Here is a 57,671-nt window from a genome sequence, read left to right on the forward strand (position 1 = left end):
AATTAATAAACAACAGCATAATAAAGATTCGGGCTTTAACGTTCGAATCTTTTCTTTTTCCCTAAACCATGAACAGATCATGGTATTATTTTTAAACCGTAAATATGATAGCCGACTTACTAAGAAAAGAAACTGCAAATAAACACCAGGAACTGGAATCATTAATGTTTGTGAATGAAATTATGAACCATTCGCTTAGCATTGAAGATTATAAAACACTCCTTACCATAAACTACATCATCCATCAGAAGTTAGAAAATTTACTGGCCAATATGCTGGATGCAGACCTTGCCGGGCAATTAGAAATGAAAAGCAGGTTTAAATTAGCTGCATTGGAGCAAGACCTCAATTACTGGCAAATTGATAACCTGAGCCTTCCAGGGCTAGACTTTGAATTATTTATTCCCCAAAAAAATAATGCAGCAGTATTGGGCGCACTATACGTTTTGGAAGGTGCAACGCTGGGAGGGAATGTAATTAAGAAACACATTATGGCTAATCCTGCTTTTAAGGGACATGAAGCAGGGTTGAATTATTATGGTGTTTATGGCAATGAGCTCAGTACCAAATGGAAAGCATTCGTTTCATTGCTAAACGAAAGCGTATCAGAAGCAGACTATAAGTCTTGTATAGAGAGCGCAAACAGTACCTTTCAAAACCTGATAAACCTGTCAAAACAATTCAAATCTAGCCCTAATAATAAATAAAGGGACTTTTTGCCTTGTTAAAATGTGCAAAACTTATTTTAAATAAATATTTGCTTTCTGTTGTTAATTCAAGGTAAATATGTATAATTGAAAAAATAAATTTTTTAAACCTTAAAAAACATCAATTAGCGATGGAAAAATTTTCAAAAGTTAAAGCTGCTGTAGCTGCTATCGAAGCAGATGTAGAAAAATTTTATAATGCTGGCAATGCAGCTGCTGGTACTCGTGTGCGTAAAGCAATGCAAGATCTTAAAGTTTTAGCACAAGAGATCCGTGCAGAAGTAACTGACAAGAAAAACGCTGGAAAATAATATTTAGCGATTACGTAAAAAGGGTTTCGGTGTACCGGAACCCTTTTTGCGTTTAAGCGGGATTTGTATCAAGATGTTTATATCAGGTATTCAGACTAGACTTATACAGGACTCAAGACTGCAGACTATCTACTCGTGACTAAAAAGATAAAGCTCCCCATCGCGGAGAGCATTTATCCAACTAACAAAACATATTATTTAAAATTTGAGAATGAGTGTGCCTTAAGTCTAGCCTTTCTTAATCAATTTATATTCAATTACAGGCTTTCCGCGGGTTCCACCATCATTGGAGATGAAACTGTTAAATTTTAATTTGTATACATTACCAGAGCCGTCTTTCACTACATAGAAAACATCTGTTTTAACTCCACCACCCGTTCCATTTTGGCCAGGGGAAGTTCTCCAGGTAGATCCGATTACATCTCTTGAAACAGAGAAAGTAAGTCCGGCAAGATCCGACTCCGAAAACGCAGCATAGGTTTTAACTGAAGTAGACACTGATACAGCACTTACACCACCCAGGCTGTTGATGAATACCAGATCAGAGAACGCATATGGGAAGGTTGCAGTGTAATACATGCTATATCCCCATACAATATCCCAATTGGCCTTTGCAGGCTCTACACTTACTAAACTGCCTTTAACCAGAGAAGTAAACTGAAAATTCGCATCTGCATTTTTGGTTATATCTAAGGTTTTAAAGCTCGTTTCGGTAACTTTAGCATACTGTAAAGTGTAACCTGCTCCTTTCCTTAATATCCTAACTTTATAAAGTTCATCATTAGTAAGAACGGTATTTGCACCACCTTTTCTGTTGATGATATAAACCTTATTTTCTGCATCGGTTGCCGAAATTGAAGCAATTGCTGTTTTATTAATAATATTTGTTTCCCTTGGATCGTCGATAAGACTAAAATTTCCGGCACCTTGGCCTACCTTAAGGCTGTTTGGGTCAAAATCAGCGGCAGTAACAGCGTTTAAATCACTTTTATTAATTACAATTGCCGAAGCACCATTGGAGGCATTCAAAATAACTTTAAAATCTGTTCCCGAGTAGAAGCCTAAATCCCAACTATCCCGATCAACGGCAGTTTGTTTATCAGCACTGAAATCTACATAAACACTATTTCCGGCAGCACTGCCAGCTTCTGCAGCAATTAGGCCATTTAGGGTAAGGGTACTACCGTCCGATGGAGGAACAACAATGACAGGCTCATCACCACTTTTTTTACAAGCAGCAAAAGAAACCGCGATTAATGCAATGGATAACAAAGAGTTGAACTTATTCATATTTCTGTTTTTATGTATTTAAATTGATTATTTCTTATTCCAGCTATAAATTAAACCCAAAACATAGGAGCGACCGTAGCTATAGGGTACAGCTACACCACCTGTGCTGTGTGCACCTCCGGTTGCAGTTGAACTATTGGTTAATTGGGTAACATTGAATAAATTTTTTACACCTGCGCTAAGTGTTACATAGCGAATCAGGTTTTTGCTGAGCATTAAATCAGCCCAATGAAATGAGCCTACTTTAACCAATGTTGCCGTATTGTTTTCTGCATTGATTTGGTAGCTCGGAAGACTTCCGGTATACTTATAAAATAAACTCACACTGGTATTGATTTTTGGGAGCGTACAAATAACGTTAGTTGTAATTTCAGTTGCCCAGGCAAATTGAGGAGAGGCCAATGACGCATCTTCCGACAGTTCATTATACCTGCCAATATAAGATAGACCAATAGTAGCTTGTAAATTATTGTAGATCAAGGTGTTTTCTAAGGTTCCACCAATAGTTTTATACTGAGACACATTAATTAATGTAGTTACTGAGGTGTTGGCCGGATCTACACCATATTCAATTCGGTTTTTAAATAAGTTGTAAAAACCGGCTAATGTAGATCTCAATTGAAAATCTTTAGCAGATACTCCTGACCAGGCTAAAGATCCGTTAAAACTGTTGGATTGCTCTGCCCGCAGGCTTGGGTTTCCCAAAATAGTGTGACTGGCATCGATAAAATTATAATACAGTTCTCTTAATGCAGGTGATCTGAAACCTCGTGCATATCCTAGACGTAGGTCAAGTTGTTTTGATAAACTAAACTGGGTATTTAATGAAGGAATTACAGGCGGAGCATCATATACAGAATTCTTAATAAACCGTAATCCTGGTCTGATGTTTATTCCTTTAACAGGCGTGATTTCTGATGAAACAAAGAAAGCATAATCATTAATCACAGGAGAACCGGTAATTCTGGCTCCGCTGGCAGCATCGCGGTTATATTCTAAACCAGGCTGGAAGGAGAGCGATTTATTTGCAACGTAGCGCGCGGTGGCCCTAAAAATGGTAGCATTAAACCTGGCTACATCCTGTTCACCGGCAGCAGTTGTCAATTCTTCATTATTGGTTGTAAAATCGTGAATGACCGATCGTGTTGCACGTTCCAGATTGGTGTAGCCTAAAACCCCTGTAAATTGTAAAGAAGGGGATAACCTATATTCAGATTGTAACTGTTGCGTAAATCGATATGTAGTATAAGTTTGAAACTTGGCCTTATAATTATTGGGATTCATTCCTCCTCTCACGTCAATGCTTTCCTTCAGGCCATCCAGGCGGTACCACATATTAAAGTTATTATTCCGATAACCAACTTTAGCGTTACCTAACCATTGTTCTTTCGGCTTCCACCTGTTGCTAACTGATTCAACCTCTGCAATAGTTGCTGTTTTTTCCGCTAGATTCCAACCCCCAAAATCATTGTGGCTAAAGCCTGCAAGCGTCATCCAGCCTTTATTTTGCCAGCTGATATTAACGTTTTGATTGTGAATACCTTCCCCCGTAAACCCTTGGTATTCAGAACCAGCAGTTTCTTCCTGGATGCGTGCAGATACGTTTACTAATGATTTGCCTGCATTCTTTGTAATAATATTGATTACACCAGCAAGAGCATCAGAACCATACATAACAGACATGGGTCCCTCTACAATCTCTATACGTTCTATAGTATTAATATCGATCTGGTTAAGACTTTCCCTGGTATCAGCCCGGTCTACCATAGGTACACCATCCAGTAAAATTTTAACATTTCGCCCTGTCATGCCCATCAGTTGTACATCTGTTGTACCCAATGTTAAGTCGTTGCTAAATCGAAAACCCAATTCAGTATTCAATACTTGCTGAACACTTGTGGCTGCTCTTAAACGTATTTTCTCTGCTGTAATGGTTTTCACTTGATAAATAGAATTTCTTAAAGTTTTGGGTTTATACTGACCGGTAACTACAATCTCATTCAAATCATTTGCCCTGGTGGTATCAGGCTTAACTTCCTGAGCCATTGCCGACATACCAAAAGTTACCAGGACAACTGAAAAATATATTCTCATTTATTTAGACTAATTATAAATAATTGTGCAAATTTGTGCATAATCGACCTAAGGAGATAACGCAAGCGGGATAATTTATGCCGTGAAACGGATTAATAATTATGGAAATTAAGCTTTCAGAGTTTTCATCAGGGAAAACTATTCATCATCAGGTTTATCCCGATAATTTTAACAGCAGTTCTGATTTAGAAGAAGAGCATAGCCGATATTGTGATTCAAACTATACCATAAGCTTAACAGAAAACTGGTTTGAAGGAATCCATATTTGCCAGCTGTCTATTCAATCGGCTGACGACTGTAATTTTTACCTGGAATGTGATAAAACACATATAGGTCTCTTTTTTTGTCTTTCAGGAAGTATACAACACTATAATAATGAACTAAAAGATCATGTGTTTTCCGTTTCGCAGCATCAATTTCATATCAGCGGTAACACCCGGAAATGCATCACCTTCAACACCGCTTCAGTGCAAGGTATTTTTATCCGTTTAACCCCCGGTTATTATTTAAAGATCGTTAATGATGCGTTCGATGCAACACTCGGAAACCTGAAGGAGAGGGGAATGTCGGCTGAAATTAAAAATATTCTTGATGAGCTATCAACAATTAAATACACAGGAAGACCAAAAAGATTACTCATTGAAGCTAAGATATTAGAAATGCTCGTTCATCTGGTTGCGCAACAACCCAGGTACAATAACGTTACCATGAAAGATGAGGATATCAGTAAAATTATGCTGGCTAAAACAATTGTAGAAAATAATATCCAAAAGCCTTATTCTATTCTGGAACTTTCGCGAAAAGCAGGATTAAATGATTATAAGCTGAAAAAAGGATTTAAGGAAATTGTTGGGCATACTGTTTTTGGATACCTGAATCACATCAGAATGGAAAAAGCACATCAATTACTAACTGCTGATAAAAAAGCTGTAAATGAAGTTTCCTTTCTTGTGGGATACAAAAACGCACAACATTTTATAGCAGCTTTTAAGAAAAAATACAATATCCTGCCAGGTAAACTGAAGAAGATTTAAACTTAGCGCAAACGTTTGATTTACCTATTCCTCAACATTATTGATAATCAAATCAGACTCTACAATTGTATTATAATAGGCCTGGGTTTCAGCATTCGGGCTGTTGATTAAGTCTAAAAGAATATTCGCCGCCTTTTGCCCCTGCAGGTAAGGATATTGCTCAACAGAAGCAACTGGCGTATGATCTAAATAACTGATAATAGGTAAGTTAGCATAACTAACTACATCAAATTCATCGATAACATTAAGTTTTTTAAAGTATTTGATGAGAAACAAAGCAACATAATCATTAAAAGCTACAATTGCTGTAGGTCTCCGTTTATGATTCAGGAATTGATTAGCTGCTTCAATGGTTCCCTGCTCTGTTAAATCGCAGTTTATGATTAAAGATGGATCTACTTTTAAGCGGTTAAAAGTAATGGCTTGCATATAGCCATCCTTTCTTTCATCACTGGCATATAAAGTATTCGGGCCGTTAATCATTCCAATACTTCTGTGGCCTTTTTTCAAAAGGTAATTTACTGCTTTCACTGTAGCACTTTCTAAACTGCATGCTACATAATGAACATTTTTAAAAGGAGGTATCCGATCAAAAAATACAACAGGGATATTGAAAGAATTCAGTTTCTCGAAATGATCAAACTTCGAAGTGTCCTTACTTATAGATACTAAAAGACCATCTACCCGCTGATTTTTCATTTTCTCTACTAATTTTACTTCTTGCTCATAATTATCGTGCGACTGTGCAAAAATTACAGTGTAGTTCTTTTTGAGTGCCTCATCTTCAATGGCAGATATCGCAGTAGAGAAGAAATGTTCTGATAGCTCTGGTAAAATTACGCCAATGGTGTAAGTTTTGCCTTTCTGAAAAAGAATAGCCGCGTTGTTAGGCTCGTAGTTAAGCGATTTAGCCAGCTGTTTTATCTTCTCTCGGGTAACTGCTCCAATACTGGGATGATCATGCAGACCTCTTGAAACACTCGATGGAGAAATGTTTAAAATTCTGGCAATTTCCTTTATGGTTGTCGGTTTTGATTGCATTCTAACAGCTAAGCTAATTAAATTTCTTCTAACTATAATAATACGAAATTAATCAAACGTTTGCGTGTTTTTTTTCTTTATTTATTTTACCACTTATTTGAATATTTCCTAGATTAGAAAGAGCAAAACCAAATAAAAAAATTAACTGACACAAACCATAAGCTATCAGCTTGTAACTGAGTACTATATTAGCCGTTCCTGTTGAATTCTTCATTTGTTTATAGTAACTTAACATGGGTTGTTTTACTTTGTCCACCAAATGCAAGAATTATATTAATTATTTTTATGTTGAAATGATTTTTTAAATTGCTGTAAAGATCAAATACATTTTTTTGTCTAAAAACTATATGCATAAGGAATTAGAAAGTAATTTTTTTCTACTTGTAAAGTCGGATAAAGACAAGGCATTTCAACTTGTTTTTGATGCTTACTGGCAAGCGCTTTACAATCAGGCTTATAGGAAAGTGCAATGTAAAGATATAGCCCAGGATCTTGTTCAGGATGCATTTATCTCCCTTTGGGACAAGATTGAATTGCTGGATGTAGAGAAAAGTGTATTAGCTTATTTATATGCAATTCTGCGAAATAAAACACTTAAACTGTATGAGAAGAATGAAGTACGGATGAAATATGCTTTAAGTGTAACCGCTCAGGAAATTCCAGCAGACCAATATTCTCAAAATCTTTTGCTGGAGAAGGAACTCACAGCGATCATCAATGACGAGGTTGCTAAAATGCCATCCCGTATGCGTGAGATCTATCTGCTTAAAAAAGATGATGAACGTTCAATTAAACAAATCGCCAGCGATCTGTCATTATCTGAGCAAACCATCAAAAATCAACTTCAGATGGCTTACCAGCGTTTAAGAACACGTGTAAAAGATTACGATTCTTCTTTAGCACTTTTAGCCATATTTATTGCTAAAAATCTTTAGTTCTTAAAAAAATAAAAATCTTATAGTACTTTTTTAAAGGGTATCGGATATATGCTTAAAAGACATTTATTTTGGATACCGAAAAACTCAAATATTTACTCAAAAAATACAACAGTCGATCTGCTACACCCGAAGAAAAACGGTTAGTAGAAGATTGGTATGAAAGGGTGGGTACGGAAATTCCTGCAATGGCTGAGGATGAATTGCTTCCTCTTAAGGAGAATATCTTCAGCCAGGTTAAAGCCAACATCACTTCGAATAAACCAAAATCCAGGAATAGCATCGCTTTGAGCTTTATGCGCGCTCACCTTTCAAAAGCAGCAGTTTTAACTGCATTGATAATGGGGGCAGCTTATTTCTATTTTAAACAACCAAAATTAAAATCAACGGCAAATCAGATTGTTCAGGTTAAAAAAGAAATAAAACCTGGCGGAGACAATGCCATTTTACAACTTGCAGACGGATCTACGATAACTTTAAATGAAGCCGCCAACGGGCACCTGGCAAATCAGCAAGGAATTAAAGTGACAAAAACCAAAAGTGGTGAGTTGGTTTATAGTGTTACCAATCAGACCAGCCAGAATCGGGTAATGCTAAATACCGTAAGCACACCAAAAGGTGGACAATACCATTTAATATTAGTAGATAAAACGGAGGTTTGGCTAAATTCAGGTTCATCAATCACCTTTCCAACTGCCTTTTCAGGAAAGGATAGAAAAGTTAAAATAACCGGAGAAGTTTACTTTGAGGTAGCTAAAGACAAAACAAAGCCTTTTATAGTTAACACCAATCGTTCTGAAATCAGCGTATTGGGTACTCATTTTAACATTAACGCTTACCCTGATGAAGAAGCTGAAGCGACAACTTTATTAGAAGGCTCAGTAAAAGTGAAACGAAATCAGGAGATGGTTTTGTTAAAGCCTGGCCAGCAAGCCAGTATAGATCATCGTGCTCAAAGAATTAATCTTAGGGAAATAGATAATCCTGAAGCCATCATTGCATGGAAGAATGGGTATTTCCAGTTTGAAAGAGCAGATTTAGCCTCTGTTATGCGTCAAATCTCCAGATGGTATGATGCCGATGTTCGTTATAACGGAGCGTTCCCGGTTAAAGAATATACAGGTAAAATACCTAGAAAAGTAAGCGTTAATAAGCTTATCGAAATGCTTTCATATTCAGGAATTCATTGTACAATTAATAACAATCAAATTATTGTAAATCCAAAATAAACCGTAAAACTATTATACAGATATGAAGCATTAATACCACCAAACTAAACCATTAATATCTTCAAAATAAAAAACGAGAAGTGTTCGTACCACTTCCCGTCAAAGTTTTGGGATTAAATCCTGAAGAGAAGTCTCATCAGGAAAACAAAAAGTTATCTAAGCTATAATGTTTAAAACCCAGATTCAAAGTTATGAATTTTTGTACATTCTTTAATGCCGTTTTTAAAATACGGCATATCCCTAAACAACTCATAATGGTTATGAAGCTAACAACAATACTTTTAATCGCTACCCTTTGCCAGGTTAGTGCAAGTGTTTATAGCCAAAACATAACATTAAAGCAAAAAAATGCTTCGATGGAATTGATTTTCAGGTCAATAGAGCAGCAAAGCGATTACGTATTTCTATACGATAATCTCGAGGTTTCCAAAGCCCAAAAAGTATCTATTAATGTAAAGGACGCCTCAATAGACCAGGTTTTATCACTGTGCTTTAAAGATCAGCCATTAACCTATAAAATTTTTGATAAAACTATAGTACTCAAAAAGAAAGCACTATCTATCTCAAGCATAACATTAGAAAATATTACAGGTAAGGTGCTCGACGAGAACGGTTCACCCATTATTGGTGCCAGCATTTTAGTAAAAGGAACCAAAATTGGAGCCACTACAGATGGAAACGGAAATTTCAGTATCAATGCCAATACAGGGGCAATTTTAGTGGTTTCTTACATTGGCTACAGCGCTAAAGAAGTAACCGTTACCGGAAATCAGACTTATACCATTTCACTTCAGCCTTCGCCTACGAATTTAAACGATGTAGTGGTGACTGCTTTAGGCGTAAAACGCTCTGAAAAGGCATTGGGTTACGCCGTACAACGGGTAAGTGGAAAAGATGTGAACACAGTGAAAGGAGTAGATTTAGGAACATCATTAACCGGTAGAGTAGCGGGCTTAGTTGTAAAAAATTCTACAGAATTCAATGCTCGACCGACCTTAGAACTTCGGGGTGAATCTGCCATACTGGTAGTGGATGGCGTAGATTATGATAATTTATCTTTAAGAGATATCCCAACAGATGATATTGAAAGCATTGATATCTTAAAAGGACCAACAGCATCAGCGCTTTATGGTGCCCGTGCTAAGGGTGGCGTTTATTTGATTACCACTAAGAAGGGGGCTGCAGGTAAGGGATTTTCTGTAGACTTAAATAGCAATACAATGTTTACATTAGGATATCTTGCTATTCCTGAAGTACAAAGTTCATATGCACGTGGACAGAATGGTGTAATAGATAATGATTACGTGTGGGGACCAAGATTAGATGCGGGTAATACTGCCAGAGATTGGAATCCCGTTACTAAACAATTTGAAAATAACCGCCCATTAGTTTCTGTAGGGAAAGATAACCTCAAAAACTTCATGAATACTGGTATTGTCGCAAACAATAACATTACTGTAGCACAAACCGGTGAAAATGGAAGCTTTAAAATTGGAGTAAATCATATTTACAATAAGGGCCAGTTTCCAAATCTGGAACTTAATATGATTAACCTAACAACAGGAGGGGAAATTAAGATAAATGACAAATTCAAGATTGAAAGCCACATTGGAATCAGCCGCAGATCTGCTCCACAAACATGGGGAACAGGTTATAATTCGCAAGGTTATCTTTATCAGATGGTAATGTGGACCGGGACTGAATACGACATCAGAGATTACAAGGATTATTGGGTTATTCCCAATAAAACTCAAAACTGGATGTACACCAATTGGTATGATAATCCGTATTTAATTGCCTATGAGAAATTGGATGCCATCCAGCAAAATATGATGAACGCCAGTGTTACTGCGAATTATAAGTTTTCCCCAAATTTAAATTTAATGTTGCGTATCGGGTATGACAACTATAATTTCAGAGAAACTATGCGTAATCCAACAGCCAATATTTATTCAACGAGGGGGCTAGAATCTGCTAGAGGAGGTATTGGTGGTTGGGATGCCAAAGGGTTATATCGTATATATGATACAAAGGGTTATAGCACCAGTAACGATTTAATACTTTCTTACAATAAAAAGATTGATAAGTTCTCATTTGATGCGCTGGTAGGAGGTAACTTTTTTCACAAGGAAGATGAATCATTGTTGGCCGCAACAAAAGGGGGCCTTATCTCTCCAACATTTTACTCTTTAAACGGATCGGTAGAACCACCAACAATTACTCCATCTTTTAGGCCGAAAGAAACCAGTAGTTTGTATGCACGAGCATCCCTTGGTTGGAATGATGCAGTATTTCTGGATTTTACAGGCAGAAATGATTGGTTATCTACACAACCAGTATCAACACGATCATATTTTTATCCTTCTATAGGTTCAAGTGTCGTCATATCAGAATTGATGAAATTACCAGCAATTATAGATATGTTTAAAATAAGGGGTTCATTTGCTGTATTTAAAACACCTGCTGATATTTTTGAGACTAATAGACTTTACAGTACGTCAACAAATGCCTGGAATGGTCTAAACTCAGCAGATTATCCATCCAAACTTATTGGAAATGCCGATATATTACCGAGTTCGGCACGCACATGGGAAATTGGGACTGCAGGTTATTTGTTTAAAAGACGTATACATTTTGATGTTGCATACTTCAACAAATATTATTTTAACCAACAGGTTACGGCTACAATACCATCATCTTCGGGGTTTTCGAATACACTGGTTAATACTAAAGAAACTTATACACGAAGAGGATTGGAAATTACAGTCGATGGTTCAATTATAAAAAATAAAAATTTTGAATGGTCATCAACGATTAACTGGTCAAATCAACATCGCTACTACGATAATTTAGACCCAGTTTATTCGCCAGATAATTTATGGGCAAAACCGGGAGAAAGGCTGGATTATTATACCAGTAACTATTGGCTAACCGATCCACAAGGGAATGTTATCCATCAGAGCGGATTACCTGTTAAAAGTAATTATCCGAAGAAATTAGGATATGGCGAGCCAGATTTTAGCTTCGGCTTTTTCAATAATTTCAGTTACAAGCAATGGAATTTAGGTGTTAGTGTTGATGGCCGAATTGGAGGGCTAATGTACAACCAGCTCTATGATAAAATGTTTGATACAGGAACTGCTCCTGAAACTGATAATCAGTATCGTTATGATCAGGTAGTGAATAAATTAAATAACTATGTTGGAAAAGGAGTAAAAGTAATATCAGGAACAGTTACTTATGACAAATACGGGCAAATAACAAGTGATACCCGCCAATATGCTATTAATGATGTACAAACAGGTTATCAAAATTATGCTCAAAATTTTAGGGGAGGGGATCTCGGGATCCAGGATGAATCTTTTGTAAAACTCAGAGAGATTTCATTAGGCTATCGCATTCCTTCGAAGCTTATTAATAAATTAGGGCTTAAATCAGCGTCACTAACCGCTACAGGACAAAATTTGCTCCTATGGACAAAATTCAAGATGTCAGATCCAGATATTGATAGCGAAAACTTGAATTCTCCTTCGCAACGTATGATAGGTTTCAATATTAAAGTGGGCTTATAGTTAAATAACAAGATTTTTATGAAAACTAAGATTTTAAAATATATGTTGATTTTGCCCCTCATGGCAATATTAACCAACGGTTGCAAGAAATATGATGACATTAATACCAATCCAAATGCAACTACACAGGTAAATGCGGCGATGCTGGCCACTTCGATGATTTTGAATATTACCAGAAGCGACATTGCGTCTACAAAAGGTTTTATGCAACCCTTTTTATTGGGGAAATATTTAACCTGGGGTGAAGGGCAGGAAGGACTTCAATACAATAATTTGGGAAGAACTGATTTTAACAGAATAACCCTGTTGCGTAATGTAACTCCTATGATTAATTATGCCACTAATGACGGTTTAAAGAAATCTTATGAGGCATTGGGTCATTTTATACGCGCATGGCAATTCTATCACACAACCATTCAGGTGGGTGATATTCCTTATACAGATGCCGTAAAAGGAGAAACAGAAGGGATTTTACAACCTAAATACGATACGCAAAAGACAGTTTTCCTGGGTATATTGAATGAATTGGATCAGGCGAATACGCTTTTTGCAGCTGGAAGTACCTTTGAAGGGGATGTGATTTTTGCAGGAAATACTGATAAGTGGAGACGTTTAGTTAACAGTTTTGAATTGCATGTACTCATTAATTTATTCAAAAAAACTGCTGATGCTGATTTAAAAGTGATTGACCGTTTTAAAGATATAGTAGCCAACCGACCCTTAATGCGTGATTACAACGACAACTTTGCACTGGCCTACAATGCTACAGCCGGGCAGAATTATCCATGGAGTGATGTTCCTGCCGGATCTGGTAATTCATTCGTAAAATCGAACTATACCATGTTAAGTACTACATTAATTAACCCATTGAAAGCTTTACAAGATAGAAGATTGTTTTATTATGCAAAACCATCTCCGGTTAAAGTTACTGGTGGTTTATCTGAATCGGATTACAATGCATATGTAGGAGCAGAGCCATCAACAGCTTTCTCAACGTTACAAACCATGCGTGTAGGTAAAGATTACTCGGATATCAACAACAGGTATGTTCAATTGGTTAATGCAGAACCGGTAAGTGTGTTTAGCTATTGGGATTTACAATTTATTTTGGCTGAGGCAACTGTTAGGGGTTGGATATCTGGCACAACTGCGCAAACTTATTATGCAGCCGGCATTACCAACTCCATGAACTTCATTGTAAAAAACACACCCGATTTAGCTGACTATCATCACAATATGAAAATGGAGGCCGCATACATCAATGTCTATCCCACTACTGGTGCAGTAGCTTTAACCGGATCTACTGAAAACCAGATTCAGCAAATCATCACACAAAAATATTTAGCTAATTTTTTACAGGGAAGTAAGTATCAATCCTGGTTCGAAAACAGAAGAACAGGTTATCCTGTGTTTGTACTTAATACTGCTACAAATTTAAATACACCTTCTGGTAATTTTCCTTTAAGATGGCTTTATCCATCAAATGAATTAAATTATAACAGCGCCAATCTTGCTGCCGCAGTAGCTAGTCAATATGCCGGATCAGATGATAACAATCAAATGATGTGGTTGTTAAAATAAATTGGTTGAGTTGAATAGGAGTGTCTTCGGGTAATCGAAGGCACTTTTTTATTTACACACGGCTAACACAATTCAGGTGGTATATCCATACTTTAGTTTCTTTAAACTAAAAATATGATTACTACACTGTATATCGTGATTCTTTTCATCGTTCTGTTCATTGTCATCACAAGTCTTCCGGTATTTGGCAGTTTGCCAAAAGGATTTAGACTGGTAACGATTAAACAACAACCAAACTATAAAGATGGTTCACTGCAGAATCTTTCGTTTACGCCAATGCAACCTGAAGGTGTGTCATTCTTTAATGTTTTAAAAGAATTTCTTTTCGGAAAACATCCGGATAAATCGCCAATTAATGCGCTCCCATACATCAAACCCGATCTAAATTCAAAAGCTAACGAAACGGAAATCATTTGGTTTGGCCATTCTTCTTATCTTATTAAAGTTAACGGCTACAGGATCTTAGTTGATCCGGTTTTTAGCAAAACACCCTCCCCATTTTCTTTTATTGGAGGTAAAGCTTTTAAGGGTACAGATTTTGTTCATGCCGAAGAATTTGAAAATATAGATGTTTTAGTCATTACGCACGACCACTATGATCACCTTGACTATCCAAGTATTTTAAAAATTTCACCTAAAACCAGTCAAATCGTAACTTCCTTAGGCGTCGGTGCGCATTTAGAAAAATGGGGCATAAGTGCGAAGAAAATTACTGAATTATCCTGGAATCAATCAGCAGAGTTAGCTCCCGGACTTTCTTTAACTGCGGTACCTGCCAGGCATTTTACAGGTAGGAAGTTTAAACGTAATCAAACTTTATGGTCTGCCTTTATCCTGCAAGCATCAGATAAGAAAATATTTTTAGGAGGAGATTCTGGTTACGACACCCATTTTACCCAAATTGGTCAGGAATATGGCCCATTTGATCTGGCTATCCTGGAATGCGGACAATATAATCATTACTGGCCTTTTATACATATGTTTCCCGAACAAACTGTACAAGCCGCTATTGATCTAAAAGCCAGGGTTCTACTACCCGTTCACTGGGGGAAATTCAGTTTGGCCATGCACCCATGGAACGAACCGGTAGAAAGGGTAGTGGTAGCTGCGAAGAACCTTAATCAGGTTATTGCTACGCCTAAATTAGGTGAAACAATTGTTTTAGATAAGCACTTACCAATCGAAAAATGGTGGAATAATTATTAAACAATAATGGCCATCCCGTGTTTATCTTTAAACCTATTGCCATTATGAAAACTGATCTTGTAGAAATTTTTCAAACCATTAGAGCAAGCATTCAACCTTATGCTTCACGTGGATATACGGTTCATGAAAATTCAGAAACTGGATATGACCTTTATAGTGAAAAAAACATCGAGGTGGAGGGAAAAAAAATTACTGAACGTTTTTTTATCGGAGTATATATCAACGGAAGCCAGGTGGAAGTAAAACTTAATACAGTAGAATTTGAAACCTCAAGGCATGAACTCAATGATTTTGGCCCCAATAATCAAGGTTTTCAATTTGACGCACTAACAGATGCTGATCTTAAAGAAGTTGAAGTCTTCACCGAGATTATTCATACACATTTTAAAGAAAAAGAATGGATTTAAGTTTGGATAGCTAAATTTGCGTTTTAAACGACATTTTAGCACCATATCATTGAATACCTTAACCAGAGAAACAATTAAAGAGAATTGGTATAATCCGTTATGCATAATGCTGGAGCAAATAGGCATATCATCTCATTTTTCTTTGTCAGGCAAAATTAAGATACTTAAGGTTGGAAATGAGTTGGCCTTAAGCTTAATAGATATCATAAACCCATTTTCCCCGGATGATTTATTAGCGATCCAACAAGCTTATCAAATACAAAATGTTAAACTGGTACACCTCTGGGAAGATGTTTGGTTGAGCAGGCCAGAACAAGTTTTAGCCAGGATTCAATCGCTGCTTGGTAGTAACAAACGCATTCACGGTAGAAAAACAGCAGTTAAAAGAATAAGTAAACCAATAGCTGATGTGTTCCTAAACACAAATCACCTTCAAGGAACAGTAACTGCCCGATATAAAATGGGACTATTTTTAGGAGATGAATTAGTAGCTGTTGCTAGCTTTTCTGGCCTCAGAAAGATGAGCTACTCCGAAAGTTATAGATCAGCAGAGCTAATCAGATTTGCAGTAAAAGCAGGATATTCCGTTACGGGAGGCTTGAGCAAGTTAATCTCAGCATTTGAAGCGGAATTTAAGCCTCAAGACATTATGACTTATTCAGACAATGATTGGTCTGCTGGTAATGCTTATTTTCGGCTAGGGTTTAAGCAAACAGACATACTTAAACCGCAATATTTCAATCTCGATGAGAATTTTCAGCGTTCTTTGGAAAAAGAAGCAAATCATAGTATTAATCCCAAAGTATTCAATACCGGAAGTTTAAAATTTATCTTAAAATTCTGATATGCAAAATTATAATCTGATTGTTATTTTAGGTGCAACAGCATCCGGCAAAACAAAACTTGCCGTAGAAGTTGCTGCTGCGCTTGATACGGAGATTATCAGTGCAGATAGCAGGCAAATATTCAGAGGAATGGATATCGGTACCGGTAAAGACCTTAATGAATATGCGCTTGCTGGAAGAAAAATCCCCTATCATTTAATTGATATTCTAGATGCTGGAGATCGATATCATGTAGATGCTTTTAAAAATGATTTCTTTGAGGTTTTTGAAACCCTTAGCAGTAAGCAAAAAGTTCCAATACTATGTGGGGGTACTGGATTATATATTCATAGTATCCTCCAGAATCAGACCTATACTGCTGTTCCTGTTAATTCCGAACTAAGGAGCCAGCTTGACGTTTTGGAAAAGGACGCATTAATGATCAAACTACTGGATTATCCAAATACTGCCTATGTAGATCTACATTCTAAAAAACGCCTTATTAGGGCTATTGAAATTGCAGAATATTTAAAATACAATGAAATTCCAGCTGTAGAAAGACCTGCTATTAAACCTATAATATTTGGTCTTAAGAATGAAGTGGCACAAACCAGGGAAAATATTCTCCATAGGCTGTCGGAAAGGCTGGATGCCGGAATGATTGAGGAAGTGGAACAATTAATTAAATCGGGTATTGACCCCGAAATGTTAGTGTTTTATGGTTTGGAATATAAATTTATTGTTAACTATTTAGCAGGATTATTAAGCAAAGCCGAACTGAAGGAAAAATTGGGAATTGCTATATGCCAATATGCCAAGCGGCAAAATACCTTTTTTAGAAAAATGGAAAAGGACGGTGTTGATATCGTTTGGCTAAATGCGAGAGCGGAAACCAACCATTTAAAACAGCTGATTTTAGAAAAGGTTTTATAAAGGATTTTTTATTGAATTTTGACTTGTTTTTAGCTAAAAAAGTGGTTTTTACATATGAAAAAGCCGTTTTTGGCACAACCTTTGTAATTGTTGGAGTGTATTAGTTTAACTCAAAATCAATCCTTAAAATGAAAACAATTACTAAAATTCTGGCTACTTCAGCAGCTGCAGTAGCTTTATTCTTTACGACGAATGCTAATGCTCAATCACAAAAATTAGGAATAGGCCTAACCGCAGGTATACCAACAAGTGATGCTTACAAATTTGCAGCAGGTGCTGATTTACGTTACCAGTTCGATGTAGATAAACAATTATCAATCCCCGTAACAGCAGGTTACACCCGCTTGTTTGCAAAAGATTACACCATTGGCAATGTAACCTATGAAGGTGTGGATTATGGCTATATTCCTGTAAAAGTAGGTGCTAAATACTTTTTTGACGATTCAGGATCAGGTGTTTATGGCTTAGCAGAATTAGGTGCCGGATTTGGTACCAATGATGGCGCCGGAACTTCTTTTGTTTATTCACCAGCGCTTGGTTATGCATGGAGTAGCGGCCTTGATTTAGGTGTGAAATATGAAGGCTTAGCACAAAATGGAACAAGCACAGGCTTCTTCGGTCTGCGTATAGCTTACGGATTCGGTCTGTAAACCGAAAAAAAAAATAAAAAAGAGAAGTCTTCAAGCAATTGAAGACTTTTTTTTATTCTTATAAATTCTGAAAAATTTGAAAATTTAAAATCTGTTCAGGTATTTAATTACGTAAATCAATTAAATCCAAAAATTGATAATTAAATCACCTAACATGAAAACAATTACTAAACTCTTCGCTGGTGCAGCAACTGTAATAGCGATTTTTACAGCAACCCAATCAGATGCTCAAACCATGAGTAGCACAACCACGAACGGCATGGCCTTTAAGATTGGCTTTGGCGTTAACGGGGGAGTATTTACCAAAGGGTCTGAAATGGACTATGGTTATGGAGCGGATGCCAGGTTACAGTACGATTTGAGCAAAGATGTAGCTTTGACTGCATCTGGCGGATATACCCGATTAAGGTGGAAGAACAGCCCGCTTAATTTTCAATTTATACCATTGATGGGAGGTGTAAAAGCTTTTGTAGTAGACAGAATGTACCTGAATGCGCAGGCAGGGACTGGTTTAGCCATTGAAGATGGAGCCAACATGAACTTTATTTATTCAGGAGGCTTGGGTTACGAATGGAATAACGGATTAGAACTGGGTGTGAAATACGAAGGTTATGTAAATAATAGCGCATCTGACCTTTATTTCATGAAAACAGGCCAATTTAACTTAAGATTAGGCTATAATTTTAAGCTTTAGTCGTAAGCATGTATTTTTTTTCAAAAAGCCTTGTAAAATGCAGGGCTTTTTTTGTGGTTTTAATATTAAAATTGCTATTTTGAGCCGAAAACCAAATACAATGAAACGGATATTCGGAACAGCCATTTTGGCAACATTATTGGCTTGTGGTCAAGCAGACAAAAAATCATCAGAAACCAGTGATACTACAGTTAAAGATTCGGTAGTAAATACTACCTCAGCTACGCTGAAGGATGAAAAAATCAATGCAATTTTTTCAAAATACGAAGACCTGAAAAATGCCCTGGTAAAATCTGACTCCTTAGCAACGCAAAAAGCAGCTGCAGTGTTGCAGCCTGAACTTGCCAGTTATAAAGGCTGCGAGCCTACTGCTGAAGTAGCTAAAAAAATTGCCGCATCAACTAATCTCTCCACTCAAAGAGAAGCTTTTACAGTATTGAGTTCAGATTTAATTGCCTTGTTAAATACAGCAGATGTAGCCACTGGAACCGTTTATATACAACATTGTCCAATGGCCAATAAAGGAGATGGAGGTGATTGGTTATCATCAGCTAAAGAAATCAGAAATCCATATTATGGGGATGAAATGCTGGAATGTGGTCGCGTTACAGCAGAAATAAAAGCCAAATAAGCATTAATTAAAGTATGATTGTTACGTCGATTTGACTAATATTTCATTTTTAATTAACAGATTTGTTATGCACGAATATTAATTTTATATAATTTAGGAAGCTATAAACACAATACAATAATATGTCAGATATTGCAGAGATCAAAGTAGATGGTAAGACGATAGAATTGCCAGTAATAACAGGAACAGAAGATGAAAAAGCCATTGATATTTCGAAGTTAAGAGATACCTCCGGTTTTGTAACTTTAGATACTGGTTTTAAAAATACTGGTTCAACCAAAAGTAAAATCACCTTTCTGGATGGCGAGAAGGGCGTTTTAAAATATAGGGGTTATTCTATTGAACAACTTGCCGAAAAATCAAGCTTTTTAGAAGTTGCTTATCTGGTAATTTATGGTGATTTACCTAATCAAACTCAATTGGAGGGTTTTCAGGCTGAAATCAGCAAACACACGCTGATTCATGAAGACATGAAGAAGTTCTTTGATGGTTATCCTTCAAGATCGCATCCAATGGGGCAGTTGGGATCATTGGTTTTCTCACTTTCTACATTCTACCCAGAGTGTTTGAAGCCAAATCAAACCGCAGAAGAGCAAAATTTAACCATCATTAAGTTGTTGGCTAAATTACCTACAATTGTTGCCTTTATTTATAAAAAATCATTAGGCCATCCGCTAATCTACCCTAAAAACAAATACGATTACGTAACCAACTATTTATGGATGACTTTCGGTCAGCGTACGGAAGACTATGACGTCAATCCAGTGGTCGTAAATGCGATGAATAAATTACTTATTCTCCATGCGGATCATGAGCAAAACTGTTCAGCATCAACAGTACGTATTGTAGGTTCTTCTGACTGTAACCTATATGCTTCTATTTCAGCTGGTATCGCTGCTTTGTGGGGCCCGCTTCACGGTGGTGCCAATCAGGCTGTAATTGAAATGTTAGAGCTTATTAAAGAAGATGGCGGAGATACAGAGAAATGGATCAATAAAGCTAAAGATAAGAATGATCCTTTCCGCATGATGGGCTTTGGACACCGCGTTTACAAAAACTTTGACCCAAGAGCGAAGATTATTAAAAAAGCGTGTGACGATATTTTAGAAAATTTAGGGATTGACGATCCGGTTTTAGAAATCGCCAAGAAATTGGAAGAAGCTGCTTTAACAGACCAATACTTCATTGACAGAAAACTTTACCCTAACGTAGATTTCTATTCTGGAATCATTTACAGAGCACTAGGCTTTCCTTCAGAAATGTTTACCGTTTTATTCGCTCTAGGACGTTTACCGGGATGGATTGCCCAATGGAAAGAAATGAAAGAAAACAAAGAACCTATTGGTCGTCCTCGTCAGATTTACGTTGGCGAAGTAGATAGAGAATTCGTAGAGCTAAAGGACAGAAAATAATAACCCTCAATAATTTAAAGGAGATCTATCATTAAAGATCGATTGTCATCCTGAGCTTTTCGAAGGGATCTTAATATGCATTATTAGGGTGTTTCGACAGGCTCAACCTGACAGAAAGAAATCCATCATAAACATCAATTGTCATCCTGAGCTTGTCGAAGGACCTTAATATGTATTCTTAGGGCGTTTCGACAGGCTCAACCTGACAGAAAGAAATCCATCATAAACATCGATTGTCATCCTGAGCTTGTCGAAGGGATCTTAATACGCATTCTTATGGCATTTCGACAGGCTCAACCTGACAGAAAGAAATCTATCATAAACATCAATTGTCATCCTGAGCTTGTCGAAGGACCTTAATACGCATTCTTATGGCGTTTCGACAAGCTCAACCTGACAGATTTAAACTTTTCAGTTCTTCCTTAGGTCGCTACATAGTAAATCAAGTTAATCATCACCGTTTCGGTAATGCTAAATGCAAGCCAGTATAGCACCAAAATCCAGATCATTTTACCGATAATGCTTTTCCGGCTGCGTTGATAAAATACTTTCAATGAACTATACATGTACCAGCAAATCCAGATGAGTACACCCAATTCGATCAGGGTCCCCATAACACCATGCTCTCCAAAAACATATTTAAGCAGGGGAGCGGTAAAAATCTGAACAATAAAGTAGGCTGTCATTCCGTGAATGGTAAAAATCAAATGATCGAGGTAATAGATATGATTTTTCCGGAAATTGAGCATAATAAAGAAAGCCAGCAGGGGCATCAGTAAAAAATACTGTTTCGGACGATTATGCTCCAGTGTTTCTTGTATGACCTCTGATTTTTCGCCGATGGAGATAGACCTTTTTTTAATCATGCGCTCAAACCAATTGTCTTTTTGAAACAAGGGAAGATTTTTTTGTCTCGCGAGGTAAGCATCATAGGTACTATCATTTCTTTCGTCATGAATAACACTTAATTTGGAGATAATTTTATTCAAGGAATCAGATCGGTTAGCTTTATTAAGTTTTTTTAGATCTGTTAAAACTATTTCCTGCTGCTTAAAACCCATCTTTTTGAATTCAGCGCGATCAAGACCTTCCTGAATACTTCTTTTAGTCCTGCTCACAATTGCCGATGAATCACGAAAGCCAATACGATTCAAAACATGGCCGGCACTATCCAGTACCTGTTTTTCTTCATTGGATTTTACATGAGTTGTTTCCTTTTCTACGTGCTTCGGCGAATAAACCACCAGGAAATATACAATGGAAACAAAGATATACATGCTAACAGGATTGATATACCTGGCACGTTTCCCGGCCAGATAATCCAGTGTTACCTGCCCGGGTTTAGTGAGAAGGGGTGTTAGCGTTTGGAAAAATTTGTTGTCAAAATGGAAATAGTGAGCAATACTGTGGCTAACAAAACCCCAAAAACTTTCCTTAAGTTCAAGATTAGGTTGACCGCAATCACTGCAATAATGTTTTTCTACATGCGAACCACAATTTAGACAATTGTGGTCTTTTCTGTATTTACCTGCTGACATAGGAATCGGGAGATTAATTAAGATATTTTAAAGTTAATGGCTAATGGCTTCAATGGCTTTTTGTTCTGCCCGGGTATGTTTATGTTTAAACATTAAGGCAAAAAGTACGGTAATAATCAAAGCGTAAATGGTGAAAGAAAGCCAGATACTGTGCCAATCTTTTACATCAATTGCACGACTTAAATCGCCATTAGCTAAGACAGTTATACCTTTATTACTTAAGAAACTCAACAGGTGCTTATCATCAGGTTGAGCGCCTACAAGATTAGCTGTAGCTTGAATATTGGTATATGCTTTAGTGAAAAATCTATCGATCATCCAGCCTGAAACCAGGCTGCCAAAAACAGCACCAAAACCATTGGTCATCATCATAAATAAACCTTGTGCAGAAGAACGTGTTTTAGGGGTAGTTGAAGTTTCTACAAATAGTGAACCGGAGATATTAAAAAAATCAAAGGCCATTCCGTATACGATGCAACTTAAAACAATCATCCATAAACCATCCGCCGGGTTGCCAAACGCAAACAGACCAAACCTCAACACCCAGGCAGTCATCGCAATAACCATTACTTTTTTAATTCCGAATCGTTTCAAGAAGAAAGGAATGGCTAAAATAAAAAGGGTTTCAGATATCTGTGAAATAGATAAAATCAAAGTTGAACGTTTAACCACATACAAATCCGCATATTTTGGAAACATTTTAAATTCATCCAGAAATACATCGCCATAAGCATTGGTTAATTGTAAAGCGCCACCTAAAAACATCGAGAAGATAAAGAAGAGGGCCATTTTATAATCCGAAAATAGTTTAAAGGCTTCCAAACCAAACTTTTGAATAAAAGTTGTCCTATCACTGATTAAATTTGAAGGTTTGCAGGCAGGTAATGTAAAAGAATATACACCTAAAGCCAAAGCACTTATACCTGCTATATAAAATTGATTTGCACTAGCCTTATTACCGGTTAAGTTGGTAATCCACATGGCTACAATAAAGCCAATAGTACCCCATACCCGAATCGGAGGGAAGTCTTTAACTACATCAAACTCACTATTTTTTAAGGTGGTATAACTAATCGAATTACTTAATGCGATGGTTGGCATATAGAAACACATGGCCACGAGTATCACCCAAAAGAAAGTATGTGGATCGTTCACTTGCGGCAAGTAAAACATCACTATTGCGTAAAGTAAATGGAGTATACCATAAAGCTTCTCTGCATTTATCCATTTATCTGCCAAAATTCCGGTTAGGGTAGGCATAAACAATGATGCGATTCCCATAGTGGAGAATATAATTCCAAAATCTGCACCATCCCATTGTTTGGTTCCAAACCAGTAGTTTGCAATTGTGATTAACCATGCAGCCCACACAAAAAATTGCATGAAGCTCATCAGCGTTAAGCGAAACTTAACATTCATAATAATAGTTTAGTTTGATTTTTATAGTAAAAGGCTGAATATAGTACTATTTGAAAAAATACCGTAAAAATAAACCCAAATTATTTTAAACAATTTGGGTTCTAATAATTTTAAGGTATAAACTGTTGATTTTTGATGAAAAATAAGCTGATTACTTTCAATTTTATCAAATTATTTAGCATTTCTTTTATTCAATTCATCTCTTAACCGCGCAGCCTTTTCATAAGCTTCTTCAGCTATTGCTTCCTGAAGTTTTTGCTGCAGTTCTTCCAGCGAAAGATCTGAAAATCCCTGCTGAGTGCTTGCTGCACCAACGCTTTCGGTATCTGGTTCCTTAGCAATAGAATCCATGTTCTCTAAGAAAAGGAAATCGTTGCCCTCTATAACGATACCTGCAGATGCAAGAATAAATTCATAGGTATAAATCATAGAATTGAATCGAACCGCAATAGCAATAGCATCTGATGTCCTCGCATCAATTTCATGTGTGTTTTTCCCATCACTGCAGATTAGTTTTGCATAAAAAACGCCGTCTACCAGGTTATATATAATAATTTCCTGCACTGTGATATGAAAGGTTTCAGCCATTGATTTAAATAAATCATGCGTAAGCGGCCTGCTTGGAGTCATCTTTTCAATCTCAATTGCAATAGCCTGGGCTTCAAATGCACCAATGATGATAGGCAAACGTCTTCTACCGTTTACTTCACCTAAAACCAAAGCATATGCTCCCGATTGCGTCTGGCTGTAAGATAAACCTACAATATCTAGCTTTACTTTTTTCATATTTGCTGATGTCATGTTGAGTCTGCCTGAAAAAAAATCTAACAGACTCAGAATGACAAATTTATCCTTTGTGCGCTTTTAAAGCTTCGATTAATTTTGGTACTACTTCAAAAGCATCGCCAACAATACCATAGTCGGCTACCTTAAAGAAAGGTGCTTCCGGATCTTTATTGATTACAACGATCACTTTTGATGAACTTACACCTGCTAAATGCTGAATAGCACCTGATATACCTATTGCAATGTACAAATTAGGACTAATAGCGATACCTGTTTGACCTACGTGTTCTGAATGCGGTCTCCAATCGGCATCACTTACGGGTTTCGAACAAGCTGTGGCAGCACCTAATAAACCAGCTAACTCTTCAATCATTCCCCAGTTTTCAGGGCCTTTTAATCCTCTTCCCGCTGACACAACTAATTCTGCATCAGGAAGAGAAACTTTGTCTGTAGCCCTAACAATATCTTTAATAACAGTACCCAGGTCTGATTGTTTAATGTCTGCTGCGAAATTCTCAATGCTTGCCTCAGTTACATTTTCTTTTACCCCAAATGCATTTGGATTTAAGGCGATAACTTTAATCGCTGAAGTTAATTCAGTAATAGCAAATGCTTTTCCTGAAAAGGCTGTTTTCTTTACTGAAAACTTTCCATCCGTACTTGGTAACTCTACGGCTCCATCTGCCAGGCCAGCTTTTAGTTTAACGGCGATACGGGGAGCAAGGCCTTTACCCGAAAATGAATTCGATAAAACCACTACATCAGCACCTTCTTTTTCGGCTGCAGCGGCAATTACGCTGGCATAAGCCTGATTAACGAAGCTTCTCAACTGATCTGTGCTTACATTTAATACCTTAGAAGCACCATAGTTTCCTAATGCTTTGAGTTCGCTTTCTGCAACATCACCAATAGAAATTGCGGTTAAGTTAGTAGATTGTTGATCTGCAATCGCCTTTGCGTAAGAAACAGCTTCGAAAACTGATTTTTTGAATTTGCCCCCGGCTTGTTCTACATATACTAATACTGACATATATTTATTTTTTTGTAGTCGGGATTATCCACTATTTGAATAATTATCACCGACATATAAATCCTTTATTAATTGTTCTGTGATTTGATATTTAGCAAAAGTATTATATCACTTTAGCCTCGCTGTGCAATAAGCCAATTAACTGCTCAGCCTGATCTGCAGGAATAAGTTTAACCGTGCCACGTGGTGCTGGTGTTTCGTATTTGGTTACTTTGGTTACTTCGTCTATAGCTACCGCTTCAACTACATTTAAAGGTTTGGTTCTGGCGCTCATAATTCCACGCATATTCGGGATTTTTGGCTCAGCAACTCCCTCGGCACAACTTGCCACAAATTTGCCTGATACGTTTACTACCTCTTTACCACCCTCAATCTCACGCTCTACGGTAGCAGTATCGCCTGTAACATCCAGTTTTTTAATAATTGAAATTGAAGGGATATCTAAAAACTCTCCAATCATTGCAGCTACCTGATTACCATTGTAATCGATAGACTCGCGGCCAGTTAGAATAACATTGAAATCCTTGTCCTTCGCATATTCTGCGATTTGTTTAGCTACAAAATAAGCATCACGGGGAGCCGCATTAACACGAACTGCATCATCGGCACCAATGGCAAGTGCTTTTCTTATGGTTGGATCAGTAGCAGCTTCGCCAACGTTGATTACGGTTACTGTTCCTTTGCCACCTTCTGTTAACTCAATAGCTCTTGCTAAAGCAATTTCATCATAAGGATTAACAATATACTGTACACCTGCTGTATTGAATTCGGTATTATCGTTGGTAAAAGTTATTTTTGTCGTCGTGTCGGGCACGTTACTGATACAAACTAATATTTTCATATGTATTAGGTTTAAAATATATAAGGTCTTTCTGCAAATTTAATTAAAAAAGCAAGGAAATAAAATGTCATCAACCCGTATAAGCAAGTTATTAGCGTTTTTAGAATCAGAACCCAATGATCCTTTCATCCTATATGCCTTAGCCACAGAGTATAACAATACAAATGATAAAGAAAAGGCTTATTCTTTTTACCTGCAACTAACGGATAAACATCCTGATTATGTAGGAACTTACTATCATTTAGGGAAACTTTATGAAAAGGATGGCGAAAAAGATAAAGCGATTGGCATTTATCAGAAAGGAATGGAAGTAGCCAGAAGTAAGAGGGATATGCACGCTTTTTCAGAACTTCAGGGAGCATTTAACAGTGCATCTGGTTTAGATTACGAAGACGATTAAGCAAATGACGCAAACCAAACCGCTCTCTGCCAAAAAACAATTGCTTTTTATACGAAATGTGATTTTTTTTACTTTTACATCATTCGGAGGAGCACAGGCGCATTTAGCTTTATTGCTTAAATACTTTGTTCAGTCAACAAAATTTATCTCAGAAGAAGAACTTCTTGAACTAAACGCTCTTGCCCAGGTTTTGCCTGGACCGGCATCTACACAAACGCTGGTTGGAATAGCCTGGAAGGTTGGCAAACTTAAACTGGCCATTTTAACTTTTTTGATATGGATCTTTCCAACTGCAGCCATCATGACCTTTGCCGCCATTAGCTATGCCATGCTTGATCAGAAGCAAAAGTTTAATGATATTTTGGAATATATGCAGCCCATCGCATTAGGGATTGTGGCTTATGGCGCTTATAAGCTGGGCACAAAAGTACTCAAAACACAAGTCTCTGTTTTTCTGGCAATTGGGGCAGTTATAGCCACCTTTGTTTTAAAAAATGCCTACGTATTTCCACTGGCTATTTTAGTAGGAGGGATGATCTCCTCAGCCATTGAAACGCCTAATGAAGAAACAGAACTGCGGGTTAAATTATTTTCTAATATCAATCCCAGGAAGTTAATTTATTTCTTGGGTGCTTTGCTTTTATTTGCCTTGGTTGGAGCCATAATAAACAGAACTTCGCCATTTAGTTTACCCATCCGCTTATTGGAGAATTTTTACCGTAACGGGATTTTAGTTTTTGGCGGGGGGCAGGTTTTAGTGCCGCTGATGTATACTGAGTTTGTAGAAATGAAGCATTACCTGCATGCCTCAGGTTTCTTATCAGGCTTTGCGCTTCAACAGGCGCTTCCAGGCCCAACTTTCTCCTTTACCAGCTATCTTGGTGCATTGAGCATGAAAAACTTTGGCTACGGCTTCTGGGGGCAAATTCTGGGCGGTTTAATTGGTGTGATCGGAATTAACTTACCTGGTCTCATCCTTGTACTCTTTATTGTACCCTTTTGGGACGATCTCAAAAAAATATCAAGAATCCGACATAGCCTCTCAGGTATTAATGCAGTAAGCGTAGGATTTATTATCGCTGCATTTATATTATTACTTATACCAATGGGTTTTAATTGGTTATTCTTACTAATAATGGTAGTAACCTTTTTGCTGTTGAATTTTTCTAAGGTGAGCCCACCGGTTATTGTACTGGGTGGGATACTGATAGGTTATCTGTTCTAAGTGGATCAGGAGCTATGAATTATGTGTTTTGATGACTTAAACTTGTGGTCTAAAACATTAAAAAAAAGGGCCAGAATTTGATATTTCTGGCCCTTTTAATCAAAACGGTGGATCGTCATCATTGTAATCATCCATTTTGGATGGACGAATAATTACATTACTTTGTTTTTCAAAATCTTGTGATGGATACATGCCTGCTGAAGGGCTATCATCTGCGAAAGCATTTGGCGCACTGAAATCATCTTCCAGATCCGCAAATTTCACAAACTTACCAATAAATCGAAGTGGAACGATACCCGTTTCACCGTTACGGTGCTTGGCGATAATTACCTCACCAATACCTGCCTGTGATCTTCCTTGCTCGTCTTCGGTAATACCATAGTATTCAGGGCGATACAAGAATAATACCATATCCGCATCCTGCTCAATAGATCCAGATTCACGTAAATCGGATAACATCGGCCTTTTACCTTGTAAACCTGGTCTACTCTCTACCGCACGACTTAACTGCGAAAGCGCCAGTACCGGAACATCTAATTCTTTAGCAACGGATTTAAGCGCCCTTGAGATACTACCGATCTCCTGCTCACGGTTACCACCACCTTTTCCTTCGCCTTTACCATGCATCAACTGAAGGTAATCCACAATAACCAACTGAATATCGTATTGTGCTTTTAACCTTCTGCATTTTGCCCTGAACTCAAAAATATTTAAAGCTGGCGTATCATCTATTAATAGCGGTGCTTCTGTTAAGCGACCAATTTTACTGTGTAGTTGTTGCCATTCCCACTCTGCTAAATTACCCTTTCTGATTTTTTCCTGCTCGATTTCTGCCTCTCCGGCAATCAAACGATTTACCAACTGAACGGATGACATCTCCAAAGAGAACACTACACAGGGTTTTTGAAAATCCACGGTTGCATTACGTGCACAGGTTAGTACGAATGCTGTTTTTCCCATCGCAGGACGTGCAGCGATGATTACCAAATCTTGTTTCTGCCAACCACCTGTTATGCGATCAAGTCCTGTAAAACCTGTTGGAACACCTGTTAAGCCATCCGTCTTGGTTCTCAACTCCTCCAGGGTAGCCAATGATTGCTTTACGATATCATCCATTTTTTGAGTATCCCTTCTCAGGTTATTCTGGGCAATATCAAAAAGTCCTTTTTCTGCATGATCAAGCAAATCGAAAATATCTGTGGTATCTTCGTATGCATTACTGATGATATCTGTTGAAATGCGAATTAACTCGCGTTGGATGTATTTTTGTGAGATGATACGGGCGTGGAACTCAATGTTCGCTGCAGAGGCTACACGATTGGTTAAGTTGGTAATGTAGTAGGCACCCCCAACCATTTCAAGTGCGCCCATCTGACGTAGCTCAGTTGTTACGGTTAAAATATCAACCGGTTTAGACTTTTGAAATAACAAATGAATGGCTTCAAAGATCTTCTGATGTGATTCCTGATAAAAAACTTCAGGCTTTAAAATATCGATTACGGCCGACAGTGCATCTTTTTCAAGCATTAAAGCGCCTAAAACTGCCTCTTCCAAATCCAATGCCTGAGGAGGGAGTTTACCTAATGAACTTACTGTATTACTTAATCTCGCTTTTCTTGATGTGATACTGCCTCTTCCGCCTTGTTCGTTTTCCATACTCATAGATACAAAAGTAGTCAAAAGTTTGCCCGATTGTTTTAATAAGTTACTAGCTCTTTGTTAACAAATTGATGCAGAATTCAATTAAAATTTTCGCTGTTTTCAAAAACTCAAAAATTTTTAAACAATTTAATGTTAATAAGCAATGGCCCGGATTATGGGTAGTAGATTTATTTGAATACTTTTGCCTAACAATTTTAATACATGGATAATCACAGAAGACCGCAACGCGTAAAGGAGAATAATGAATTCGTATTTGGCATAAGAGCCGTAATTGAGGCTGTTAAAGCCGCCAGAGATATTGAAACGATCTATGTTCAACGCGGGCTGAGCGGAGAGTTATTCCTGGAGTTGAAAGCCCTTTTAAAGGACACTTTAATTCCCATCAATTCTGTTCCGATTGAAAAACTGAACAGAATGTCGCAAAAGAACCATCAGGGTGTTATCGCTGTAATTTCCCCTATTACTTATCAGAATATCGAAGATATCGTTCCTTCTATTTTCGAGAAAGGGGAGGTGCCTTTAATTTTAGTGCTGGATAGTGTAACCGATGTGAGGAATATGGGCGCAATTGCCCGTACTGCCGCTTGCGTGGGTGTACATGCCATTGTAGTTCCGCTTAAAAATGCAGCACAGATTAATGCTGATGCCATAAAAACTTCGGCGGGAGCTTTGTTTAATATTCCAATCTGTCGACATGCTAATTTACATAAAACCTGTCTGTTTTTACAAGACAGCGGCTTGCAAATCGTTGCCTGTACAGAAAAAACAGACGATTTAATTTACTCGCCAGATTATACTGCACCAACTGCAATCGTAATGGGATCAGAAGATGAAGGGATTTCAAATGAATTACTTCGCGTAGCGGATCATTTGGCAAAAATTCCAATGGCTGGAAAAATCGAATCTTTAAATGTGTCTGTAGCAGCAGGTGTAATTTTATACGAAGCAGTTAGACAGCGAACTGTTTAATTTAGCTTTGAGTATGATGAAGACATGAGGTGATTGCAGATTCAAACCACCTCATATCTTCATTGGTTATATAAATTTGTTGCCAAATCTTGATTTAACTTCTGCAACAAATTCCTTTACTTTTTGCTCTTCATCTCTGGGGCAAATCATCAGCATATTGTTATTCTCTACTACAATATAGTCGTGTAAACCATTCAGAATCACAAGCTTCTCTTTAGGGACATTAACCATACAGTTAGAAGAATCAAACATGATTACTTGCTCCGAAGGAATTACAGCATTCCCAACATAATCTTTTTCTGCCATATCGTATATAGAGGCCCATGTGCCTAAATCAGACCAGCCGAAATCTGCAGGAAGAACATATACATTATCCGCTTTTTCCATGATGCCGAAATCAATAGAGATATTGGTACATTGAAAATATGCATTATTAATAAAATCTTTTTCGCCAGCAGTATTCAATTCATTTCTACCCAGATTAAAGATCTCATACATATCCGGAAGATGTTTCTCAAAAGCCATAAGAATCGATCTCGCTGACCAGATGAAAATACCTGCATTCCACAGGAAGTCGCCACTTTGAATGAAAGATTTGGCTAAATCTAAATTGGGTTTCTCTGTAAAAGTTTTAACCTTATGTAAATCCGGGTCGGTATTTAAAACATATTCTGTATGCTGAATATAGCCATAACCCGTATCAGGTCTGTTGGGTTTAATTCCAAGCGTAATCAAACAGTCGTTTTTCGAAGCGGCTTCCAGCGACTGATTAATTGAAGCAATAAAGCCATCCAGATCAGCTATGGTATGATCGGAAGGTGCAACCACTATCGTTGCATCTGGATTCAATTGAGCTATTTTTAGGCTCCCATAAGCAATACAAGGCGCCGTATTTCGCATTAGCGGTTCGGCCAGAATTTGATTGTCACTTAATTCCGGAAGTTGCTCTTTAACCTTTTCGGTATAAATCTCATTGGTTATGATGAAAATATTTTCCGGCCGGCAAATCTTTAAAAATCTATCATAAGTACTCTGTATCAGTGTTTTTCCAACACCAAAAAAATCGATAAATTGTTTAGGGTAATCCGTTCGGCTAACCGGCCAAAAACGACTGCCTATGCCGCCAGCCATTATCAGGGCGTAAAAATCTTTGTTCATTATATAATTAAAAATTACACAATACCCTCATTTAAGAGATCGTGTAAATGGATGATGCCAAAGTAAGTATTTTGTTCTAAAACCAACAATTGTGTGATGTTATTTTGCTTAATAATATCTAAAGCATCAACTGCCAATGCATCGTGTTGTATACTTTTAGGATTTTTCCCCATGATATCTTTAGCAGATAAGTGCTCAATATCAGTATAATTTTCTAACATTCGCCTAATATCACCATCAGTAATGATACCGATTACACTATCGTTGCTGTCTATAACAACAACAGCCCCTAAACGGTTTTTGCTAATTTCGATCAATACTTCTCTTACTGAAGCATCAGGCTTTATGGAGGGTTTTTCATTTGAAAGGGCTAAATCTCTCGCTTTTAAATACAGTTTTTTACCCAATGATCCGCCAGGATGGTAACGTGCAAAATCTGCCTCGTTAAATTCTCTGCATTCTAATAAACATACCGCAAGTGCATCACCCATGGCCAACTGTGCGGTTGTACTGGTAGTTGGGGCAAGATTGTGGGGACAAGCTTCTTTTTCAACAGCAGTATTAAGAACCAAATCAGCCTGATCAGCCAAAAAAGAATTAAGTTCTCCTACCATCCCTATCAAAGTATTTCCAGCTGTTTTAAGCAATGGTGTTAACACTTTAATCTCGGGGGTATTTCCACTTTTAGAAAGACAAATCACCACATCGTTCACCTGAATCATACCTAAATCACCATGAATTGCATCAGCGGCATGCATAAATATCGCTGGCGTACCCGTAGAATTGAAAGTGGCCACAATTTTTTGCGCGATGATGGCACTTTTTCCAATTCCAGTTACAATTACCCGACCGTTACATTGTAAAATAGTAGATACGACTTTTTCAAAATCTTCGTTAAGGTTTTCTGCAACATTTAAAATTGAAGCTGCCTCTAGCGCTAATGTGCTTCTGGCTGATTGGATTATTGATTTTTTACTTTTCAAAGAGAAAAAAATTGCTGGTTAATACTTGAAATTCTTGTAAAATTATGTTATTTTGGATACAAAAATAGCATCGCATATTTTATTACACAAAATGGACGTGAAAAAGTCGTTATTTGATAACCTGCAAAATTTCTTCGGGTTTGATAATTTCAAAGGTGATCAGGAGTCGATCATTACAAATATTTTAGAAGGCAATAATACATTTGTAATTATGCCAACGGGCGGGGGGAAGTCTATTTGCTACCAGCTGCCTGCATTAATGAGTGAAGGAACAGCAATTGTAATCTCGCCCTTAATTGCTTTAATGAAAAACCAGGTGGATCAGCTAAGAGCATTTGGTGGAAATGACAGCATAGCACATTTTCTAAATTCTTCGCTTAACAAATCGGAAATTACACAGGTTAAAACCGATCTTTTAAGCGGACAAACTAAATTGCTTTATGTAGCGCCAGAATCACTGGCAAAACAAGACAATATCGATTTCCTGAATCTGATCAAAATTTCTTTTGTTGCCGTAGACGAGGCGCATTGTATTTCGGAATGGGGACATGATTTCAGGCCAGAATACCGAAAAATAAGACAAGTAATCGGCGGCTTGGGTAATAATATTCCGATTATTGCATTAACCGCTACCGCAACGCCTAAAGTTCAGCAAGATATCATTAAAAATCTGGGCATGAGCGATGCAACTTTGTTTAAATCATCATTTAACCGTCCAAACTTATTTTATGAAATCCGCCCTAAAAGGGATATCACCAAGGAAATCATTAAATACATTAAGTCCAACACTGGTAAATCTGGAATTATTTATTGCTTAAGCAGGAAGAAAGTAGAAGAGGTGGCCGAAACCTTAAACCTCAACGGCATTAAAGCACTTCCGTACCATGCCGGATTAGACCCCAAAGTGAGGGCCGATACCCAGGATAAATTTCTGATGGAAGATGCTGAAGTTATTGTGGCTACAATCGCATTCGGAATGGGTATTGATAAACCCGATGTTCGTTTTGTCATCCACCATGACGTTCCAAAAAGTATGGAAGGATATTACCAGGAAACCGGACGTGCAGGTAGAGATGGTGGTGAAGGTGTTTGCATTGCTTTTTACTCTCAAAAGGATGTAGATAAATTAGCGAAATTTATGAAAGATAAGCCTGTTTCAGAACGCGAGATAGGCACTCAGATATTAAAGGAAGTAATAGATTATGCCGAATCTGCGGTTTGCAGACGTAAGCAGATCTTACATTACTTTGGAGAGAATTTTAATGAAACAGGTTGCAACTGCATGTGCGACAATTGCAAAAAAACTAAGAAACAATTTGATGCAGAAGAGCAGTTGTCTACGCTATTAAAATTTGTTGATAAAACTGGAGAGAAGTTTGACGATGCTCATTTACTCAACGTTTTCTTAGGACTGGAGACTGCACAAACCATCGCTTATGAGCACAGTAAAGTACCAGAATTTGGTGCCGGCAAACAAGATGGTGAACTGATGTGGAAGTCGATCCTGCGCCAGGCCGTACTAAACAATTTCTTTTTTAAAGATATAGACAACTACGGTTTGTTAAAGCTTACCAAACAGGGAAAAGACTTTATTACCAATCCTTATAGCTTAAAATTCGTGCTAAATGAGCCAATTGAATCTGGTGCTGATGAAGATGATGATGATGTGAAGCAGGGGCCAGGTGCATTAGATACCCAGCTTTTACAATTACTTAAAGACTTACGGAAGAAAATTGCTAAACAAAAGAATGTTCCGCCTTTTGTAGTATTTCAAGATCCATCATTGGAAGAAATGTGTACCCACTATCCGATTTCGATGGAAGAGCTTCGTCAGATATCAGGAGTAGGTTCTGGAAAAGCAATGAAGTTTGGAGGTCCATTTATTGAGCTGATTAAGAAATATGTAGAGGATAACGATATTGAGCGCCCTATCGATTTAATTATCAAAACGCAGGCGAACAAATCTCAAATGAAAGTATCTATTATTCAAAATATTGATAGACAAATTGGTCTCGAAGATATAGCAGATTCCAAAGGCATCACTTATGAGGAGATTCTTAAAGAAGTGGAGTCAATTGTTAACTCCGGAACAAAACTCAATTTGAACTATTTTATCGACGAAGTAATAGATGATGACCGACAAGACGAGGTATTTGACTATTTCAGGGCTGCTGAAAGCGATTCTATAGACGATGCGCTGAACGAGCTTGGGGAAACCGACTATACCCGTGAAGAAATCCAGTTGATGAGAATTAAATTCATGTCAGAACTAGGAAACTAGCTAAAATGTAAGTTGATAAGCAAATAGCATCAGTTTTAAATGCTGATATGATTTGCAATTCCATCTTACATTTTTTTACAAATTTTACGCACATACCTAAATGCTTAACTACTTAGATAAATTAAAAAATACAGATTCGGGCAATTTCTTTTTAATGGCTGGACCTTGCGCAATTGAGGGTGAGGAAATCGCAATGAGAATTGCAGAAAAAATTGTTAAAATTACCGATAAACTTCAAATTCCCTACATTTTTAAAGGTTCATATAGGAAAGCCAACAGGAGCAAAGGCAGTTCATTTACTGGTATCGGTGATGAAAAAGCACTAAAAATTTTAGAAAAAGTGGCTAAAGAATTTGGCGTACCAACTGTAACCGACATACATGAAAGTGCAGAAGCTGCAATGGCTGCTGCCTACGTTGATGTTTTGCAGATTCCTGCGTTCTTATGCAGACAAACAGATCTTTTAATCGCTGCTGCCCACACCGGTAAGGTAGTGAATGTAAAAAAAGGACAATTCTTATCTGCAGGATCGATGAAATTTGCTGTGGAAAAAATCCAGGAGGCTGGTAATAACAAAGTAATCTTAACGGATAGGGGAAACACCTTTGGTTATCAGGATTTAATCGTTGACTATCGTGGATTACCTGAAATGCAAAGCTTTGGCGTTCCAGTAGTAATGGATTGTACACACTCACTTCAACAACCCAATCAAAGCAGTGGTGTTACGGGAGGAAAACCAGAGTTAATTTCAACCATTGCGAAAGCTGCCATTGCCGTTGGCGCAGATGGTTTATTTATTGAAACTCATCCTGATCCTGCTAACGCCAAATCTGATGGAGCCAATATGTTGCACCTGGATTTGCTGGAAGAAACTTTAAGCAGACTGATCAAAATCAGACAGGCAATCCTTTAATTTTGAGTAAACCAGTAACCTTTCTCTCAGCCGAATGGCGTAAACTGGCATTTGCTAATTATGCTGTTGATAAGGAAATTTTAATGGAATATTTGCCTCCACATACCGAATTGGATGATTGGAAGGGCAAATATTTTGTTAGTTTGGTGGGCTTCATGTTTGTTGATGTGAGATTGAAAGGTCTCAGCATTCCTTTTCATACCAGTTTTGAAGAGGTAAATCTTCGGTTTTATGTTAAGTTCAAAGAAAATGAAATTTGGAAAAGAGGTGTGGTTTTTATAAAAGAATTTGTTCCAAAACCTGCCATTACATTTGTAGCCAACACCTTATACAAGGAGAATTACCAAACTTTACCCATGAAACATGCCTGGTTTGAGCAGACTCATCAAATTGAGGTCGATTATATATGGAAAAATGAAGATTGGAACAAATTTTCAATTACAGCCTCATTGCCAGCCAGGGAAATTGAGGTCGGGAGTGAAGAAGAGTTTATTACTGAACATTACTGGGGATACACTAAAATTAAGAATCAGGTAACTTCAGAATATGGTGTAGAGCATCCGCGTTGGCAAATTTATCCCCTAAAGGATTTTAAAATAGACGTAGATTTTGAACAGAACTATGGAAGCGAATTTGCGTTTCTAAACCATAACCAGCCAGATTCTGTTATGTTAGCAGACGGTTCTGAAATCATGGTATTAAAGGGAAAGAGAATTACCAGATAATGAGCAGATTCTTTATCAGAATGATTAACTGAAAGAGATTCTCTATTTCTTTTTATCCCGGGATATTTTTAAAACATTTTTAATGTGGCGGGCAATCTTCATGCTGTTTCTATCTGCACCTGTTTCTATGCACCGCCTAACACTACCACCACACTTAGCGCATTTGCCTTTTAAAATAATATCATTAGTGTTATCCAGGTAAGATTTATAGTCAACAATCGTTGTTGTATCTTCGCAGGTACCACAGTAGCAATTAGCAAGAATCATATCCAGATACTGATAATCGCCAGACATAATCAACGCTATATCAAAATCCTCAATCTCAATTTCCATAGATTAAATTTTAGTAATTACAAATGAAGTCCGGCGATTGTTTTTTCTACCCAGCTCAGTCTTATTATCAGCCATAGGCTTGCTTGCACCAAACCCTTTAAAGGTTAAACGATTTGCTGGAATCTCATGTTTAATTAAATATTCATATACAGCATTAGCGCGATTAAATGATAATTTTTCATTGAGCTTATTATCACCAATATTGTCTGTATGACCTTGAATTTCAATCGCCACCTTTTCGTTCTCATTTAAAAAATTAATTAACAGTTCCAATTCCCTTATTGAAGCAGGGAGAAGATTGTATTTATTAGTATCGAAAAAGATATTCTTCAAGGTAACATTAGCGCCACTTTTAATTTTATCCATGGTAACCTCAATCTGGTAAGGCTTGTTAATATCTCCGGTTTTAGGCTCAAAGTTTTCAGAGTAAAATAAATAGCCTTCAGCATTCACATTAAACAGGTAGTTGCTGCCAACGGGCATTACAGCCAAAAACTCTCCGGTTTCTGCATCAGTATAATCATCAAATACAGTCTTATTAGTCTTTAAATCAACCACCTGAACATTGCTTTCTATAGTTTTCTTGGTTTCCCGATCCCTAACAGTGCCTTTCACATAAGTTACTTTCAGAGGCTTCACATCTGCAGGAATTCCAAAGCTGTAGATATCCTGCTTGCCTAAACCTCCATTTAGATTGCTTGAAAAGAAACCCAAATTCCCGTCAGCACTCACAATTAAACCGCTTTCATCTTCAAAAGAATTAATGGGATATCCAATATTAACAGGTTTTTGCCATTTACCAGATTCATCCATTCGGCTATAATAAATATCCTTATTTCCAAATCCTGGCCAACCATTCGAGGCAAAGTAAAGCGTTTTTCCATCTGCATGAAGAAAGGGAGTATTTTCATCATAAGCAGTATTGATTTCCGGTCCTAAATTAATCGCAGGTCCCCATTTAGCATCGTCTGTAATGGTGCTTTTCCAAATATCATAACCACCTGATCCCCCGGGGCGATTGCTGATAAAATATAGTGTTCTGCCATCAGGGCTAATTGTAGGCTGTGATTCCCAAAATTCTGAGTTAACCGGAGCGCCAACGTTATAGGGTTCACCCCAATCATTTCCTTCCCGGTGAGATACATATATATCGCATCTTCCCATTCCGTCTGGGCGATTACAACCCGTAAAAAAGAGATACTTACCATCCGGAGAAATGGTTTGAGCACCTTCATTATAACGAATGGTGTTTATTTTGGTAGAAAGTGGAACAGCCGTAGTCCAGGTGTTATCCTTAAAATGCGACATCCAAAAATCTTCATTTTCATTAATTTGACGGGTGAAAATCAAGGTCTCACCATCAGCTGTTAGTGCTGGAAAGTATTCTGCATCTGTTGTATTTACACCAGAGCCTAAATTTTGCGGTGTATATTTAACCGTCTTTTTTATTGCTTCACTGGCAAAATCGCAATCCAGAAGATATTTCTTCGCCCGATTTGCCCTATCGGAAGACCTGTCTGCTGTTAAAAAATCCTGGAAATCTTGCTTTGCTAACAGATACTCTCCTGAAGCAAATTCAGTTTCCGCTAAATAGTATTTAACAAGCGGTTTTACATTTGAATTGATATCGGTTGCTTTTTTATAGGCTTGCCTGGCTAAAGAATATTTCTTCTGCAAACGATTAGCATCACCTAATAAAATAAAAGCATCCTGAAAATTTGGATCGGCACTTGTAGCTTCAGCTAAAGCTGCAGAAGCACCTACATAATCTTCTTTTTGAATTAAGAGATTCGCCTTCTCAAATAAATTCTGTGCTTTTCTGTTCGATGATCCTTGTCCGAAGCTGAACAGCGAAAAGCTGATCAATAAAAAGATTAAGCAATACTTCATTACATTAGCATGGGTTATACAAGCTAATGTAAACTATTTAGGGAATATTTAAAAACTTATGTGTTTGCAACGAAATTTCCCATTTTGGATTAGCCATTACGTAATCAATAATCATTGGGGTAATTTCTTTAGATTTAGACCACTCGGGTTGAAGATATAGCTTACAGGTAGGAGATACCATTGCAGCATACTCTTCTGCCCATTTGAAATCACTCTTGTTAAAAACAATCACTTTCAATTCATTGGCAAAAGGAGTGATGTCTGGTCGCGGAGCTTTAAACTTCTTTGGGGAAAGACAAATCCAGTCCCAATGCCCCGAAAGGGGGTAAGCGCCGGAGGTTTCAATGAAAGTTAAAATACCACGATTCTTTAACTGCTGTGTTAAGTAATCGAGGTTATAGATAAGTGGCTCACCACCAGTAATTACTACAGCTTTTCCCGGATATTGGTCTGCATTTGTAACGATAACATCTGCAGGAGTTAATGGGTGCATCTCTGCATCCCAGCTTTCCTTTACATCGCACCAGTGGCATCCTACATCACATCCGCCCAGGCGAATAAAGTATGCTGCCTTACCTGTATTAAATCCTTCACCTTGAATAGTATAGAACTCTTCCATTAATGGAAGTAATGTGCCGTCTTCTGGAATCTGCTGTTTCATTTTTGAGGTTGCAAATATCCTAAAAAAATATGGTCTAAACGCCTATGAGTTAGAAATTAATGTAAAGATGAAATAAGACTGATATTTAATTGTGTAATTTTGGTTTATGCGATGGCTCAAAGTTCTAAATAAAGCACAATTACCCATAACTGATTCAATTAAAACAGTTAAAATTGACAGCAAACAAATTTGTATCATCAATGATGGCAATCAAATTTACGCCACTCAAGCTTTCTGTCCGCATGCTGGTGGTCATTTTGATGGAGGTTGGTGCAAAAAGGGTAATTTGGTTTGTCCAATACATCGTTATGAATACGATTTAAAAACAGGGAGAGGCGCAGAAGGGCAAGGCGACTACATCGATGTTTATCCAATCGAGATAAAAGATGATGGCTTATATATAGGATTTAAGGAGAGTTGGTGGACTAAACTTTGGAATTAGAAATTTAATTCAACAGGTGGCGGTCAAAAAAATCTTTACAACTCAGTACTTCAATGGATGAAAAATAGAAATCATCGGTATCTTCAGTGATAATACAGGTACACCCACTGGCAAGTGCTGCAAAATATTCTAAACCATCTTCAAAATCATTGATCCGCTTATCACCTAATGTTGAAATAACTCCTTCTGCAGTATTTTCAGCAATTTTAATGTGCTGACAAAGTATATTTATTTTATGCTTGGCAAGGTTTGTACCGTGCTTTTTCTCCGAAAAGTAGAAGGCGATTGCCAGACAAAGAGGTGTAGTATATACCTCAAATGCTGGTTGACTCGCCAGGCTGAGAATTCGGGACGAATAGCTGAACATGGGATATTCTTTATTGAGCACAGAAACCAGCACATTGGCATCCAGGAAAATTTTCTTCATTATTTCTTGTTGGAAAAGAAATCTTCTTTGGATGATTTTCTGGATGACGGTGGTGTTTTCTTATATTCTATTTCCCCTTCAGAGATCATTCGAACCCAATCGGAGATTGGAAAATCTTCGAGAGAAGGGTATGGTTTAGCGGTAACCTGGGTAAGTAGATGTTCGATAAGACGAGACAAACTGATATTTTGTTCGGCCGCATATTTTTTCGCTCTTTCGACTATATCCTTATCAAAGCTCAAAGTTAATTTAGCATCCATACACAAATTTAATATTTACGTATAACAATTCAAAATCATACGTAAATAAAAAAGCGAATCAACAGATTCGCCTTCAATGAGTTAATGAGATAGAATTATACTAACTATATATCTCTTTTCTGGCAGATGCCAGTGTATTTTTTAACAAGCCGACAATAGTCATTAATCCAACACCACCTGGTACAGGCGTAATGTATGATGATTTAGGTGCTACGTTGTCAAAATCAACATCACCAAATAGTTTAAAGCCAGATTTAGTTTCCGTTGAGGTTTCACGATTGATGCCAACATCAATAATGATAGCGCCAGGTTTAACCATATCTGCAGTTACAAAATTCTTCTTGCCAATTGCTGCAACAATAATATCCGCCTGTAAAACCTGCTCTTTTAAATCTTTGGTTCTGGAGTGGGTAAGGGTTACCGTACAGTTACCGGGATTAGCATTTCGAGCCATTAAAATACTCATAGGACTACCCACAATGTTACTTCTTCCAACTACTACACAATGCTTTCCTGTGGTATCGATATTGTACTCTTGCAACATCAATAATATCCCGTAAGGAGTTGCCGGAATGAAACAAGGTAAATTGCGCATCATACGGCCAAGGTTAACCGGATGAAAACCATCTACATCTTTACGATAATCAATTTTCTCTGTTACTTTTTCAGGATCAATATGCTTTGGAAGTGGCAATTGAACAATTAAACCATCTACATCAGCATCCTGATTTATTTCTTCGATTTTAGCAAGTAACTCCGCCTCCGTAACTGAATTATCATACCTGTGAAGCGAAGACTTAAAACCTACTTTTTCGCAGTTTTTCATCTTGCTGGCCACATAGGTTTCACTACCACCGTCATTTCCAACTAATATGGCTACTAAATGTGGTTTTCTACCGGTTTGGTTTAAAAAATCTGCTGCTTCTTCAGCAATCTGAACTTTAACTTTTTCTGATACGTATTTACCGTCTAATAATTTCATTTTTAAGTATCGAGTATCAAGTAATAAGTATCAAGTGCAACGGTCTTGCTACTTGATACTCAAATCTTGTGTCTATAATTAATCTAATTTCAAAACTGCCATAAATGCTGTCTGCGGAATTTCTACATTTCCTACCTGACGCATGCGTTTTTTACCTTTTTTCTGTTTTTCCAATAACTTACGCTTACGGGAGATATCACCACCATAACATTTGGCCGTTACATCTTTCCTTAAAGCGCTGAGTGTTTCACGGGCAATAACTTTAGCACCGATAGAAGCCTGGATTTTAATTTCAAATTGTTGACGAGGGATCAGTTCTTTTAATTTCTCACAGATTTTCTTTCCGAAATCGTAAGCATTACTGCGGTGAATCAATGAAGATAAAGCATCAACCGGCTCATCATTTATTAACATATCTAAACGAACCAGATCCGATTTACGGTAACCAACCTGATGATAATCGAAAGATGCGTAGCCTTTTGAAATCGTTTTCAATTTATCGTAAAAATCAAATACAATTTCGCCCATCGGCATTTCAAAAACCAACTCAACTCTATCAGATGTTAAATATGATTGATTTACAATTGTTCCTCTTTTCTGAATACAGAGTGACATTACAGGTCCAACAAAATCAGCTTTGGTAATAATGTTAGCTTTAATAAATGGTTCCTCAACAGAATCTAACTTACTTGGATCAGGTAAATCAGATGGATTATTTACAAAAATTTCATCGCCTTTAGTCGTATAAGCAATATATGATACGTTGGGAACGGTAGTAATTACCGTCATGTCGAACTCACGCTCTAAACGTTCCTGGATAATCTCCATGTGCAGCATACCTAAGAATCCGCAACGGAAACCAAAGCCTAATGCAGCAGAACTTTCTGGCTCAAAAACGATAGATGCATCATTCAACTGCAGCTTATGCATGGCTTCGCGAAGTTCTTCAAACTCATCGGTATCAACAGGATAAATACCAGCGAAAACCATTGGTTTCACCTCTTCAAATCCTTGAATTGCATCTAATGATGGTCTGGCAGTGGTTGTAATCGTATCACCAACTTTAACTTCTCTTGCTTCTTTAATTCCGGAAATAATGTAACCAACATCTCCGGTTTTAACCACATTACGCGGAGCCATATCGAGTTTTAAAATACCAACTTCGTCAGCTAAATATTCTTTCCCGGTATTGATGAACTTTACTTTATCACCTTTTTTAATCTCACCATTAACAACCTTATAGTAAGCAATAATCCCTCTGAAAGAATTAAAAACTGAATCAAAAATCAATGCTTGTAAAGGTGCTTCAGGATCGCCAACAGGAGCAGGAACACGATCTACAATTGCCTGAATGATATCAGGAATTCCCATTCCGGTTTTACCTGAGGCAGGAATAATATCTTCACGCTTGCAACCAATCAAATCAATAATCTGGTCTTTTACTTCTTCTGGCATTGCACCAGGTAAATCCATTTTATTTAAAATGGGAATAATTTCAAGATCGTGCTCTAAAGCCAGATACAAGTTCGAAATGGTCTGTGCTTGAATCCCTTGCGAGGCATCAACAATAAGTAAAGCCCCCTCACAAGCCGCGATTGAACGCGAAACTTCATAAGAAAAATCTACGTGCCCTGGTGTATCAATTAAGTTAAAATTATACTCAATATCACCAACTTTGTAGTTCATTTGTATGGCATGACTTTTAATAGTAATGCCTCTCTCACGCTCCAAATCCATATTATCGAGTAATTGCGCCTGCGCTTCACGCTGCGAAATTGTCGCGGTATATTCTAATAACCTATCAGCCAAAGTACTTTTACCATGGTCAATATGTGCAATAATGCAAAAATTACGTATATGCTTCATCTTTGCGCAAAGATATGTTTTTTAAGGTAAATAAATAAGTGCTCTGAGAGTAAAACGGAAGATCGAAATTTATATCTTCTAAAAGCTCTCATGTTCATCTCCGTCAAGGGAAAGTAACGGATATAAATGTACCGGAGTGCAGCAGGCAATAATGTGTTAAAATACATCTGTATACCTATGGAAATCATTGAAATATACAGATGTGTAGTAACTTAAACCATAGTCTTCTTCCACTTACCCTTTTTAAATAATAAGTAAGCTGCGATAGCAATCCCAACCTCAGCAGTAGGAATAGCTATAAAAACACCTGTTGGCCCCATAGCTAAATATTTGGCCAGAAAGTAGGCCAGGGGAATCTGAAATAGCCAGAAAGCAAAAACATTGATCTTTGTAGGTGTCCAGGTATCACCGGCACCATTGAAGGCACTGATCAAAACCATTCCCATTCCGTAAATAACGAAACCTATACTCAGGATTTTTAATGCCTTACTGGCAATCATAATCACCTGTTCATTAGCGGTAAAGAATGCAGCAAATAAATGCCCACAGGTTAGGAACAATACACTTACTACGGCCATAAAAACAAAAGTATACTTCATGGTTTGAAAAACCGATTTTTCTGCCCTTTCTATCTGACCGGCACCCAAATTCTGGCCTACTAATGTCGCTGCCGCGTTACTCAATCCCCAGGCAGGTAATAAAAAGAACATCATCAAGCGTAATGCGGTCTGGTAACCCGCCGAGCCTTCATCACCACCTGTGGTTGCTACCAATTCAGCTAAAAATACCCAGCTGCAACTTGCAATTACAAATTGAAAAATGGCAGGTGCAGCAACTTTTACAATGGCTTTAATTTGTTCTAAATCCGGGATAAAGTGGCTGATCTTAATTTTCAATGCATTTCTGCCATTAAAGAGATTGTAAACCTGATAGCTCACACCAATCCCCCTGCCAATTGTTGTCGCAATAGCTGCCCCTGTTAAGCCAAATGCCGGAACCGGACCAAAACCATTGATAAAAATAGGGCAGAGGATAATATTGGAAATATTAGCGATCCAAAGGCTCCTCATAGCAATTGCTGCATTACCTGCGCCCCTGAAAATCCCATTGATTAAAAATAATAATACGATAATAATGCTTCCACCCATCATAATGCGAACGAAGGCCGTTCCCTGGTTGGCTGTCTCTATAGAAGCGCCCATTAACAATAATATATCCCGGGCATAAATCAAACCCAAAATACTGATCAGCAAATTAATGGCTACAGCGATTACAATGGTCTGCATACCAGCCTTAGCCGCTGCTTCCGGATTTTTTTCTCCGATTCTTCGCGCTACAACTGCAGTAGCAGCCATACTAAGGCCGATTGCCAAGGAATAAATAATGGTTAACACAGATTCTGTTAAACCAACGGTTTGTATAGCATGACTGCTATTTTCTAAATGACCGACAAAATACAAATCTACTAAGGCAAATACGGATTCCATAGCCATTTCCAACATCATTGGAATCGCTAATAAAATGATTGCGCGTTTAATACTGATTGAGGTTAAATCAACCTCATGGCCTTTTAATGACTGTACCAATACTTCAAAAAAAGAAGATAGTTTGCCCTGGGTCTTGGTGGACTGTGACATATAATAAAATAAAGTGTAATGAATAAAACAGTAGATATCCAGCATTTTGCTGATACCTTAAATAGCGTAAGAAGGAGGGGAATCCTTGGTTTTAAAACCTCAAGCGGATCGCAGATACTATCATGGTTCTGTTCGTTTTGATAGTAACAAAGATAGTTATTTTTTCAAATTGTCAAATTTTGCTGACTATTTTTTGAGCTGGCGATTAATTTTGCTAATAAAAAACAACTAAATACTATAAGCCTTAATCATTTCTTCGGTAACCTTTGTTGCTCTGCCCGTATTCAAATCAATCAAAACGTAATCAAAAATGCCATCAGATGCGACTTTACCAGTCTTTTTATTAATGATTTCGAATTGGACAGCGCATCCTTTATCATTCATGGTTAAAATCCCGGTACGGATAAGCATCAGGTCATTCATCAGTAGCGGACGTTTAAAATTGATGTCTACATGGCTTACTACCCAACCTAATCCTTGTTTGGTGAAATGTTCCCAGGGCATCCCATAAAACTTCTCCATTTGCTCGTAACGGGCGGCCAATACATAATCAAGATACTTACTGTTATGAACATGGTTAAACATGTCTATATCATCCGGACGTACCCGTAATTCACTTTCAAATATGCTATATTGATTCTTTTCCAAAGGTTAAATTGTTTACGCAAAAGTATAAAAAGAATAGCTTAAGAATTATTTTTTTGTATTTTGGATAATGGGCAGGTTAAAGCTACATGACATTAATATTCCTCGCGAGCATATTCTAGCTAAGCGTGAAAACGCATACCTCAGCTTAATTGCTTCACAACGTTTTTTCAAAATATCAGAACTTAATCAGGGCTTCAGTAGCCATAAATGGGGGGCAAACCTTTAAAAATACCACAAGGCCTGGCGATAGTGATTCGTAAGCCAAAGCTTAAAATTAACGAGATATGATTGATGTGTTTACACATGACAATCGACTTATCATCAATAGAAAAATTGCAAACCAGGCTAATGATCAAATATGTATTTTTGAAGCTAAGTGTTTAAGAAAACAAACCCCTTAAGCTTTATGCTGAATCTTTTGCTTATAAACAAAAATACCCTTATCTTTGCGCCACAATTAATTAATTTTATTGCTTTAATATTATTCAAGAATGTATTTAAGTTCAGAAAAGAAAGCCGAAATCTTTAAAACACACGGCGAAGTAGAAACCAACACTGGTTCTGCTGAAGGTCAGGTAGCGTTGTTTACATACCGTATTGCGCACTTAACGGAACACTTAAAGAAAAATCGTAAAGATTTCTCTACACAGTTGTCACTTCAAAAATTGGTAGGTAAACGCCGCGGTATTTTGGCTTACCTATACAAAAAAGATATTGAGCGCTATCGTGCTATCATCAAAGCTTTATCGCTAAGGGATATCATTAAACAAAAATAAGCGCAAACTTATCAGCGAAAGCCATTCTTCAGGGAATGGCTTTTTTAATTTTTCGATAATTATTTTCTGATAAATATTACCGAAAGCTTTTTTTACGCTATCTTGCGTTAAAACAAAAAATAAAAAACATATAACCCGATGTGTAGAAAGAGGAAAACACATCATAATTAACTTTAAATGAATGTAATAAAAAAATCGTTCGATTTGGGCGATGGAAGAATGGTAGAAATCGAAACTGGTAAATTGGCTAAACAAGCTGATGGTTCAGTAGTAGTGAAAATGGGTGATACCATGTTGTTGGCAACAGTAGTATCAACTGTAGGTGCTAAACCAGGAACAGATTTCTTACCCTTATCAGTTGACTATCAAGAAAAATATGCGGCTGCAGGCCGTATCCCAGGTGGTTTTTTACGTCGTGAAGCAAGATTATCTGATTACGAAGTATTAATCTCTCGTTTAGTAGATAGAGCGCTACGTCCATTATTCCCTGATGATTATCATGCAGATACGCAAGTAATGATCTCTTTGATCTCTGCTGATAAAAATATTATGCCTGACTGCTTAGCAGGTTTAGCAGCGTCTGCTGCATTAGCTGTTTCTGATATTCCTTTCAATGGCCCGATTTCAGAAGTACGTGTCGCAAAAATTGATGGTAAATTGGTAATCAATCCTTACCTAAGCGATTTAGAGCGTGCTACTTTAGAATTTGTTGTGGCTGGTTCTGCCAATGATATCGTAATGGTAGAAGGTGAAGCTGATGAAATTCAGGAAGAAGAAATGGTTGAAGCATTAAAATTTGCTCACGATGCCATTAAAGTACAATGTGCTGTTCAGGTTGAATTAACACAGGAAACTGGTAAAACAGTTAAACGTGAATATAACCACGAAGAGCATGACGAAGATTTAAAAGCTAAAGTTTATGCTGATACTTATGATAAGGTTTATGCAGTAGCTAAATCTGGTTCAGGAAAAGATGAGCGTTCTGCAGGTTTTACAGCCATTATCAACGAATTCTTCGAGGCAATGCCTGAAGATACTGCTGATTTGACTAAAGCCTTAGCTAAACATTATTTCCATGATGTTCAGTATGATGCAGTGCGTAACTTATTATTAAATGAAGGCATCCGTTTAGATGGTCGCTCAACTACGCAAATCCGTCCAATCTGGAGTGAAGTAGGTTATTTACCTGCAGCTCACGGTTCGGCTGTTTTTACCCGTGGTGAAACACAATCTTTAACTTCTGTTACTTTAGGTAGCAAGGATGACGAGCAAATGATCGATGGTGCATTCATCAATGGCTATCAGAAATTCTTGTTACACTATAACTTCCCAGGTTTCTCAACAGGTGAGGTTAGACCTAACAGAGGTGCTGGTCGTCGTGAAATTGGTCACGGTGCTTTAGCGATGCGTTCATTGAAAAAAGTATTACCAACGGGTGCTGAAAATCCTTATACTATCCGTGTAGTTTCTGATATTTTAGAATCAAATGGTTCTTCATCTATGGCTACAGTTTGTGCTGGTACTTTGGCACTTATGGATGCAGGTATTAAAATCAAAGCACCTGTATCAGGTATCGCAATGGGCTTAATCACCGACGAAGAAACCGGGAAATATGCAATCTTATCTGATATCTTAGGTGATGAAGATCATTTAGGTGATATGGACTTTAAAGTTACAGGTACTAAAAATGGTATTGTAGCTTGTCAGATGGACTTAAAAATCAACGGCTTATCTTACGAGGTTTTAACTAAAGCTTTAAATCAGGCAAAAGAAGGTCGTTTACACATTTTAGGCGAAATGACGAAGACAATTAGCGAGCCGAATGTAGATTACAAACCTCATGCACCACGTATCGTATCACTGGTAATTGATAAAGAGTTTATTGGTGCTGTTATCGGCCCGGGAGGTAAAATTATTCAGGAAATGCAACGTGAAACCGGTGCTTCTATTTCTATCGAAGAGGTTGACAATAAAGGTAACGTTGAAATTTTTGCAGATAACAAAGCTTCAATTGATGCAGCTGTTGCCCGTATCCGTGCAATTGTTGCTAAACCAGAAATTGGAGAAGTTTACACTGGTAAAGTAAAATCAATTATGCCTTTCGGTGCTTTCGTAGAAATTATGCCAGGTAAAGATGGTTTACTTCACATTTCTGAAATTGATTGGAAACGTTTGGAAACTATGGATGGTGTATTCAAAGAAGGAGATATCATCGAGGTTAAATTGTTAGATATTGACAAACAAGGTAAAATGAAGCTTTCACGTAAAGTATTATTACCTAGACCAGAAAAACCGGCTGCTCCACAGGCATAGTCGTTAAATATTTAAAGTAAAGGGTTGGTTACAAAAATAACCAGCCCTTTCTTTTGTAACAGCCTTTTCATCATTTGTAAAGGCTTTTCCTTTTTTAAGTCGATTTGTTATCTTTATAGGATGAATTACATAATAGCACCTTCCATTTTATCAGCTGATTTCGGCAATTTACAACGTGATATAGAAATGATTAATCAAAGTGAAGCGGATTGGTTTCACATTGATGTAATGGATGGTGTTTTTGTGCCCAATATTTCCTTTGGCTTTCCGGTGATGTCTGCTGTAAAAAAGCATGCAAAGAAAACCCTGGATGTTCATTTAATGATCGTTGAACCGGATAAATATATTGAGGCCTTTGCGAAAGCAGGAGCAGATCGCATAACTGTGCATTATGAAGCTTGCACCCATTTGCACAGAACAATCGAAAATATCAAGGCTAATGGCTGCAAAGCTGGCGTTGCTTTGAACCCCCATACACCTGTAGCACTTTTACAGGATGTGATTGAGGATTTGGACCTTGTGTTGATTATGTCGGTAAATCCAGGTTTTGGAGGACAAAAATTCATTCACAATACTTATAAAAAAATTCAGGATCTAAAAGCTTTAATTCAGGGCAAAAATGAAGATTTGGTAATTGAAGTAGATGGGGGTGTTGGTTTGCAAAATATTGCTACATTAGTATCAGCTGGAGCCAATGCTTTTGTTGCAGGCAATGCCATATTTGCCGCAGAAAATCCAACAGAAATGATTTCTAAAATGAAAAGCATGACCACCAGCGCTATACACATTTAGTTCGCTCATGCTTAAACTTAGGCTACTCTTCTTTCTTCTAATTGCCGGATGGGGTATAGCTCATGCACAACCTGTAGTTAGAATCTCCGGAATAGTCTATAACGAAGAAAAGCTACCGCTACCCAATGTTACCATAATTGTGATGGGGCAGGCGCAATCGACCTCCACAGATGAATTTGGCGTTTATACCATCTATTCTAAGCAAAAGAACTTCAATATTAAATATTCGTTACTGGGTTATCAACCTCAAATTCAAAAATTTACCGAACGTTCTGGAGCGAGAATTACTAAAATGATTCACCTGGTGGCAAATATCAACGAATTGGATCAGGTTAACATTACCAACAAACAAAATCAACTTAGCAATGCCTCAACAATCAATATAGCAGACCTTTCTGCCATTCCTTTGGTTTCGGGAAATTTTGAAACCATGCTCAAAACCCTTCCTGGAGTATCTACAAACAATGAGTTGAGTGCACAATACAGTGTTAGAGGCGGAAACTTTGACGAAAATCTCATTTATATTAACGATGTGGAGATTAACAGACCCGTTCTAATCCGCAACGGACAACAAGAAGGATTAAGTGCAATTAACGCTGACTTAATTTCCAAAGCCAAATTCTCAGCCGGAGGCTTTGAGGCCAAATATGGTGATAAACTGTCATCAGTTCTGGATATTAAGTATGACCGGCCTGACAGCAACCAGACTATTTTTAGCACCAGCCTGCTCAACACCTCGTTATCTACTAAAAGACTATTTAAAAAAGGCTTTTTATTGGCCGGGTTACGGTATAAAAATAACTCAAGTATCCTCATCAAACAGGATGAGGCAGGAAGTTACAGCCCTAATTTTGCCGATGCTCAATTTTTATATCAGCACGATTTTTCCGAAAAATTTAACATCAGCTTATTGGGGAATTTCAACCTCGGACAGTTCAAATTGATTCCTACCAATAGAGAAACGAAGTTTGGAACACTGAATACCACCCTCCGCCTTAATGTTGATTATAATGGACAAGAAATAGATGATTATCAAACCATTGGATCAGCAGTAACAGCTACATTTTTACCTAAGCCCAATTTGGTGATTAAGTTTATTAACAGCTACTTCAATACAATTGAAAGAGAGCGGTTTGATATTGATGGCAGCTATATTTTTCAGGAAGTGGATAATAGTTTTTCACCAGAGGAATTTGGTGTAGTTAACAAAAACAAGGGAATCGGAAGCTATTACAATTATGGCCGGAATAACCTCAATACAAAAATTTTTACATCCGAAATCAAAGTAGATCAGAACTTCAACAATCACGTTTTCTCCTGGGGATTAAAGTACGACCAGTACACCTACGATGATCGGTTAAATGAATATAACTATACGGATTCAGCTGGGTATATCTTGCCAAATAACAGCAAAAATATTGTTCTTCAAAACGTTATCAATGCCGAAAATACCTTAAATATCAGGAATTACGGTGCTTATATCCAGGACAGTTATTCGCTTTCAGGTAACGTTGAGTTGCAATTAGGTGCAAGATCTTCCTATAATTCATTGAGCAGGCAACTTTTGATAAGCCCGCGACTGCTAATTGCCTATCGCCCTAATTCTAACAATAAAATACTCAGGTTCACCGCCGGAGTTTATAAACAACCGCCATCTTACAGAACGATTAGAGACATCTCAGGAATTTTAAATATCAATCAAAAGGCGCAAAGTTCCTACAATGCATCCTTAGGTTACGACTATGCTTTTGATGCTTTTGGTACAAGGCTTAAGTTTACATCCGAAGCATACTTTAAATATTCTGATCGATTAATACCTTATAAAATAGATAACCTCAGAATAAAATACCTGGCCAATGAAGTATCCAAAGGTTTTGCTTACGGAGCAGATTTTAGCGTAGGAGGGGAGTTTGTTAAAGATTTGGTTTCCTATTTCAGGATGTCTTTAATGCATGCCAACGAGGATATCATCAACGATAGTTATACCCAAAATGGAGAAACATTCTATCCTGGTTATTTAAAACGTCCAACAGATCAAAGGGTAAATTTCTCTGTATTTTTTCAGGATAAATTATTAAACAGCCCTACCTACAAAGTGCATTTAAACGCATTATATGGTGCAAGATTACCTATTGGACCTGCACAAAGCCCCAGATATTCCGACAAATTTTATATACCTTCTTACAAACGTGTAGATATTGGTTTTTCAAAGGATTTTTTAGATGATGGGGCCTTACATAAACCTAAGTTTTTAGACAAAAATTTCAGCTCCGTAATCTTATTTTTTGAGATTTTCAATCTGTTGAATATTGACAATACAGTTTCCTATTTATGGCTTAAAGATGTTAACAATGTTCAGTATGCCATTCCAAATTATCTTACCGGACGACAATTTAATTTAAAATTGATTGTTAAATTTAAAAATGGCAAATAAGCTAATCCAGCGATTGAATAAACTATTTTCATTAAAAGAAGCTTGATTCCCCATCAAACAGGTAGTCATTTTGACGTTCATTTTCATTGCAAAAAAGGCAATAATATAAATTTACTTATACTACCCTAAGAATGATTGCAAAAACTGCAACAAAATCGTGCAATTTTGCCTTTTTTTTAACAAAATTTAATTTTTTATAATACGATTTTATAGGCATAACTCCTTTAAAAATTTTACATTTACGCCCATAAAACATTATATAATAACATGAAGCATAATTTCGGCGCAGGCCCTTGTATTTTACCTCAAGAAGTGTTTAAACAAGCCGCACAGGCTGTTTTAGATTTTAACGATGGATTATCAATTCTAGAAATTTCACACAGAACATCCGAGTTTGAAGCGGTTGTTGCTGAAGCTGAAAAGTTGGTTAAAGAATTATTAAACGTTCCATCGGGTTATTCGGTTTTATTCTTACAAGGTGGTGCAAGTTTACAGTTTGCAATGGTTCCAATGAATCTTTTGGGTGATGGCCAAACGGCTAGTTATTTAGATTCAGGTGTGTGGGCTACAAAGGCACTTAAGGAAGCTAAATTTATCGGCAATGTTAACGTAGTGGCTTCATCAAAAGAAGCAAACTATACTTATATTCCTAAAGATTTCGAAATCCCTGCAGATAGCGCTTATTTCCACTACACTTCAAACAACACCATTTATGGTACAGAATTATTTGAAGTTCCGGCTACTGATGTTCCTGTGGTGTGTGATATGTCTTCAGATATTATGAGCCGTGTAATTGATGTTTCTAAATTCGATTTGATTTATGCTGGTGCTCAAAAGAATGTAGGACCTGCTGGTTTAACTATTGCTATTGTTAAAAACGAAGTGTTGGGAAAAATTGATCGCAAAATCCCTTCAATGTTAAACTACCAGGCTCATATTGATAATGGTTCAATGTATAATACTCCTCCTGTATTTTCTATCTATGTGGCTTTATTAAATCTACGTTGGTTGAAATCTAAAGGTGGTGTAGCTCAGATTGAGTCAGAAAACAAAGCAAAAGCTGAAGCATTATACAGAGAAATTGATAGAAACCCGCTTTTCAAAGGAACCTGCAAAATAGAAGACCGCTCAAGAATGAACGTGTGCTTCGTAATGGAGAACCCTGAATTAGAAAAACCCTTCTTAAAATTTGCTGAAGATAATGGTATTGTAGGAATCAAAGGACACAGAAGTGTTGGCGGTTTCAGAGCATCTCTTTACAATGCATTACCAATTACAAGTGTACATGCTCTGGTAGATGCAATGCAATTATTTGAAGAAAAACAAGCAAAAGCAAACTAATATATAAATGCCATTACTGGTTAAAAATGCTTGAGTTTTAAATATTGAATGAGTGATTTATGCTGTTGCCAACATTTATTAATTCACTCATTCGATAATTTATCCAATCATAATTTTAGCTGGACATTCAAAATACAACAATGATTAAGATTTTAGCAAACGATGGAATTGATCCAATCGGTAAAGAATTATTAGAGAAGGCAGGTTTTACTGTTGATACAGAAACCGTTCCTCAGGATCAATTAGCTGAGGCTTTGAAGAACTACGATGCGATAACTGTACGTAGTGCCACTAAAGTTAGAAAAGAGCTTATTGACGCTGTACCTAACATTAAATTAATTGGCAGGGGTGGTGTTGGTATGGATAATATCGATGTAGAATATGCTCGTAGCCAAGGTATTTCTGTAGTAAATACACCTGCAGCATCGTCATTATCTGTTGCCGAATTGGTATTTTCTCATTTATTCACAGGAATAAGATTCTTGCAGGATGCAAATCGTAAAATGCCGGTTGAAGGTTCAACACAATTTAACAACCTTAAAAAAGCTTATGCTAAAGGAACTGAGTTAAGCGGTAAAACCATTGGTATTATTGGTTTTGGACGTATCGGTCGCGCTACTGCTAAAGTTGCTTTAGGATTGGGAATGAATGTTTTAGCATATGATTTATATCCATTGGAAACTGAAATCACTTTAGAATTCCAGGGCGGCAAATCGGTAAGCATTCCAATTAAAACCATTGCTTTAGATGAAGTAATTGCCGGAAGTGACTTCATCAGTTTACACACACCATTTGCAGACAAACCGATCTTAGGTGAGGAAGAGTTTGCTAAGATGAAGAAAGGTGTTGGAATTGTAAACTGTTCGCGTGGAGGAACAATTGACGAGCCTGCACTTATAGCGGCCTTAGATGCTGGAAAAGTAGCATTTGCTGGTTTAGATGTTTTCGATAACGAACCAACTCCATTGGCAGAAATTTTAACCCACCCTAAAATTTCTTTAACACCACATATCGGAGCCTCAACAAACGAAGCCCAAGAACGTATTGGTACTGAATTGGCTACATTAATTATCGAGCACTTTAAGAAGTAACCTAAATAAGACTATGGGCCTCTCGAAATGAATGTTTGAGAGGCCTTTTTTATTCTAAAGCCTGCTTCAATACCCAATAGCGATAACCTAAAATTGCCTTCTGAAGGTTTGTTAGCTTATTAGGATCTTTTTTATACAAACTTGGTAAAATTGCATTGTTAATTTTAACCAGAATCTTAAACATTGCTCTTTTCATACTTTTTGTATTGCTCTATTTTTTTTAATAGAAAATAAAACCCTCCTGCCATTATTAATAGCAGGAAAACAATTACGTAGGTAGATATATTTCTCGATTTAGCCCTGCTTTCTGCAGCTGCTTTTAATTGTTCATTTTGATCCTGAAGTTTCTTAATGGTTTGCATGTAACGCTCCATGCGTTGCTGAGATTGGTCAGCAACAGCAACTTTTTGCTGATTTTGCAAATCCTTATATTCCATCAGCACCTTTAATTCTTTAAAAATGTTATTATCGGTAATAACCACCTGACGAAGAATTTCGTTTGAGTTTTTGATATCCCGCTTAGTCTGCCAGCCGAAAATACCTGTTCTTTGATTTAAACTTTCATCGTATTGACCAAATCTTGTACTTCTTTCTGCAAGTAAAGCATTTATTTTGGCACGTTGTGCAGCATAGGCTGCTGTATCTTGTTGACTAAAGGCCGGAAATGATAATGTAAGAACAAAGAATAGATAAATAAATTTTCTCATGGCATATAAACGCAAATAGAATGTCTTTGTTTGAAACTGCGATTGATAAGATCTCCAAGATTTTACGAATGAGTTTTTCAGCCCTGGCCTTTAAGGATGGAACTCTACTCTAACAATATCTCCCAAATGTAAACCTAAAAGACCGCTGGCTTTTCCTTTATTGATGGCAATCTCCAGGTGATTACTGATCCCAAACAAACAAAGCTTTTCACCCTCCTGAACCTCGTTATAATGCCAGCTCAACTGCGTAATGGTTTCACTTTTTCTAAAATATAGCGTGAAATCTCTGTTCTTCTGAATTTTAGTAAACAAATCTTTGGTGATGTTGGTGATAACATTGCTGAAAGTATCGATGTATACCACGCTACCTCTAATTACATCGCGCTCAATTACAGGGTGTAATAGCATTTTATGCTCAATCTCTGCCACAGGCAAACCAATATCTTTTAGCTTACCACCTTTGGCTAAATGGGTTGCTGCTTTCACAAAAATATCAACCAATGGAAAATGGAGATATTTAAGATCCTGCATAATATTAAGCTCAACAACATCTTCAGGGGTATCTTCAAACAGCAATGAAAAAATACCATTATCTGCACCAACGAAATAATGATCTCTATGCTTTACAGCAATATACTTTGTGTTTTCACTGTATACCGAATCGATCCCAATTAAATGCACTGTATTTTTAGGAAAGTATGGATATGCATTTTTTAAAACGAAGGCTGCATAAGAAATATTGAAGGCAGGAACTTCATGAGTGATATCAATTAAATTAACATTAGGCATCAGGCTTAAGAGGCTACCTTTTAAGGCAGACTGATAAAAATCTTTTGAACCTAAATCTGTTGTTAAAGTAATTATACCCATTAAATATTCATTAATTATGCTTATTCTTGTGTAGAGGCTAAGCGCCTACAAATATTCAAATTAAAATTAATATTAGCCCGAAAACTTAAAAAATATACAGCTTGAACGAATTAAAATTAACTCTGGACACCGTGAACCCAGCACAATTTTGGGGTCCGAACAATGAAAATTACGAAATGATTAAGGGTGCTTTCGCCAAGCTAAAAATTGTAGCGAGAGGGAGCGAGGTAAAGGTACTCGGTGATGAACAGGAACTTAAGTCTTTCGAGGATAAATTTAATCAGCTGGTTAATCAATTGGAAACCTATAGTTCATTAACCAATAATGATGTTGAATCAATTTTAGGAGCAAAAGCCGAGGGGCTTGTGAAAAAAGAGCTTGCAGATCCAAAATCAGGTGGCGGTGAGGTAATCGTTTTCGGAACAAATGGACTTTTGGTAAAGGCAAGAACAGCAAACCAACGTAAAATGGTAAGCAGTATTGCTAAAAATGACATTCTTTTCGCTATCGGTCCGGCAGGTACCGGAAAAACATATACTGCCGTAGCACTCGCAGTTAGGGCACTAAAGAATAAAGAAATCAAGAGGATTATCCTTACAAGACCAGCAGTTGAAGCAGGAGAGAACCTGGGTTTCCTTCCGGGAGATTTAAAAGAGAAAATTGATCCTTATTTAAGACCACTATATGACGCACTGGATGATATGATTCCAGCAGAAAAATTAAAGTTCTACATTGAAAACCGTACGATTGAAATTGCACCATTGGCATTTATGAGGGGGCGTACCCTTGATAATTGTTTTGTAATTTTAGATGAGGCACAAAATGCTACCGATATGCAATTGAAGATGTTTTTAACGCGTATGGGGCCAACTGCTAAGTTTATTGTTACGGGTGACGTAACACAGGTTGATTTACCTAAAAAGCAAATGTCGGGCTTGTTTAACGGATTAAGAATTCTGGAAGACATTAAAGGAATCGATATTATTTACTTAAGTGGGGAAGATGTAGTTCGCCATAAACTCGTAAAAGATATTTTAAAAGCATACGGAGATATCCAGTAAATTAGTTAAGCAAATAAAAGTCTGAGGTTTGATTCTATTTTATGGTTTCAAAACCTCAGACTTTGAATTTTATCAGCTTTTTTATTTTAAAATTGTATTTTTACTGCCTCATGAAAGCACTAAAAGAAACCCATTTTAATTTTCCAAACCAAAGTAATTTTTACAAGGGGAAGGTACGTGATGTATATACCATTGCAGACCAGTATATGGTAATGATTGTATCTGATCGCATATCAGCGTTTGATGTTGTTTTACCAGAAGCTATACCCTATAAAGGTCAGGTTTTAAACCAGATTGCCGCTAAATTTTTGTCTGCAACACAGGATATTGTTCCCAATTGGGTATTAAATGTTGCTGATCCAATGGTAACCATAGGTCGGATCTGTGAGCCTTTTAAAGTAGAAATGGTAATCAGAGGGTATCTTGCCGGACATGCATGGAGAGAATACAGCGCGGGCAAACGTTCTGTTTGTGGTGTTGTCTTACCTGATGGCTTAAAAGAAAATGATAAGCTTCCACAGCCAATTATTACACCTACAACAAAGGCTTCAGTTGGTCATGACGAAGATATTTCGAAAGAAGACATCCTATCAAAGGGAATAGTTTCTTTGAGTGATTACGAAAAGCTGGAGCAATATACTTATGCATTGTACCAGAGG

General features: G+C 37.2%; 53 protein-coding genes (2 of these 53 only partly in view). 31 read left to right on the forward strand and 22 right to left on the reverse strand.

Going from position 1 to position 57,671, the window contains the following annotated elements; genetic code table 11:
* The 3 genes from ACQY77_RS01555 to ACQY77_RS01565 form a co-directional block, all read left to right on the forward strand.
* Positions 1-6, forward strand: partial view of a response regulator gene (locus ACQY77_RS01555; protein ID WP_421939746.1) — the end only. It extends 414 nt beyond the left edge of the window; only the last 6 of its 420 coding nucleotides appear in the window; its start codon lies beyond the left edge, outside the window; its stop codon occupies positions 4-6.
* A 98-nt stretch (positions 7-104) separates the two neighbouring features.
* A complete protein-coding gene (locus tag ACQY77_RS01560) occupies positions 105-707 on the forward strand; it encodes a biliverdin-producing heme oxygenase (RefSeq protein WP_421939745.1) in 603 nt (200 codons plus the stop codon).
* A gap of 131 nt (positions 708-838) precedes the next feature.
* Positions 839-1,018, forward strand: coding sequence for a hypothetical protein (locus ACQY77_RS01565; protein ID WP_039482627.1), 180 nt, complete (start codon positions 839-841; stop codon positions 1,016-1,018).
* A 228-nt stretch (positions 1,019-1,246) separates the two neighbouring features.
* Here ACQY77_RS01565 and ACQY77_RS01570 read toward each other — a convergent pair whose 3' ends face one another.
* Entirely contained in the window at positions 1,247-2,308 is a 1,062-nt protein-coding gene (locus ACQY77_RS01570) for an HmuY family protein (RefSeq protein ID WP_421939744.1), read from the reverse strand.
* A gap of 27 nt (positions 2,309-2,335) precedes the next feature.
* Positions 2,336-4,402: a TonB-dependent receptor plug domain-containing protein gene (locus ACQY77_RS01575; RefSeq protein ID WP_421939743.1), complete on the reverse strand. Its 2,067-nt coding sequence runs from the start codon at positions 4,400-4,402 to the stop codon at positions 2,336-2,338.
* Between the two features lie 101 nt (positions 4,403-4,503).
* On the opposite strand from ACQY77_RS01575, the gene ACQY77_RS01580 reads away from it, so the two are divergent.
* Complete coding sequence (locus ACQY77_RS01580) at positions 4,504-5,436, forward strand: helix-turn-helix transcriptional regulator (RefSeq protein WP_421939742.1); 933 nt, start codon at positions 4,504-4,506, stop codon at positions 5,434-5,436.
* A gap of 24 nt (positions 5,437-5,460) precedes the next feature.
* Here the strand turns inward: ACQY77_RS01580 and ACQY77_RS01585 are convergent, their stop codons facing one another.
* A complete protein-coding gene (locus ACQY77_RS01585) occupies positions 5,461-6,477 on the reverse strand; it encodes a LacI family DNA-binding transcriptional regulator (RefSeq protein ID WP_090882543.1) in 1,017 nt (338 codons plus the stop codon).
* A 347-nt stretch (positions 6,478-6,824) separates the two neighbouring features.
* Here ACQY77_RS01585 and ACQY77_RS01590 point away from each other — a divergent pair, with 347 nt between their 5' ends.
* The 12 genes from ACQY77_RS01590 to ACQY77_RS01645 all read left to right on the forward strand — a co-directional run bounded on the left by ACQY77_RS01590 (position 6,825) and on the right by ACQY77_RS01645 (position 20,551).
* Positions 6,825-7,412 carry an RNA polymerase sigma factor gene (locus ACQY77_RS01590; RefSeq protein ID WP_421939741.1) on the forward strand — a complete coding sequence of 196 codons (588 nt, stop codon included), beginning with the start codon at positions 6,825-6,827 and terminating at the stop codon, positions 7,410-7,412.
* Positions 7,413-7,483: 71 nt separating this feature from the next.
* Positions 7,484-8,641 carry a FecR family protein gene (locus tag ACQY77_RS01595; RefSeq protein ID WP_421939740.1) on the forward strand — a complete coding sequence of 386 codons (1,158 nt, stop codon included), beginning with the start codon at positions 7,484-7,486 and terminating at the stop codon, positions 8,639-8,641.
* 260 nt (positions 8,642-8,901) lie between these two features.
* Positions 8,902-12,213, forward strand: coding sequence for a SusC/RagA family TonB-linked outer membrane protein (locus ACQY77_RS01600; protein WP_421939739.1), 3,312 nt, complete (start codon positions 8,902-8,904; stop codon positions 12,211-12,213).
* A gap of 18 nt (positions 12,214-12,231) precedes the next feature.
* A complete protein-coding gene (locus ACQY77_RS01605; RefSeq protein ID WP_421939738.1) occupies positions 12,232-13,794 on the forward strand; it encodes a SusD/RagB family nutrient-binding outer membrane lipoprotein in 1,563 nt (520 codons plus the stop codon).
* A 114-nt stretch (positions 13,795-13,908) separates the two neighbouring features.
* Positions 13,909-15,000: an MBL fold metallo-hydrolase gene (locus tag ACQY77_RS01610; protein WP_421939737.1), complete on the forward strand. Its 1,092-nt coding sequence runs from the start codon at positions 13,909-13,911 to the stop codon at positions 14,998-15,000.
* A 44-nt stretch (positions 15,001-15,044) separates the two neighbouring features.
* Entirely contained in the window at positions 15,045-15,407 is a 363-nt protein-coding gene (locus ACQY77_RS01615) for a hypothetical protein (protein WP_421939736.1), read from the forward strand.
* Positions 15,408-15,456: 49 nt separating this feature from the next.
* Positions 15,457-16,251: a hypothetical protein gene (locus ACQY77_RS01620; RefSeq protein ID WP_421939735.1), complete on the forward strand. Its 795-nt coding sequence runs from the start codon at positions 15,457-15,459 to the stop codon at positions 16,249-16,251.
* A 1-nt stretch (position 16,252) separates the two neighbouring features.
* Positions 16,253-17,164 (forward strand): tRNA (adenosine(37)-N6)-dimethylallyltransferase MiaA, encoded by a 912-nt coding sequence (gene miaA, locus ACQY77_RS01625; protein WP_421939734.1) that lies wholly within the window; start codon positions 16,253-16,255, stop codon positions 17,162-17,164.
* 128 nt (positions 17,165-17,292) lie between these two features.
* On the forward strand, positions 17,293-17,814 hold the full coding sequence (locus tag ACQY77_RS01630; protein WP_421939733.1) for a hypothetical protein: 522 nt from the start codon (positions 17,293-17,295) through the stop codon (positions 17,812-17,814).
* A 154-nt stretch (positions 17,815-17,968) separates the two neighbouring features.
* Complete coding sequence (locus tag ACQY77_RS01635; RefSeq protein ID WP_421939732.1) at positions 17,969-18,508, forward strand: hypothetical protein; 540 nt, start codon at positions 17,969-17,971, stop codon at positions 18,506-18,508.
* Positions 18,509-18,608: 100 nt separating this feature from the next.
* Positions 18,609-19,139 carry a DUF3347 domain-containing protein gene (locus tag ACQY77_RS01640; RefSeq protein WP_421939731.1) on the forward strand — a complete coding sequence of 177 codons (531 nt, stop codon included), beginning with the start codon at positions 18,609-18,611 and terminating at the stop codon, positions 19,137-19,139.
* A gap of 122 nt (positions 19,140-19,261) precedes the next feature.
* Positions 19,262-20,551 carry a citrate synthase gene (locus tag ACQY77_RS01645; RefSeq protein ID WP_421939730.1) on the forward strand — a complete coding sequence of 430 codons (1,290 nt, stop codon included), beginning with the start codon at positions 19,262-19,264 and terminating at the stop codon, positions 20,549-20,551.
* 422 nt (positions 20,552-20,973) lie between these two features.
* Here the strand turns inward: ACQY77_RS01645 and ACQY77_RS01650 are convergent, their stop codons facing one another.
* The 5 genes from ACQY77_RS01650 to ACQY77_RS01670 form a co-directional block, all read right to left on the reverse strand.
* Positions 20,974-22,089 (reverse strand): DUF3667 domain-containing protein, encoded by a 1,116-nt coding sequence (locus ACQY77_RS01650; RefSeq protein WP_421939729.1) that lies wholly within the window; start codon positions 22,087-22,089, stop codon positions 20,974-20,976.
* Positions 22,090-22,122: 33 nt separating this feature from the next.
* A complete protein-coding gene (locus tag ACQY77_RS01655) occupies positions 22,123-23,508 on the reverse strand; it encodes a nucleoside permease (RefSeq protein ID WP_421939728.1) in 1,386 nt (461 codons plus the stop codon).
* 171 nt (positions 23,509-23,679) lie between these two features.
* Entirely contained in the window at positions 23,680-24,294 is a 615-nt protein-coding gene (locus ACQY77_RS01660) for a bifunctional nuclease domain-containing protein (protein WP_421939727.1), read from the reverse strand.
* Positions 24,295-24,355: 61 nt separating this feature from the next.
* The gene (locus ACQY77_RS01665) at positions 24,356-25,324 is read right to left on the reverse strand and encodes an electron transfer flavoprotein subunit alpha/FixB family protein (RefSeq protein WP_421939726.1); all 969 of its coding nucleotides are present in this window, start codon (positions 25,322-25,324) and stop codon (positions 24,356-24,358) included.
* Positions 25,325-25,427: 103 nt separating this feature from the next.
* Positions 25,428-26,165 (reverse strand): electron transfer flavoprotein subunit beta/FixA family protein, encoded by a 738-nt coding sequence (locus tag ACQY77_RS01670; RefSeq protein ID WP_421939725.1) that lies wholly within the window; start codon positions 26,163-26,165, stop codon positions 25,428-25,430.
* Between the two features lie 64 nt (positions 26,166-26,229).
* Here ACQY77_RS01670 and ACQY77_RS01675 point away from each other — a divergent pair, with 64 nt between their 5' ends.
* Together ACQY77_RS01675 and chrA are read left to right on the forward strand one after the other, a co-directional pair.
* On the forward strand, positions 26,230-26,565 hold the full coding sequence (locus ACQY77_RS01675) for a tetratricopeptide repeat protein (RefSeq protein ID WP_421939724.1): 336 nt from the start codon (positions 26,230-26,232) through the stop codon (positions 26,563-26,565).
* Positions 26,566-26,569: 4 nt separating this feature from the next.
* Positions 26,570-27,790, forward strand: a complete 1,221-nt coding sequence (gene chrA, locus ACQY77_RS01680; RefSeq protein WP_421939723.1) for a chromate efflux transporter — start codon at positions 26,570-26,572, stop codon at positions 27,788-27,790.
* A 99-nt stretch (positions 27,791-27,889) separates the two neighbouring features.
* On the opposite strand, the gene dnaB is transcribed toward chrA, so the two are convergent.
* The gene (gene dnaB / locus ACQY77_RS01685) at positions 27,890-29,452 is read right to left on the reverse strand and encodes a replicative DNA helicase (protein ID WP_421939722.1); all 1,563 of its coding nucleotides are present in this window, start codon (positions 29,450-29,452) and stop codon (positions 27,890-27,892) included.
* 201 nt (positions 29,453-29,653) lie between these two features.
* Here dnaB and rlmB point away from each other — a divergent pair, with 201 nt between their 5' ends.
* On the forward strand, positions 29,654-30,421 hold the full coding sequence (rlmB, locus tag ACQY77_RS01690) for a 23S rRNA (guanosine(2251)-2'-O)-methyltransferase RlmB (RefSeq protein ID WP_421939721.1): 768 nt from the start codon (positions 29,654-29,656) through the stop codon (positions 30,419-30,421).
* 66 nt (positions 30,422-30,487) lie between these two features.
* Here rlmB and ACQY77_RS01695 read toward each other — a convergent pair whose 3' ends face one another.
* Positions 30,488-31,579 (reverse strand): mannose-1-phosphate guanylyltransferase, encoded by a 1,092-nt coding sequence (locus ACQY77_RS01695; RefSeq protein ID WP_421939720.1) that lies wholly within the window; start codon positions 31,577-31,579, stop codon positions 30,488-30,490.
* Between the two features lie 14 nt (positions 31,580-31,593).
* On the reverse strand, positions 31,594-32,562 hold the full coding sequence (locus tag ACQY77_RS01700) for a KpsF/GutQ family sugar-phosphate isomerase (protein ID WP_421939719.1): 969 nt from the start codon (positions 32,560-32,562) through the stop codon (positions 31,594-31,596).
* A gap of 91 nt (positions 32,563-32,653) precedes the next feature.
* Here ACQY77_RS01700 and recQ point away from each other — a divergent pair, with 91 nt between their 5' ends.
* The 3 genes from recQ to ACQY77_RS01715 all read left to right on the forward strand — a co-directional run bounded on the left by recQ (position 32,654) and on the right by ACQY77_RS01715 (position 36,481).
* The gene (gene recQ, locus ACQY77_RS01705) at positions 32,654-34,843 is read left to right on the forward strand and encodes a DNA helicase RecQ (protein WP_421942400.1); all 2,190 of its coding nucleotides are present in this window, start codon (positions 32,654-32,656) and stop codon (positions 34,841-34,843) included.
* Positions 34,844-34,943: 100 nt separating this feature from the next.
* Positions 34,944-35,756 (forward strand): 3-deoxy-8-phosphooctulonate synthase, encoded by an 813-nt coding sequence (gene kdsA / locus ACQY77_RS01710; protein WP_421939718.1) that lies wholly within the window; start codon positions 34,944-34,946, stop codon positions 35,754-35,756.
* A 2-nt stretch (positions 35,757-35,758) separates the two neighbouring features.
* Positions 35,759-36,481, forward strand: a complete 723-nt coding sequence (locus ACQY77_RS01715) for a YqjF family protein (RefSeq protein ID WP_421939717.1) — start codon at positions 35,759-35,761, stop codon at positions 36,479-36,481.
* 42 nt (positions 36,482-36,523) lie between these two features.
* On the opposite strand, the gene ACQY77_RS01720 is transcribed toward ACQY77_RS01715, so the two are convergent.
* The 3 genes from ACQY77_RS01720 to ACQY77_RS01730 are packed head-to-tail and all read right to left on the reverse strand — an operon-like array spanning position 36,524 to position 39,365.
* Positions 36,524-36,814, reverse strand: coding sequence for a hypothetical protein (locus ACQY77_RS01720; RefSeq protein ID WP_421939716.1), 291 nt, complete (start codon positions 36,812-36,814; stop codon positions 36,524-36,526).
* Between the two features lie 3 nt (positions 36,815-36,817).
* Positions 36,818-38,704 (reverse strand): OmpA family protein, encoded by a 1,887-nt coding sequence (locus tag ACQY77_RS01725; RefSeq protein WP_421939715.1) that lies wholly within the window; start codon positions 38,702-38,704, stop codon positions 36,818-36,820.
* Positions 38,705-38,741: 37 nt separating this feature from the next.
* A complete protein-coding gene (locus ACQY77_RS01730; protein WP_421939714.1) occupies positions 38,742-39,365 on the reverse strand; it encodes a 7-carboxy-7-deazaguanine synthase QueE in 624 nt (207 codons plus the stop codon).
* A gap of 106 nt (positions 39,366-39,471) precedes the next feature.
* Between ACQY77_RS01730 and ACQY77_RS01735 the strand changes: the two genes are divergently transcribed.
* Positions 39,472-39,807, forward strand: a complete 336-nt coding sequence (locus ACQY77_RS01735) for a Rieske (2Fe-2S) protein (protein ID WP_421939713.1) — start codon at positions 39,472-39,474, stop codon at positions 39,805-39,807.
* 4 nt (positions 39,808-39,811) lie between these two features.
* Here the strand turns inward: ACQY77_RS01735 and ACQY77_RS01740 are convergent, their stop codons facing one another.
* From ACQY77_RS01740 to ACQY77_RS01765, 6 genes are all read right to left on the reverse strand, one after another.
* Positions 39,812-40,234, reverse strand: coding sequence for a type II toxin-antitoxin system VapC family toxin (locus ACQY77_RS01740; protein ID WP_421939712.1), 423 nt, complete (start codon positions 40,232-40,234; stop codon positions 39,812-39,814).
* Positions 40,234-40,494: a DUF6364 family protein gene (locus ACQY77_RS01745; protein ID WP_421939711.1), complete on the reverse strand. Its 261-nt coding sequence runs from the start codon at positions 40,492-40,494 to the stop codon at positions 40,234-40,236. The genes ACQY77_RS01740 and ACQY77_RS01745 overlap by 1 nt, the downstream gene beginning before the upstream one ends.
* Positions 40,495-40,594: 100 nt before the next feature.
* Positions 40,595-41,476 (reverse strand): bifunctional 5,10-methylenetetrahydrofolate dehydrogenase/5,10-methenyltetrahydrofolate cyclohydrolase, encoded by an 882-nt coding sequence (locus ACQY77_RS01750; protein WP_421939710.1) that lies wholly within the window; start codon positions 41,474-41,476, stop codon positions 40,595-40,597.
* 78 nt (positions 41,477-41,554) lie between these two features.
* Positions 41,555-43,342: a translation elongation factor 4 gene (lepA, locus tag ACQY77_RS01755; protein ID WP_421939709.1), complete on the reverse strand. Its 1,788-nt coding sequence runs from the start codon at positions 43,340-43,342 to the stop codon at positions 41,555-41,557.
* Positions 43,343-43,554: 212 nt separating this feature from the next.
* Positions 43,555-44,979: an MATE family efflux transporter gene (locus ACQY77_RS01760; RefSeq protein WP_421939708.1), complete on the reverse strand. Its 1,425-nt coding sequence runs from the start codon at positions 44,977-44,979 to the stop codon at positions 43,555-43,557.
* Between the two features lie 228 nt (positions 44,980-45,207).
* Positions 45,208-45,627 (reverse strand): acyl-CoA thioesterase, encoded by a 420-nt coding sequence (locus tag ACQY77_RS01765; protein ID WP_421939707.1) that lies wholly within the window; start codon positions 45,625-45,627, stop codon positions 45,208-45,210.
* Between the two features lie 491 nt (positions 45,628-46,118).
* Here ACQY77_RS01765 and rpsO point away from each other — a divergent pair, with 491 nt between their 5' ends.
* The 6 genes from rpsO (at position 46,119) to ACQY77_RS01795 (ending at position 54,374) form a co-directional block, all read left to right on the forward strand.
* The gene (rpsO, locus tag ACQY77_RS01770) at positions 46,119-46,403 is read left to right on the forward strand and encodes a 30S ribosomal protein S15 (protein WP_029285581.1); all 285 of its coding nucleotides are present in this window, start codon (positions 46,119-46,121) and stop codon (positions 46,401-46,403) included.
* Positions 46,404-46,580: 177 nt separating this feature from the next.
* On the forward strand, positions 46,581-48,716 hold the full coding sequence (gene pnp, locus ACQY77_RS01775) for a polyribonucleotide nucleotidyltransferase (RefSeq protein ID WP_421939706.1): 2,136 nt from the start codon (positions 46,581-46,583) through the stop codon (positions 48,714-48,716).
* A 120-nt stretch (positions 48,717-48,836) separates the two neighbouring features.
* The gene (gene rpe / locus ACQY77_RS01780) at positions 48,837-49,508 is read left to right on the forward strand and encodes a ribulose-phosphate 3-epimerase (protein WP_421939705.1); all 672 of its coding nucleotides are present in this window, start codon (positions 48,837-48,839) and stop codon (positions 49,506-49,508) included.
* Between the two features lie 7 nt (positions 49,509-49,515).
* Positions 49,516-51,942, forward strand: coding sequence for a TonB-dependent receptor (locus ACQY77_RS01785; protein ID WP_421939704.1), 2,427 nt, complete (start codon positions 49,516-49,518; stop codon positions 51,940-51,942).
* Positions 51,943-52,209: 267 nt separating this feature from the next.
* Complete coding sequence (gene serC / locus ACQY77_RS01790) at positions 52,210-53,283, forward strand: 3-phosphoserine/phosphohydroxythreonine transaminase (protein ID WP_421939703.1); 1,074 nt, start codon at positions 52,210-52,212, stop codon at positions 53,281-53,283.
* A 140-nt stretch (positions 53,284-53,423) separates the two neighbouring features.
* Positions 53,424-54,374, forward strand: coding sequence for a D-2-hydroxyacid dehydrogenase (locus ACQY77_RS01795; protein WP_421939702.1), 951 nt, complete (start codon positions 53,424-53,426; stop codon positions 54,372-54,374).
* Positions 54,375-54,550: 176 nt separating this feature from the next.
* On the opposite strand, the gene ACQY77_RS01800 is transcribed toward ACQY77_RS01795, so the two are convergent.
* Both ACQY77_RS01800 and ACQY77_RS01805 read right to left on the reverse strand, forming a co-directional pair.
* Positions 54,551-55,081, reverse strand: a complete 531-nt coding sequence (locus tag ACQY77_RS01800) for a hypothetical protein (protein WP_421939701.1) — start codon at positions 55,079-55,081, stop codon at positions 54,551-54,553.
* A gap of 90 nt (positions 55,082-55,171) precedes the next feature.
* Positions 55,172-55,951, reverse strand: a complete 780-nt coding sequence (locus ACQY77_RS01805) for an SAM hydrolase/SAM-dependent halogenase family protein (RefSeq protein WP_421939700.1) — start codon at positions 55,949-55,951, stop codon at positions 55,172-55,174.
* Positions 55,952-56,052: 101 nt separating this feature from the next.
* Between ACQY77_RS01805 and ACQY77_RS01810 the strand changes: the two genes are divergently transcribed.
* Together ACQY77_RS01810 and ACQY77_RS01815 are read left to right on the forward strand one after the other, a co-directional pair.
* Entirely contained in the window at positions 56,053-57,012 is a 960-nt protein-coding gene (locus tag ACQY77_RS01810; RefSeq protein ID WP_421939699.1) for a PhoH family protein, read from the forward strand.
* 110 nt (positions 57,013-57,122) lie between these two features.
* On the forward strand, positions 57,123-57,671 hold the 5' portion of the coding sequence (locus ACQY77_RS01815; protein ID WP_421939698.1) for a phosphoribosylaminoimidazolesuccinocarboxamide synthase. It continues 396 nt past the right edge of the window; 549 of the gene's 945 nt are visible here — the first part of the coding sequence; it begins with the start codon at positions 57,123-57,125; its stop codon lies beyond the right edge, outside the window.

Origin of the sequence: Pedobacter sp. (genome assembly GCF_965279535.1) — a bacterium.
In the GTDB taxonomy this organism is placed as follows: domain Bacteria; phylum Bacteroidota; class Bacteroidia; order Sphingobacteriales; family Sphingobacteriaceae; genus Pedobacter.

Bases quoted from the DNA above. Each gene is read 5' to 3' on its own strand.
- ACQY77_RS01560 (WP_421939745.1), top strand. From the start codon at position 105: ATGATAGCCGACTTACTAAGAAAAGAAACTGCAAATAAACACCAGGAA.
- ACQY77_RS01565 (WP_039482627.1), top strand. From the start codon at position 839: ATGGAAAAATTTTCAAAAGTTAAAGCTGCTGTAGCTGCTATCGAAGCA.
- ACQY77_RS01570 (WP_421939744.1), bottom strand. From the start codon at position 2,308: ATGAATAAGTTCAACTCTTTGTTATCCATTGCATTAATCGCGGTTTCT.
- ACQY77_RS01575 (WP_421939743.1), bottom strand. From the start codon at position 4,402: ATGAGAATATATTTTTCAGTTGTCCTGGTAACTTTTGGTATGTCGGCA.
- ACQY77_RS01580 (WP_421939742.1), top strand. From the start codon at position 4,504: ATGGAAATTAAGCTTTCAGAGTTTTCATCAGGGAAAACTATTCATCAT.
- ACQY77_RS01585 (WP_090882543.1), bottom strand. From the start codon at position 6,477: ATGCAATCAAAACCGACAACCATAAAGGAAATTGCCAGAATTTTAAAC.
- ACQY77_RS01590 (WP_421939741.1), top strand. From the start codon at position 6,825: ATGCATAAGGAATTAGAAAGTAATTTTTTTCTACTTGTAAAGTCGGAT.
- ACQY77_RS01600 (WP_421939739.1), top strand. From the start codon at position 8,902: ATGAAGCTAACAACAATACTTTTAATCGCTACCCTTTGCCAGGTTAGT.
- ACQY77_RS01605 (WP_421939738.1), top strand. From the start codon at position 12,232: ATGAAAACTAAGATTTTAAAATATATGTTGATTTTGCCCCTCATGGCA.
- ACQY77_RS01610 (WP_421939737.1), top strand. From the start codon at position 13,909: ATGATTACTACACTGTATATCGTGATTCTTTTCATCGTTCTGTTCATT.
- ACQY77_RS01615 (WP_421939736.1), top strand. From the start codon at position 15,045: ATGAAAACTGATCTTGTAGAAATTTTTCAAACCATTAGAGCAAGCATT.
- miaA (WP_421939734.1), top strand. From the start codon at position 16,253: ATGCAAAATTATAATCTGATTGTTATTTTAGGTGCAACAGCATCCGGC.
- ACQY77_RS01630 (WP_421939733.1), top strand. From the start codon at position 17,293: ATGAAAACAATTACTAAAATTCTGGCTACTTCAGCAGCTGCAGTAGCT.
- ACQY77_RS01635 (WP_421939732.1), top strand. From the start codon at position 17,969: ATGAAAACAATTACTAAACTCTTCGCTGGTGCAGCAACTGTAATAGCG.
- ACQY77_RS01640 (WP_421939731.1), top strand. From the start codon at position 18,609: ATGAAACGGATATTCGGAACAGCCATTTTGGCAACATTATTGGCTTGT.
- ACQY77_RS01645 (WP_421939730.1), top strand. From the start codon at position 19,262: ATGTCAGATATTGCAGAGATCAAAGTAGATGGTAAGACGATAGAATTG.
- ACQY77_RS01650 (WP_421939729.1), bottom strand. From the start codon at position 22,089: ATGTCAGCAGGTAAATACAGAAAAGACCACAATTGTCTAAATTGTGGT.
- ACQY77_RS01655 (WP_421939728.1), bottom strand. From the start codon at position 23,508: ATGAATGTTAAGTTTCGCTTAACGCTGATGAGCTTCATGCAATTTTTT.
- ACQY77_RS01660 (WP_421939727.1), bottom strand. From the start codon at position 24,294: ATGAAAAAAGTAAAGCTAGATATTGTAGGTTTATCTTACAGCCAGACG.
- ACQY77_RS01665 (WP_421939726.1), bottom strand. From the start codon at position 25,324: ATGTCAGTATTAGTATATGTAGAACAAGCCGGGGGCAAATTCAAAAAA.
- ACQY77_RS01670 (WP_421939725.1), bottom strand. From the start codon at position 26,165: ATGAAAATATTAGTTTGTATCAGTAACGTGCCCGACACGACGACAAAA.
- ACQY77_RS01675 (WP_421939724.1), top strand. From the start codon at position 26,230: ATGTCATCAACCCGTATAAGCAAGTTATTAGCGTTTTTAGAATCAGAA.
- chrA (WP_421939723.1), top strand. From the start codon at position 26,570: ATGACGCAAACCAAACCGCTCTCTGCCAAAAAACAATTGCTTTTTATA.
- dnaB (WP_421939722.1), bottom strand. From the start codon at position 29,452: ATGAGTATGGAAAACGAACAAGGCGGAAGAGGCAGTATCACATCAAGA.
- rlmB (WP_421939721.1), top strand. From the start codon at position 29,654: ATGGATAATCACAGAAGACCGCAACGCGTAAAGGAGAATAATGAATTC.
- ACQY77_RS01695 (WP_421939720.1), bottom strand. From the start codon at position 31,579: ATGAACAAAGATTTTTACGCCCTGATAATGGCTGGCGGCATAGGCAGT.
- recQ (WP_421942400.1), top strand. From the start codon at position 32,654: ATGGACGTGAAAAAGTCGTTATTTGATAACCTGCAAAATTTCTTCGGG.
- kdsA (WP_421939718.1), top strand. From the start codon at position 34,944: ATGCTTAACTACTTAGATAAATTAAAAAATACAGATTCGGGCAATTTC.
- ACQY77_RS01720 (WP_421939716.1), bottom strand. From the start codon at position 36,814: ATGGAAATTGAGATTGAGGATTTTGATATAGCGTTGATTATGTCTGGC.
- ACQY77_RS01725 (WP_421939715.1), bottom strand. From the start codon at position 38,704: ATGAAGTATTGCTTAATCTTTTTATTGATCAGCTTTTCGCTGTTCAGC.
- ACQY77_RS01730 (WP_421939714.1), bottom strand. From the start codon at position 39,365: ATGAAACAGCAGATTCCAGAAGACGGCACATTACTTCCATTAATGGAA.
- ACQY77_RS01735 (WP_421939713.1), top strand. From the start codon at position 39,472: ATGCGATGGCTCAAAGTTCTAAATAAAGCACAATTACCCATAACTGAT.
- ACQY77_RS01740 (WP_421939712.1), bottom strand. From the start codon at position 40,234: ATGAAGAAAATTTTCCTGGATGCCAATGTGCTGGTTTCTGTGCTCAAT.
- ACQY77_RS01745 (WP_421939711.1), bottom strand. From the start codon at position 40,494: ATGGATGCTAAATTAACTTTGAGCTTTGATAAGGATATAGTCGAAAGA.
- ACQY77_RS01750 (WP_421939710.1), bottom strand. From the start codon at position 41,476: ATGAAATTATTAGACGGTAAATACGTATCAGAAAAAGTTAAAGTTCAG.
- lepA (WP_421939709.1), bottom strand. From the start codon at position 43,342: ATGAAGCATATACGTAATTTTTGCATTATTGCACATATTGACCATGGT.
- ACQY77_RS01760 (WP_421939708.1), bottom strand. From the start codon at position 44,979: ATGTCACAGTCCACCAAGACCCAGGGCAAACTATCTTCTTTTTTTGAA.
- rpsO (WP_029285581.1), top strand. From the start codon at position 46,119: ATGTATTTAAGTTCAGAAAAGAAAGCCGAAATCTTTAAAACACACGGC.
- pnp (WP_421939706.1), top strand. From the start codon at position 46,581: ATGAATGTAATAAAAAAATCGTTCGATTTGGGCGATGGAAGAATGGTA.
- rpe (WP_421939705.1), top strand. From the start codon at position 48,837: ATGAATTACATAATAGCACCTTCCATTTTATCAGCTGATTTCGGCAAT.
- ACQY77_RS01785 (WP_421939704.1), top strand. From the start codon at position 49,516: ATGCTTAAACTTAGGCTACTCTTCTTTCTTCTAATTGCCGGATGGGGT.
- serC (WP_421939703.1), top strand. From the start codon at position 52,210: ATGAAGCATAATTTCGGCGCAGGCCCTTGTATTTTACCTCAAGAAGTG.
- ACQY77_RS01795 (WP_421939702.1), top strand. From the start codon at position 53,424: ATGATTAAGATTTTAGCAAACGATGGAATTGATCCAATCGGTAAAGAA.
- ACQY77_RS01800 (WP_421939701.1), bottom strand. From the start codon at position 55,081: ATGAGAAAATTTATTTATCTATTCTTTGTTCTTACATTATCATTTCCG.
- ACQY77_RS01805 (WP_421939700.1), bottom strand. From the start codon at position 55,951: ATGGGTATAATTACTTTAACAACAGATTTAGGTTCAAAAGATTTTTAT.